56 protein-coding genes and 5 tRNA genes (2 of these 61 running past the window's edge) are annotated in these 56044 nt (G+C 58.8%); 32 read left to right on the top strand and 29 right to left on the bottom strand.

All coding sequences use genetic code 11. From position 1 onward, the window contains the following. From AC1DJO_RS17915 to AC1DJO_RS17945, 7 genes are all read right to left on the bottom strand, one after another. Nucleotides 1-879, bottom strand: the 5' portion of a protein-coding gene (locus tag AC1DJO_RS17915; protein ID WP_477972170.1) for a glycosyltransferase. The gene continues 147 nt to the left of window position 1, outside the view; 879 of the gene's 1026 nt are visible here — the first part of the coding sequence; the start codon lies at nucleotides 877-879; its stop codon lies beyond the left edge, outside the window. Nucleotides 880-900: 21 nt separating this feature from the next. Further along, nucleotides 901-2592: a glycosyltransferase gene (locus tag AC1DJO_RS17920; protein ID WP_477972171.1), complete on the bottom strand. Its 1692-nt coding sequence runs from the start codon at nucleotides 2590-2592 to the stop codon at nucleotides 901-903. A 13-nt stretch (nucleotides 2593-2605) separates the two neighbouring features. Then, nucleotides 2606-3523, bottom strand: coding sequence for a glycosyltransferase family 2 protein (locus tag AC1DJO_RS17925; protein WP_477972173.1), 918 nt, complete (start codon nucleotides 3521-3523; stop codon nucleotides 2606-2608). A gap of 47 nt (nucleotides 3524-3570) precedes the next feature. Further along, a complete protein-coding gene (locus tag AC1DJO_RS17930; protein WP_477972175.1) occupies nucleotides 3571-4848 on the bottom strand; it encodes a glycosyltransferase in 1278 nt (425 codons plus the stop codon). Nucleotides 4849-5258: 410 nt separating this feature from the next. Then, the gene (locus AC1DJO_RS17935) at nucleotides 5259-6572 is read right to left on the bottom strand and encodes an ABC transporter ATP-binding protein (RefSeq protein WP_477972177.1); all 1314 of its coding nucleotides are present in this window, start codon (nucleotides 6570-6572) and stop codon (nucleotides 5259-5261) included. A gap of 7 nt (nucleotides 6573-6579) precedes the next feature. Continuing rightward, entirely contained in the window at nucleotides 6580-7383 is an 804-nt protein-coding gene (locus AC1DJO_RS17940; protein ID WP_477972179.1) for an ABC transporter permease, read from the bottom strand. A 466-nt stretch (nucleotides 7384-7849) separates the two neighbouring features. Beyond that, a tRNA-Val gene (locus tag AC1DJO_RS17945) sits at nucleotides 7850-7924 on the bottom strand. Nucleotides 7925-7964: 40 nt separating this feature from the next. Between AC1DJO_RS17945 and AC1DJO_RS17950 the strand changes: the two genes are divergently transcribed. Then, entirely contained in the window at nucleotides 7965-8222 is a 258-nt protein-coding gene (locus tag AC1DJO_RS17950) for a hypothetical protein (RefSeq protein WP_477972181.1), read from the top strand. Between the two features lie 1150 nt (nucleotides 8223-9372). On the opposite strand, the gene AC1DJO_RS17955 is transcribed toward AC1DJO_RS17950, so the two are convergent. The 4 genes from AC1DJO_RS17955 to gloA form a co-directional block, all read right to left on the bottom strand. Then, complete coding sequence (locus AC1DJO_RS17955) at nucleotides 9373-9579, bottom strand: hypothetical protein (protein ID WP_477972183.1); 207 nt, start codon at nucleotides 9577-9579, stop codon at nucleotides 9373-9375. A 566-nt stretch (nucleotides 9580-10145) separates the two neighbouring features. Continuing rightward, nucleotides 10146-10220 (bottom strand) — tRNA-Glu (locus AC1DJO_RS17960). Between the two features lie 186 nt (nucleotides 10221-10406). After that, the gene (locus AC1DJO_RS17965; RefSeq protein WP_477972185.1) at nucleotides 10407-11483 is read right to left on the bottom strand and encodes a YcbK family protein; all 1077 of its coding nucleotides are present in this window, start codon (nucleotides 11481-11483) and stop codon (nucleotides 10407-10409) included. 153 nt (nucleotides 11484-11636) lie between these two features. Further along, a complete protein-coding gene (gene gloA, locus AC1DJO_RS17970) occupies nucleotides 11637-12077 on the bottom strand; it encodes a lactoylglutathione lyase (protein ID WP_477972187.1) in 441 nt (146 codons plus the stop codon). Between the two features lie 195 nt (nucleotides 12078-12272). Here gloA and AC1DJO_RS17975 point away from each other — a divergent pair, with 195 nt between their 5' ends. Further along, entirely contained in the window at nucleotides 12273-12851 is a 579-nt protein-coding gene (locus AC1DJO_RS17975) for a cold-shock protein (RefSeq protein ID WP_112388009.1), read from the top strand. Between the two features lie 12 nt (nucleotides 12852-12863). Next, complete coding sequence (locus AC1DJO_RS17980) at nucleotides 12864-13340, top strand: DUF192 domain-containing protein (protein WP_477972189.1); 477 nt, start codon at nucleotides 12864-12866, stop codon at nucleotides 13338-13340. Nucleotides 13341-13348: 8 nt separating this feature from the next. On the opposite strand, the gene AC1DJO_RS17985 is transcribed toward AC1DJO_RS17980, so the two are convergent. Both AC1DJO_RS17985 and AC1DJO_RS17990 read right to left on the bottom strand, forming a co-directional pair. Further along, a complete protein-coding gene (locus AC1DJO_RS17985; protein WP_148194348.1) occupies nucleotides 13349-13558 on the bottom strand; it encodes a hypothetical protein in 210 nt (69 codons plus the stop codon). Between the two features lie 56 nt (nucleotides 13559-13614). Next, a tRNA-Pro gene (locus AC1DJO_RS17990) sits at nucleotides 13615-13691 on the bottom strand. A gap of 186 nt (nucleotides 13692-13877) precedes the next feature. On the opposite strand from AC1DJO_RS17990, the gene AC1DJO_RS17995 reads away from it, so the two are divergent. The 3 genes from AC1DJO_RS17995 to AC1DJO_RS18005 all read left to right on the top strand — a co-directional run bounded on the left by AC1DJO_RS17995 (nucleotide 13878) and on the right by AC1DJO_RS18005 (nucleotide 16129). Further along, nucleotides 13878-15527 carry a phosphoethanolamine transferase gene (locus AC1DJO_RS17995; RefSeq protein ID WP_477972191.1) on the top strand — a complete coding sequence of 550 codons (1650 nt, stop codon included), beginning with the start codon at nucleotides 13878-13880 and terminating at the stop codon, nucleotides 15525-15527. Between the two features lie 170 nt (nucleotides 15528-15697). Beyond that, nucleotides 15698-16003 (top strand): ETC complex I subunit, encoded by a 306-nt coding sequence (locus AC1DJO_RS18000; RefSeq protein WP_112388167.1) that lies wholly within the window; start codon nucleotides 15698-15700, stop codon nucleotides 16001-16003. 49 nt (nucleotides 16004-16052) lie between these two features. Continuing rightward, a tRNA-Arg gene (locus AC1DJO_RS18005) sits at nucleotides 16053-16129 on the top strand. 40 nt (nucleotides 16130-16169) lie between these two features. Here the strand turns inward: AC1DJO_RS18005 and AC1DJO_RS18010 are convergent. The 3 genes from AC1DJO_RS18010 to AC1DJO_RS18020 all read right to left on the bottom strand — a co-directional run bounded on the left by AC1DJO_RS18010 (nucleotide 16170) and on the right by AC1DJO_RS18020 (nucleotide 17165). Further along, nucleotides 16170-16245, bottom strand: a tRNA-Thr gene (locus AC1DJO_RS18010). A gap of 138 nt (nucleotides 16246-16383) precedes the next feature. Continuing rightward, nucleotides 16384-16710: a hypothetical protein gene (locus AC1DJO_RS18015; protein ID WP_477949656.1), complete on the bottom strand. Its 327-nt coding sequence runs from the start codon at nucleotides 16708-16710 to the stop codon at nucleotides 16384-16386. Nucleotides 16711-16880: 170 nt separating this feature from the next. Next, on the bottom strand, nucleotides 16881-17165 hold the full coding sequence (locus AC1DJO_RS18020) for a hypothetical protein (protein ID WP_112388084.1): 285 nt from the start codon (nucleotides 17163-17165) through the stop codon (nucleotides 16881-16883). A gap of 356 nt (nucleotides 17166-17521) precedes the next feature. Between AC1DJO_RS18020 and AC1DJO_RS18025 the strand changes: the two genes are divergently transcribed. Continuing rightward, nucleotides 17522-18253 (top strand): hypothetical protein, encoded by a 732-nt coding sequence (locus tag AC1DJO_RS18025; RefSeq protein ID WP_477972193.1) that lies wholly within the window; start codon nucleotides 17522-17524, stop codon nucleotides 18251-18253. 59 nt (nucleotides 18254-18312) lie between these two features. Here the strand turns inward: AC1DJO_RS18025 and AC1DJO_RS18030 are convergent, their stop codons facing one another. The 4 genes from AC1DJO_RS18030 to AC1DJO_RS18045 all read right to left on the bottom strand — a co-directional run bounded on the left by AC1DJO_RS18030 (nucleotide 18313) and on the right by AC1DJO_RS18045 (nucleotide 22582). After that, nucleotides 18313-19086, bottom strand: a complete 774-nt coding sequence (locus tag AC1DJO_RS18030; RefSeq protein ID WP_112388086.1) for an amino acid ABC transporter ATP-binding protein — start codon at nucleotides 19084-19086, stop codon at nucleotides 18313-18315. An 18-nt stretch (nucleotides 19087-19104) separates the two neighbouring features. After that, entirely contained in the window at nucleotides 19105-20259 is a 1155-nt protein-coding gene (locus tag AC1DJO_RS18035; RefSeq protein WP_477949654.1) for an amino acid ABC transporter permease, read from the bottom strand. Between the two features lies 1 nt (nucleotide 20260). Then, the gene (locus AC1DJO_RS18040; protein ID WP_112388088.1) at nucleotides 20261-21463 is read right to left on the bottom strand and encodes an amino acid ABC transporter permease; all 1203 of its coding nucleotides are present in this window, start codon (nucleotides 21461-21463) and stop codon (nucleotides 20261-20263) included. 93 nt (nucleotides 21464-21556) lie between these two features. Then, a complete protein-coding gene (locus tag AC1DJO_RS18045) occupies nucleotides 21557-22582 on the bottom strand; it encodes an amino acid ABC transporter substrate-binding protein (RefSeq protein WP_112388089.1) in 1026 nt (341 codons plus the stop codon). A 371-nt stretch (nucleotides 22583-22953) separates the two neighbouring features. Between AC1DJO_RS18045 and AC1DJO_RS18050 the strand changes: the two genes are divergently transcribed. Further along, complete coding sequence (locus tag AC1DJO_RS18050) at nucleotides 22954-24144, top strand: cystathionine beta-lyase (protein ID WP_477972195.1); 1191 nt, start codon at nucleotides 22954-22956, stop codon at nucleotides 24142-24144. On the opposite strand, the gene AC1DJO_RS18055 is transcribed toward AC1DJO_RS18050, so the two are convergent. Together AC1DJO_RS18055 and AC1DJO_RS18060 are read right to left on the bottom strand one after the other, a co-directional pair. Next, nucleotides 24145-25287 (bottom strand): FAD-dependent monooxygenase, encoded by a 1143-nt coding sequence (locus AC1DJO_RS18055; protein WP_477972197.1) that lies wholly within the window; start codon nucleotides 25285-25287, stop codon nucleotides 24145-24147. It abuts the gene before it with no gap. Between the two features lie 28 nt (nucleotides 25288-25315). After that, nucleotides 25316-25561, bottom strand: coding sequence for a zinc-finger domain-containing protein (locus AC1DJO_RS18060; RefSeq protein ID WP_112388092.1), 246 nt, complete (start codon nucleotides 25559-25561; stop codon nucleotides 25316-25318). A 158-nt stretch (nucleotides 25562-25719) separates the two neighbouring features. On the opposite strand from AC1DJO_RS18060, the gene AC1DJO_RS18065 reads away from it, so the two are divergent. The 7 genes from AC1DJO_RS18065 (at nucleotide 25720) to clpA (ending at nucleotide 32111) form a co-directional block, all read left to right on the top strand. Further along, nucleotides 25720-26499 (top strand): alpha/beta fold hydrolase, encoded by a 780-nt coding sequence (locus AC1DJO_RS18065; RefSeq protein ID WP_477972199.1) that lies wholly within the window; start codon nucleotides 25720-25722, stop codon nucleotides 26497-26499. A gap of 132 nt (nucleotides 26500-26631) precedes the next feature. After that, nucleotides 26632-27465, top strand: a complete 834-nt coding sequence (gene cysE / locus AC1DJO_RS18070; protein ID WP_477942667.1) for a serine O-acetyltransferase — start codon at nucleotides 26632-26634, stop codon at nucleotides 27463-27465. A gap of 138 nt (nucleotides 27466-27603) precedes the next feature. Continuing rightward, nucleotides 27604-27807 carry a DUF3126 family protein gene (locus AC1DJO_RS18075; RefSeq protein WP_112388095.1) on the top strand — a complete coding sequence of 68 codons (204 nt, stop codon included), beginning with the start codon at nucleotides 27604-27606 and terminating at the stop codon, nucleotides 27805-27807. A 149-nt stretch (nucleotides 27808-27956) separates the two neighbouring features. Continuing rightward, nucleotides 27957-28391, top strand: a complete 435-nt coding sequence (locus AC1DJO_RS18080; RefSeq protein WP_477972201.1) for a DUF3597 domain-containing protein — start codon at nucleotides 27957-27959, stop codon at nucleotides 28389-28391. 230 nt (nucleotides 28392-28621) lie between these two features. Continuing rightward, a complete protein-coding gene (locus AC1DJO_RS18085) occupies nucleotides 28622-28993 on the top strand; it encodes a phasin family protein (RefSeq protein ID WP_112388097.1) in 372 nt (123 codons plus the stop codon). Nucleotides 28994-29251: 258 nt separating this feature from the next. Next, nucleotides 29252-29605 carry an ATP-dependent Clp protease adapter ClpS gene (gene clpS / locus AC1DJO_RS18090; RefSeq protein WP_112388172.1) on the top strand — a complete coding sequence of 118 codons (354 nt, stop codon included), beginning with the start codon at nucleotides 29252-29254 and terminating at the stop codon, nucleotides 29603-29605. A gap of 10 nt (nucleotides 29606-29615) precedes the next feature. Beyond that, entirely contained in the window at nucleotides 29616-32111 is a 2496-nt protein-coding gene (gene clpA, locus AC1DJO_RS18095; protein ID WP_477972203.1) for an ATP-dependent Clp protease ATP-binding subunit ClpA, read from the top strand. A gap of 69 nt (nucleotides 32112-32180) precedes the next feature. On the opposite strand, the gene AC1DJO_RS18100 is transcribed toward clpA, so the two are convergent. From AC1DJO_RS18100 to AC1DJO_RS18120, 5 genes are all read right to left on the bottom strand, one after another. Continuing rightward, a complete protein-coding gene (locus tag AC1DJO_RS18100; RefSeq protein ID WP_477972205.1) occupies nucleotides 32181-32471 on the bottom strand; it encodes a Dabb family protein in 291 nt (96 codons plus the stop codon). A 25-nt stretch (nucleotides 32472-32496) separates the two neighbouring features. Beyond that, a complete protein-coding gene (locus AC1DJO_RS18105) occupies nucleotides 32497-32925 on the bottom strand; it encodes an HIT family protein (protein ID WP_477972207.1) in 429 nt (142 codons plus the stop codon). A gap of 51 nt (nucleotides 32926-32976) precedes the next feature. Further along, nucleotides 32977-34167 (bottom strand): GNAT family N-acetyltransferase, encoded by a 1191-nt coding sequence (locus AC1DJO_RS18110; RefSeq protein ID WP_477972209.1) that lies wholly within the window; start codon nucleotides 34165-34167, stop codon nucleotides 32977-32979. Between the two features lie 78 nt (nucleotides 34168-34245). Further along, nucleotides 34246-34965: a glycerophosphodiester phosphodiesterase gene (locus AC1DJO_RS18115; RefSeq protein ID WP_112539557.1), complete on the bottom strand. Its 720-nt coding sequence runs from the start codon at nucleotides 34963-34965 to the stop codon at nucleotides 34246-34248. A 1-nt stretch (nucleotide 34966) separates the two neighbouring features. Then, the gene (locus AC1DJO_RS18120; RefSeq protein WP_477972211.1) at nucleotides 34967-35434 is read right to left on the bottom strand and encodes a RidA family protein; all 468 of its coding nucleotides are present in this window, start codon (nucleotides 35432-35434) and stop codon (nucleotides 34967-34969) included. A 136-nt stretch (nucleotides 35435-35570) separates the two neighbouring features. Here AC1DJO_RS18120 and AC1DJO_RS18125 point away from each other — a divergent pair, with 136 nt between their 5' ends. The 15 genes from AC1DJO_RS18125 (at nucleotide 35571) to lpxB (ending at nucleotide 50503) form a co-directional block, all read left to right on the top strand. After that, nucleotides 35571-36410 carry a cell envelope integrity EipB family protein gene (locus AC1DJO_RS18125; RefSeq protein WP_310299102.1) on the top strand — a complete coding sequence of 280 codons (840 nt, stop codon included), beginning with the start codon at nucleotides 35571-35573 and terminating at the stop codon, nucleotides 36408-36410. Nucleotides 36411-36458: 48 nt separating this feature from the next. Next, complete coding sequence (locus AC1DJO_RS18130) at nucleotides 36459-37166, top strand: pentapeptide repeat-containing protein (protein ID WP_477942655.1); 708 nt, start codon at nucleotides 36459-36461, stop codon at nucleotides 37164-37166. Between the two features lie 210 nt (nucleotides 37167-37376). Next, nucleotides 37377-38144 carry a 30S ribosomal protein S2 gene (rpsB, locus tag AC1DJO_RS18135; protein WP_112388105.1) on the top strand — a complete coding sequence of 256 codons (768 nt, stop codon included), beginning with the start codon at nucleotides 37377-37379 and terminating at the stop codon, nucleotides 38142-38144. 239 nt (nucleotides 38145-38383) lie between these two features. Next, complete coding sequence (tsf, locus tag AC1DJO_RS18140) at nucleotides 38384-39310, top strand: translation elongation factor Ts (RefSeq protein WP_112388106.1); 927 nt, start codon at nucleotides 38384-38386, stop codon at nucleotides 39308-39310. 95 nt (nucleotides 39311-39405) lie between these two features. Beyond that, a complete protein-coding gene (gene pyrH / locus AC1DJO_RS18145) occupies nucleotides 39406-40128 on the top strand; it encodes a UMP kinase (protein WP_112388174.1) in 723 nt (240 codons plus the stop codon). A 53-nt stretch (nucleotides 40129-40181) separates the two neighbouring features. Further along, nucleotides 40182-40742 carry a ribosome recycling factor gene (frr, locus tag AC1DJO_RS18150; protein ID WP_477972213.1) on the top strand — a complete coding sequence of 187 codons (561 nt, stop codon included), beginning with the start codon at nucleotides 40182-40184 and terminating at the stop codon, nucleotides 40740-40742. A gap of 34 nt (nucleotides 40743-40776) precedes the next feature. After that, nucleotides 40777-41520 (top strand): isoprenyl transferase, encoded by a 744-nt coding sequence (locus AC1DJO_RS18155; protein WP_112388108.1) that lies wholly within the window; start codon nucleotides 40777-40779, stop codon nucleotides 41518-41520. Next, nucleotides 41520-42356: a phosphatidate cytidylyltransferase gene (locus AC1DJO_RS18160; protein ID WP_477972215.1), complete on the top strand. Its 837-nt coding sequence runs from the start codon at nucleotides 41520-41522 to the stop codon at nucleotides 42354-42356. The genes AC1DJO_RS18155 and AC1DJO_RS18160 overlap by 1 nt, the downstream gene beginning before the upstream one ends. Nucleotides 42357-42384: 28 nt before the next feature. Continuing rightward, nucleotides 42385-43518 carry an RIP metalloprotease RseP gene (gene rseP, locus AC1DJO_RS18165; RefSeq protein WP_310299115.1) on the top strand — a complete coding sequence of 378 codons (1134 nt, stop codon included), beginning with the start codon at nucleotides 42385-42387 and terminating at the stop codon, nucleotides 43516-43518. A gap of 195 nt (nucleotides 43519-43713) precedes the next feature. Continuing rightward, nucleotides 43714-46056 carry an outer membrane protein assembly factor BamA gene (bamA, locus tag AC1DJO_RS18170; protein WP_477942880.1) on the top strand — a complete coding sequence of 781 codons (2343 nt, stop codon included), beginning with the start codon at nucleotides 43714-43716 and terminating at the stop codon, nucleotides 46054-46056. Between the two features lie 48 nt (nucleotides 46057-46104). Beyond that, a complete protein-coding gene (gene lpxD / locus AC1DJO_RS18175; protein ID WP_477972217.1) occupies nucleotides 46105-47169 on the top strand; it encodes a UDP-3-O-(3-hydroxymyristoyl)glucosamine N-acyltransferase in 1065 nt (354 codons plus the stop codon). Then, nucleotides 47162-47629, top strand: coding sequence for a 3-hydroxyacyl-ACP dehydratase FabZ (gene fabZ / locus AC1DJO_RS18180; RefSeq protein ID WP_112388112.1), 468 nt, complete (start codon nucleotides 47162-47164; stop codon nucleotides 47627-47629). Before lpxD ends, fabZ begins: the two co-directional genes overlap by 8 nt. Then, on the top strand, nucleotides 47626-48444 hold the full coding sequence (gene lpxA / locus AC1DJO_RS18185) for an acyl-ACP--UDP-N-acetylglucosamine O-acyltransferase (protein WP_477972219.1): 819 nt from the start codon (nucleotides 47626-47628) through the stop codon (nucleotides 48442-48444). The genes fabZ and lpxA overlap by 4 nt, the downstream gene beginning before the upstream one ends. A gap of 2 nt (nucleotides 48445-48446) precedes the next feature. Next, on the top strand, nucleotides 48447-49328 hold the full coding sequence (locus tag AC1DJO_RS18190; protein ID WP_477972221.1) for an LpxI family protein: 882 nt from the start codon (nucleotides 48447-48449) through the stop codon (nucleotides 49326-49328). Then, nucleotides 49313-50503, top strand: a complete 1191-nt coding sequence (gene lpxB, locus AC1DJO_RS18195) for a lipid-A-disaccharide synthase (RefSeq protein ID WP_477972223.1) — start codon at nucleotides 49313-49315, stop codon at nucleotides 50501-50503. The genes AC1DJO_RS18190 and lpxB overlap by 16 nt, the downstream gene beginning before the upstream one ends. 30 nt (nucleotides 50504-50533) lie before the next feature. Here the strand turns inward: lpxB and gltA are convergent, their stop codons facing one another. Beyond that, a complete protein-coding gene (gltA, locus tag AC1DJO_RS18200; RefSeq protein ID WP_112388116.1) occupies nucleotides 50534-51823 on the bottom strand; it encodes a citrate synthase in 1290 nt (429 codons plus the stop codon). Between the two features lie 513 nt (nucleotides 51824-52336). On the opposite strand from gltA, the gene AC1DJO_RS18205 reads away from it, so the two are divergent. Next, nucleotides 52337-54541, top strand: a complete 2205-nt coding sequence (locus tag AC1DJO_RS18205) for a ComEC/Rec2 family competence protein (RefSeq protein WP_477972347.1) — start codon at nucleotides 52337-52339, stop codon at nucleotides 54539-54541. Here AC1DJO_RS18205 and lexA read toward each other — a convergent pair. Further along, the gene (lexA, locus tag AC1DJO_RS18210) at nucleotides 54522-55235 is read right to left on the bottom strand and encodes a transcriptional repressor LexA (protein WP_112539539.1); all 714 of its coding nucleotides are present in this window, start codon (nucleotides 55233-55235) and stop codon (nucleotides 54522-54524) included. The two genes, AC1DJO_RS18205 and lexA, sit on opposite strands and share 20 nt — an antisense overlap. A 203-nt stretch (nucleotides 55236-55438) precedes the next feature. Here lexA and AC1DJO_RS18215 point away from each other — a divergent pair, with 203 nt between their 5' ends. Further along, nucleotides 55439-56044 carry the 5' portion of a VOC family protein gene (locus AC1DJO_RS18215; RefSeq protein ID WP_477972225.1) on the top strand. It continues 273 nt past the right edge of the window, so the window shows 606 of its 879 coding nt (coding positions 1-606); it begins with the start codon at nucleotides 55439-55441; the stop codon falls past the right edge of the window.

The raw sequence follows: 56044 nt of genomic DNA on the forward strand, positions 1-56044 counted from the left end.
ATAGTCTTTCTCCGCGGCAAGAATGGGTAACCCATGCCGAGCGGCCTCCAAAAGGGGGAGCCCCAGTGATTCAACAGTTGAAGGATAGATGAGCGCTCGCGTATGGCGGTAGAGCCTGTCGACTTCTTCGGTCGTCAGAACGCCACAATTCGACACAGCGACCTGTTTGTCGCGTATCAACTGGGCAATCTTCTTCTCCAGTGCAGGATTAGCGGCAGCATCAAGTGTAAGCGCTAGTGAAGGCCGATGGCCATATTCAGCCAGGATCCGCCAAGCTTCCAGCAGATTGGCGTGGTTCTTGTGCGCTTCGCCGCTCGCGACATAGGCAAAGTCGAACGAGGCTCCGTCGCGCGTGGCTCGGCTTTGGCGATACGCGGCAACCTCTGGGATAAAGGGTGACACAATGACGGGAGTGGCTAAGTCCAGGCGATGCTGCAACGCCGCTGCCATGGAAGGTGTCTGGACGACATAGCGAAGACCTCGTACTCGCAGTTTAGCGAGCCACCAGCGCTCTGCTGTAATGCGGACACGGACCCGCAGGGGATATTGCCCGATAGGGATATCTTCGACCAGCAAGCGGTTTTGGACGAACACAACGACCTTGCACGGGAGCGCGAACAGCGGCGGCAAGCCGTGAAAGCACAAAACGATATCGTCTTTCTTGCACTGCCTTCGCAGCCGCCACTCTGCGGCGAGCCGCGACCATAGAGTGTTCCTTACGAGGCTGATCGGTAGGTCGCCCAGCGACAAATCTCCAATGTCCGCGCGTCTGTCGAGTTGCGCCCACGAGAATGGAGATGGCACAACCGACAACACGCCTCGCAGTAGCCGCAGGCCGCCCCCTGAATTGACATTAGGCGCGTGCAATACGAGGCGCATGGCAGTTCGCAATCCGCAGAATCAGTCAAACTTCAGATCGTCGAAACGCCAAAGCCCGATCGACTTATCGCCAAACGCGTTGCCACCTTCGGTGCACTTCTCGTTCACCAGTTCCAACGGTGCAGGAAAATTGAACGGGGCCAGCTGCATGTTGAGCGGGCGCCAAAAACCCTCGCCGAGATCCTCATTTGAATCGCGATCCGTGAACGTAGTGGTAAGTAGATATCTCGCTCCCGACGCCTTGAAGTTCCTCAATATCTTCAATGCATCGGCGTAGGAGAGATGTACAAGGCAGTCGCGCGAGAAAATGAGATCAACCGAAGGCAGTTCGTCTTTGGAGAGGTCAACGGAAGCAAATTCAACGCCATCCCTACCAAACAGCGTCCGGTTCTTTTCAATCAAGGCATCGACGATGTCCACGCCGATATATCTATCGATACCAAGGTCGACGTGCTGCATCCAGTACCAGTCGCCGCAGGGCGCATCCAACGCCGCCCTGATACCGTATTTGCGGAGAATTGACGGAATCTCAGACCGAATGACCTCAGTCTGGCTCAGGTCAGATCCCGCTCCTGAACGGGATTCCTCGCCGCCGAATACATTCTTCGCGTAAACTTCGGAGAATTTCTCCTTCAGGGGGAGACGATTAACTAGAGCTACGAGACTAGTCGATTGATTTTCTGCAAAGCTGTGCGCCACCTGGGGATAGGTGTTTTTTCTTTTTGCAGATGCCCTGTGTTTGATTGCGGACGCCTTTTGCAGAACCCAAAGGGGCAGCATCCGCCTTGCGAGAGCCCGTGCCTTGCGATGCAGCATATCAACTGTTCCAGTTTTCACAAAAATCGCCATTACTTTCAGTTGCGTCCTAATATCACCTTTTCGCCGACTGTACAGCGATAGCCGCATCGCAGTGGATGCAGCTTCGTCAAAGCCTCGCAACGCCATAGAGGCAGAAATTTTAGCGTATCCAACAGGGAGTGAGGTGCCACTGGCCGAGGTTATCTCATTTTCGGCAAGGTTCTCCACGAAATTGGAGAGCAATGCGTTGCACTCGCGAAGGGCCGTATCGGCCATTTTGACACTGCCTTGTTGCGCGTGGTTCCGCGCCTTGACGAAAACCTCTGGAATATGGACGAATCGAAACTCCTTCGCCATGCGAAACCAGAGGTCATAGTCTTGTGTGGTGCGCAGAGATTCATTGAAATTGCCGCAGCGCTCGAACGCCTTCCGTGGGATCAGAAGTGTGCAGCCATGCAGGGCATTTTCGACAGTAATCCAATATCTGAACTGTTCCGGGGGGACGCCACGCAACGGGATGACAGTGTCCTCGTCGGGAGAAACTGTGAAAACTGAAAAATCACTGTAGACGATGGCATCTGTGTCGCCTTTCGCCCGTAGGAAATCCACTTGCCGCTGCAGTTTATGCGGAGTGTAGAGATCATCATGGCTAAGCCACGACAGATAATCGCCTGTAGCGAGCTTTATGGCCACATTGAGTGCGGATGCAACTCCGCCGTTCGGTTTTGAGGCGTAGATGATCCTGTTATGATAACCGAGGGCAATTCTTTCAGTTGCTCCGGCATCGCTCGAACCGTCGTTGACGACTATAATTTCGATATTCGCGTACGTTTGCGCGAGTGCACTTTCGATTGCTTCTTCCAGGAAGTCGGCCCCGTTGTAGACGGGAATAACGACACTGATTTTCGGTTCCACTCTGACCTGCTCCCTAAATCGCCTTAACGCACATTCGTCGGAAAGTTGACCCCACGGCCGTTCGTAGGCACGAGGTAACTATCCCCACTGTCCGTTTCGGTTCGTAGGCGATGGATTTCTTCGTTAGCATCATACCGAGACGACGCCATTCAGGAACGCTCATGAAGGCGCGGCCATAGTACTCGCAGAGTCGGGATGCTCCCTGCTTGAGAAAGGCCACTCCGACATCCGCGTCGTCGCGAAATATTTTCGCAATATAGTATTCTATTGCTTCTACTATCTTGGCCGGATCCTGGGATTGGAGGGTGTTGTCGTCATGCGTCCGCAGTATGCAGGTTGGCTGGACGAGCATTCCAATGCGGTGATGCTTGGCAATTCTGCGCCAGAGATCCGTATCCTCAAACCGGTTCATGGCCTCGTCAAATCCCCCCACCGTGTCGAGAACTTCCCGTCGTACCATTACGGTGGGCAGAGTTATCGTCACAGGCTGAAAGAAGGCGACCTGCTTGTAGATCTGTCCTTCGGCCCAAGCCTTATAACGTTCGCTGTCCAGCGGCTTTCCTTCGCCGTCAATACATGTCGCCGACGTATAAATCATCCCTAGTTCCGGGTGCAAATCCATGTAACTGACCTGTTTCGCCAGCTTGTCCCGAAGGTACATGTCGTCTGAATCCAGGAAAGCGATGTAGCGTCCGCGCGCCGACGCTATCGCCCGGTTTCGTGCTGCCGAACGCCCTCGATTCTCCTGCCTTACGAAATTCAGCCGTTTATCGTTGAATGCGCCGACGATCTCCGCGGTCTCGTCCGTTGACCCGTCATCAATGACAATAAGCTCAAGATCGCTGAACGATTGCTCAACAACGCTCTCGATTGCCTCGCGAATAAATCGAGCGCGATTGTAGGTGGGGATTATGACGCTTACGGTTGGCAAACAAACCATCTCCTGTCGAGCCAGAATGCGCTTCTAACGGGAAGAGCTCAATGGAAGCACATTTCATAAAAGCGCTCGACCTGTGGCTTGAGTTTCCGTTGATCAAGGCGCTCGACAACGGCCTGCCAATTCATTTTCTCTGCCTCGTTTACAAGATTGTCGTCTGTGACTGCCGTCCTCAGCTTTGCAGCAATATCACGAACGTCATCAGCTCGAACCGCAAATCCAGTTCTGCCGTGCTGGATCCACTCGCTGCAGCAGGAGGAGTCAGTTTGGATGGGAAAAGAGCCAAGGGCCATTGATTCGAGCATCGACGTGCTGATTGCATCCGAAACGCTTACGCCAAGATAGGCGCGTGCGTGAGCAAAGTACTTGAGCATCTTGTCGTGTCCCGCGTGTTCAAGAATTGATATGTCCAGCCCGTGAAACATGCGAAGTTCTTCCACTCTCTCCCGTACAGATGCTGAGGCGGAAAAAACGACAACGCGATACCCTCGAAGGACATCCGCGCACATCGCAACCGCGTCAAGAGCTGTCAAGGCGCGCCCGGCAAAATGCTCGTAACCCTTGACCATGATTATACGCCGATCCGAAGGAGCCGTACCATCACGCAATATTTCGATCTGCTCTATGTCGAAGCCACCCGTGTTCGGCATTACGGGCAATACAGGCGCCTTCAGCCCGAGCTCTCTCGCCAGTTCGATATCGCGCTCGCACTCGCAAGAGTAATAGTCTATCTCGCTGAGCAATCGCATGATCTGCCGTTTGTGATCAGGGAAATTGCGATAGTAGTAAATGTCACTTCCCCAATTGGTAGCGAGCCACTTGGGAAAGGGCTTCGATCCAGCCAACTCCTTCGCGCGCAGCGTGAGATATCCGGCATGCTGAAATTCCATCGAGTGAATCAGGTCGGGCTTCAGTTTGCTAGCTAGCCGTCCCAAAATCTGGGGTCCGTAGAAAAGTGGTGCGCGAACATCGGATTCGCCTAACGGCTCGCTCTGAATTCCCGCAAGGATCCGCTCAAGTAGTGCAACTGCGGGCAATGGCCAGACCGAACGCACCTCGAGCTTGTTCGGATGTAGATCTCGCAAACTCTTGCGCAAATTGAATCCATTGAGTGGATTGCGCAGGAATTGCTTCAAGAGGTACCGTGGGCGAACCTGAAGCCAGGGACGGTGAACTGTCACGCCCTTCAGCAGGCGATGAGCTGGTGCGTGATACACCGGAAAAATATGCAAGTCCCAACCCAGGTCGGATATTTGATTGATCCAGCGCGCGGTATGCGGGCTATCGACCATGCCGACAAACAGAATTCGCTTGGTCATTTAATCGTCAACTCCGAAATAACGGCCTGGTATTCATCAGCAACGCGCGCACTATCGAATTGCTCTCGATAAGCGCTGCAGATCCTGCCGCTGGTATCTTGGCTCTCATCGACATAGTCAATGACTTGCAAAAGTGCTAATGCGATCTCTCGAATATCCCCGGAATCCGCGACCCATCCGCCAACGTCGCATACTGCGCGTCTTACCGGTCCCTTTGGCATACTCTTTCCAAGGCTCCACCATTAGGTGAAGCTTCGGCCTGAAATAGTTCATGGGAACGATCCCCCATCCGATGTCGGGCAACGACATCGGTCTCACGAATGGCCTTTGCCGCCTCTGAGAGCAATTATCTCTCTCGACTACGTGAAGCCTTTCGCTTGACTTTAGGGGGTGTAGATCAGTCATTGCCTTTAGATTCCCGCCTCTTGCATAAAGTAGTCGATGGCCAAAGTGCCAAATACCCTTTTATTCGCCGGTGCGCATCTCAGGGATAGGAAGCAGTCATACCATCGGAGTTGGACATGAAGATCTTGAGTCCCCACAGCTATTGCTGCAGTGAGGAAATAGTCTCCATCCGCGAGATGCGGCATTTCGAATCGCAACTTCACAGTCGCGCTAGACTGCTGCCGAGGGTCTACAGTGCGGCCCCCGTCGAAGCCATTTGCTCCGAAGACATAGACGCCTCTTTTGTCCGATATAGCTATTCCGAGACTGATATTGGCGTCTAGGTTTTGGGCTTTAACTACGCTTTTGACGAAATCTGGCTGCCAGCTGTAAGTCGCCAAGATTTCGATGGATTCCCCACCGTTCAGAATATTCGGCCGCTCTATACCTTCTATTCGGAGGATCTCTAATTTGGCTCCCCCTAGGCCAAATTTGCTCGTCTCATGTAGAGAGAAGTCGTCTATTTGGAGTACTTGCCCGTCGGTGCCGTTGAATGCAAGGTTGTTCACCTTAGGGGATTCCATCGCGGTGTGTTCTTCAGGGAAGATTGTTTCTAAGTATTTGATAGCCGCCGTTTTGGCGTCCCCTAAGAAGACTTGTCGACCCTTGTTGAGAACGAGAGCTTCGTCACAGAACGACTTTATCAACTCCGTCGCATGAGACACAAATAGAATTGTTGTTCCGCGCGCTTTCAGTTCTTCCAGTCTGCGGAAACACTTCAGTTGAAAGCGCGCATCGCCGACCGCAAGGGCTTCATCGATAATGAGCACTTCTGGTTCGATTGCGACTTGCACGGCGAAGGCGAGACGCAACATCATGCCGCTTGAGTACGTTCGTACCGGAAGATGCACATGATCCCCGATGTCAGCAAAGTCGAGTATGGACTGGAGCCTATCGTCAACCTCCCTCCGAGAGAGGCCGAGGATACTAGCATTGAGGTAGACGTTCTCAATGCCAGTGAATTCCGGATTAAAGCCAGAGCCGAGTTCAAGAAGTGCTGCGATTTTCCCGCGAACCTCCACTTGCCCACCGGTTGGAGCCATGATGCCGGAGATTATCTGCAGAAGCGTGCTCTTGCCACTACCGTTCTGCCCCATGATGCCGAACGTCTTCCCTCGCTCCAATACAAAATTCACGTCGTGAAGCGCGACAAATTCATTGGCGCTGAGATCTTCTCGTTTGCTAAGCACGCTTCCCAGGCTCAAGAGATCGGCAAGTCGTGCACGAGAGGATTTGAATGTTTTGAACGATTTCGAAACATTCGCGACACGTATCGCCACGTCCTTACTACAGGACATCCGCAAAACCTCGTTTGGTGCGCTCAAACCAATAAAATCCAAACAGGCCTACAATGATGCAGCCAAGCCAAAATATCGCCAACGAAATGACGTCCGGAAGCAGGCCTTGTACCAGCATTCCTCGTCCGGTTTCAAAGACAAATGTAAGTGGGTTTAGTTCTATCCAAAACCGGAAGGAGGGCGGGACAGCCGTTACAGGATAGAATACCGGTGATACGAAAAGAGCAATAGTTGTTAGAAGGCCAGTTACGTAGGCGATATCGCGTATATACGCGCCGACGGAAGCCAACAGCCATCCGATGCCCACACAAGCGACAAAGAGTGGCACGATCAACAATGGTAGCCCAACTATTGTCCAAGGCAATGAACCTGTCAGCACGATTTCGGCCAACAGCAATATTGCGATGCTGACCAGCAGATGGAAAAGTGCTGACAGAGTTGAGACTATTGGCAGCAGCTGCAGCGGAAACACGATCTTTTTTACGAAATTTACGTTTGCGACTATGAGTGTCGGGGCACGATTGACGCATTCAGCGAAAAAATTGTTCAAGATGAGACCTGCGAACAAGATTATCGCGAACTCGCTTCTCGCTTCTCCTGAATCGATATCCCAACGAGCCTTGAAAACGACGGAGAACACAAAGGTATAGACCATCAGCATCATCAGAGGATTGACGATCGACCACACAAGCCCCAGCGCTGATCCGCGATATCGCCCCACGACTTCCCTTTTGGTTAACTGCCAAACCAGGTATCGATTTCGCCAGTGATTACCTACGTCCATCCCGGCCATCATTGCTCCGTCTCACCTCACATCGTTGTACTTCGGGAGAACCGCCCGCTTTTGGGTCGGGGTTCTAGCCTATTGCCTCCCACGTTCGCAACCATTCATGTGTGACGGTATAGCGCTTCTCAACGTCCAGAGACAAATCGCAATGTAATTTCGTCGACCGAGAGCGGGTAGCAGGGCCTGATAGAGACTCGGTGTCGCCGATTTGCTATTTCAGGCGAGCAACCGCGGTCGAAAGACCTTCGAGAGCCTTGCGCCGATCTGCGCCACAGGAGTCCTTTGTTCTATGATGCCGACGCGCACCCGCAGCCCCTTCAGAACAACGATGCCTGAGAAAAGCGACCATCGCATTCGAGAAGGTAACGCGTCTTAGTGCCATTCCAAAAGTCCATTTCGGAACGTCATTTGTAACTCAGAATGTACAGAGAATCTGTAAAAGCAACGCATCGTGGTGCTTTAAAGGGATGAATGGTGGGCGATGAGAGACTCGAACTCCGACATCCTCGGTGTAAACGAGGCGCTCTACCAACTGAGCTAATCGCCCTCGCGAACTCGGTCCCGTTTGGTCCGCCGGGTCGGTGGCCGTGATCGATGTAGTCTGTGCCTTTGCGGCGGGAGAAAACGACTTTGAGGCTAGCGGTTTCGCCGACCGCAGCGGCTCTGCGTTTACAGGCGGCGGTAATTCGCTCGAGCAAAAAGCGGGTGAGATAGTTGTAGAGATGCTGTGGACGCTTGAAGATCTCCAGATCTCCAGATCTCCAGATCTCCAGATCTCCAGATCTCCAGATCTCCAGATCTCCAGATCTCCAGCATCGAGGATCGTCATTTACTCGAGGAAATGACGCACCCGCCGATCGGCTTCGTTGTGATCGTCGTGCAGGCGTGCACTTTCTGCTCGTGGTTTAGGTCGCGGAAATGGAGATCTCGCTGTTGTATGCCTTTGAAGGCGTTGATGATCTCGTTGCGCCAAGCCGGAATAAAGCGGCCGTTCCCTTTCGGTTACGACCGCCGCACCAAGCGATAACCAATGAGATTGTGCGGTATTTCCGGCGGCCAGCTTTCCGAAGCCTTCATCGCCCGGCTCGTCTACATAGACTACGTACTTCAGAACCAAGTTACACCGCGCATACGATTCTTGGACAATTCTTTAGTGATTGGAGTTTACGGCGCGGTTCGCGTCAAGGTCGTGAGACAAGAATTCCCGGTGTCGCTTTTCAGGTTCTCTCGCTAAGGCGGCGCAAACTGGTCGGCAAAAGGCAGCGTTGCTTTGCTAATCTGCGAAGCTCCCCAGGAGCGTTCCGGTGGGCTGCCATAAACTTCAGAGCCACCGCTTTCGCCCGACGGTATGCGATCCTATGGCGACGCGATTATCACACGCACGCCGTGGTGGGATCCTTGTTAGTTGATCTTCGACCATCCGCGAGCGACTTCGCCATTGGTCCACTCAATACGGTCTGCCCTCGGATCAAGCGTCATGAACTGGTTCTTGGTGACAGGCAAATCAGTCCGCCCACACAAAGCGTCATTGCGGGCTTCTGGAGGAAGGCCGCTACCGCGTTCTTCTCGCAGTCTTTAGCTAAATCGCCACGGATTGTGATCACGTGAACAAGGTGCGGCAATCGATCGGGCATAAGAGGTCGCTCCCCAATGCGGTGATTCCGGGGGGATTCGAACCCACGGTACAGTTCCCCGTACGACGGTTTCAAGACCGTTGCCTTACACCACTCGGCCACCTGTCCACATAAAGAACAACAATGGTGTTGTCATTGTATTGTCATTTTTCTCTCGTTAGAGAGCTAATGCGTTGACAAAAATTGACAAAGTTAATGTGGCGCTTTGTTTTCAAGGCCGGCTTTTCAGAGACCGCTAGAAGAAGCGCTTCCGCTGGGCCAGGTTGTAGGATCGCCATCGACTATGAAGCCAGTGGAAACCAACAGTCAGGAGGGGCGGCAAACACAAGAGCCGCCCCCATACCATAAGGCTCAACCGTCATCAGTTGAGTGTTAAGACGCGGTGCTCACCCATCGGTGTGATCCGCATATAGGCGGCCTCGGCGTTCGCACTGACGACCACGATGGCAATCAGCAATTTGAAGCCTTCAGGCTCGGCCCGTAAAGCGATGACCTGCGGCTCAAGACCGTCTTCGCCGGGCCAGTAAGCCACGATGTAAACGCTTCCGTTGCTGGCCGAGGCGGTCATGTAGAGCGGGCATGCAAGTCCTTCTCCACGATACATTCGCGAAGGAATTCGCGTAAGTTTTCCGCTAGTTCTGCAAAGGTAATGTCTTCAGGCATAGGAGTTGGTTCCCTTGAAAGGGTTGCCACCCCCGCGATGCCGCGAGCGGTGCGGGAACGGCTGTGGCCTGCCGTTTGGCGACCGGGGCGGTTAGAGACCCGAAGGGTCCAGCCCTATTGCTATCAGGGAAGTACAGGATAGTCGTCTCGCGTGCCGCTGTGAACCACCTGCCTGAGATTCGCGTGGCGGCTGATCATAGCGCAGGTTTCGCAAGATGCCTTCTAACCCTCGACGGTTTCGGGGCATAGGCACGGCTGACAAAAGTCCCGCAATCGATCGTCGATTTGTTAATATATTCAACGAGATTCGAATTAGTGTTCCGCCGTGAAATGGCACCGCGGTCGGGTGCTGACGCCTACGCGGCTTATTCCCCAAGAAATTGCCGGACTTTTCAAGTGCCCCCGAAACGCAATTATTTACGGAGTCAATTAATAGGAAGATAAAATGCGATAGAAATCAATTGGTTGAGATGGCACGCCCTAGGGGAGTCGAACCCCTCTTCCCAGAATGAAAATCTGGTGTCCTAACCGATAGACGAAGGGCGCTTCCTTCGTGGTGGCGCCCTTATAGTCAGGGTCTTTGAATCCCGCAAGCGGGAAATTCGCATTTCCTTCAAAAAAATGACACGTCACGATTGGCGGGATTTTTTCGAGTTAAATCAATGCTCTGCGAAAACTCTTTCGAAGAGGGACGGCAGCTGACGTTGCGTTACGGCAAAACCGTGACGTCCTTCAGATGGCGCGGGCGCTTGGCGGCGTGTTGCGCCGGGCGCCGCATCCCCAGTTCCAGTCGCGATTGTTTCCGGTGTCGAGATGGACCGAATCCGTGTGGCAATAGGTGCCCACACCGCCGCGGCCGGGAAGCGAGCGGATATAGCTGGCGATATCCCATTTCGAGACGCCGTCGATCTGGATGTCGGCGGCATCGCAGCTCTTGTGCATCGATTCCTCGGCGCCGCCGACCTGACGGTTGTGCTCCGGATCGCGGTAACCCGACGTGACGATCACCGGGCGGCCGAAATGGGTCTCGACCGTCTTGATGACGTTCAGGAGGTTGGGCTTGAAACAGCTGACCTCGACATTGGCGTTCTGCACATGGATGCCATTCGGCGCCACGCGTGTCATGCCGGGCAGCGAGGCCTTCTGCAGGAGCCCGGAGAGGCTGCCGAGCAGGTTCTGCTTCGGCGCGGCATAAAGCGCGTTGGTGGAGGCGCCCTGCAGGCTGCCTGTTGCCAGCGACGCTGCCTGATAGGGCGCAACCTGGGTGCTGGTATTCTGCGACGATTGTTGCGGCGGCAGAATCTCGCCCTGCGGCGCCTGTTGAGGCTGCTGTTGCTGTTGGGGCGTCCCGAAGACGCCGCCGCGTGACGTTGCAAATCCGCCCTGCACGGGCGCATAGGCGTTTGCATCGGCCGGCTGGATGACCGTCGAGGTGCGGTTGTTCTGAGGCGGTGCGGGCTGCGCCGAGAAGATGCTCATCGCGTTGGCATTGATGCGGGTCGATTGCATCGCCATGCCACCGATATTGGCGGGCTGCATCTGCGATGCGCCGGGCGGCATGTTCGCGGCATTGGGATCCATCGCCGCTGTCTGCTGCTGGCCTCCGGCCGCTGCCACCATCGGGTCGCGATAGCCTGCCGTCTTGGCGCCGGGCTGGCCGGCGGGAGCGCTCGCCGCCTGCTGCGCGGCGGCCGGCGCGGGTGCAGCAGCTGCAGAATCAAGTGCCTTCTGGTCGGACACGCAGCCTGCAAGCGCAAGCGTCGAGACTGCGGCAAGAAGCAGGCACGGACGGGTTCGAAGATGGGGCAAGCGTAGGCTCTCCGGTCAAAACTGAAGCAGCCCGGAGCTAGCCCGACTGCAGGAATTGACCGGAAGGTGCCTGCGGCGGCTGGATGCGGCAAGTGCGAACCGGCGTCTCGGGCCGGAAATCGCAAAAGCCGCAAGCCTCACTAAAGCCTCGGCCTACCAGACGCCGGTATTGCCCATGGAAAGCCAGGGTTCGGCTGCCGGCAGGCTGCCATTCTTCTGCAGAATCTCGATCGCGATGCCGTCCGGAGAGCGGACGAAGGCCATGCGGCCGTCGCGGGGCGGGCGGTTGATGGTGATTCCACTGTCCATCAGCTGCTGGCAGGTGGCGTAGATGTCATCCACCTCATAGGCGAGGTGACCAAAGTTGCGTCCACCGGTATAATCCTCCGTGTCCCAGTTATAGGTCAGCTCGAGGCAGGGGGCGCCATAGGCTTCAGCGTCGGAAATGTCGTTGGTGGCAGCAAGGAAAACGAGCGTGAAACGGCCCTTTTCGTTCTCCGAGCGACGGATTTCTTTCAGTCCGAACAATGTGCAGTAGAAATGCAGCGAGGCATCGAGGTCCTTCACGCGGACCATGGTATGGAGATAACGCATTCTATTTCCTTTCGAATGTTGGGTCGTAACCCGGATAGGCGAGCGGACGTCAGCTTCGGGCAAGACATGACGCTAAAATCAGCAACTGGGAATAACCGAAAACAGGACTTGCGCTTATCCGTTACCAAGATGTTAATCTTGATTTCAAGAATCAGTTAACCGTAACAGTGTGACGCGTAATGAGGGGCTGGCGACATGGCTGATAGGATTTCATCGAAGGAGTTCATTGAGCTCGAAGAGCTATCGGGGGATAGCGTCGATCTCATTGAAATCACCGGTGTCGTTAAGTGGTTCGATGTCGCCAAGGGATTCGGTTTCATCGTCCCCGACAACGGCATGCAGGACGTGCTCCTTCATGTGACCTGCCTGCGCCGCGATGGCTATCAGACAATCCTCGAAGGCACCCGCATCGTCGCGCTGATCCAGCGCCGCGAACGTGGCTATCAGGCCTTCAAGATCCTCTCGATGGACCAGTCCACGGCAATCCATCCCTCGCAGCTGCCGCCGGTGCGCACCCATGTGCAGGTCACCGCGACGAGCGGCCTGGAGCGGGCTCTGGTGAAGTGGTTCAACCGCACCAAGGGCTTCGGCTTCCTGACGCGCGGCGAAGGCACGGAAGATATCTTCGTCCATATGGAAACGCTGCGCCGCTTCGGCCTCACCGAGCTGCGCCCCGGCCAGGTCGTGCTGGTGCGCTTCGGGCCCGGTGACAAGGGTCTGATGGCCGCCGAGATTCACCCGGATATGCCGAGCCCGGCAAGCCGCGCCCACTGATGTTCAGGATTGATGAGAATGCATAGAATCAAAGGCGCCCTATTGGCGCTTTTTTTCATTGTGGCAGCACCCGCTTTTGCCCAGCAGCAACAGCAGATGGCCTTCGACAAGGAGCCGCTGGCCGTGCAGACGGCCGCCGGCAAGATGCTGAACTTCACCGTCGAGATCGCCTCGACGAACGAGCAGCGTCAATACGGCCTGATGTATCGCAAGGAAATGCCCGAGAATGCCGGGATGCTGTTCGATTTCGGGCAGTCGCGCCGGGTGACCATGTGGATGGAGAACACCGTCCTGCCGCTCGATATGCTGTTCATCGACAGCAAGGGCGTCATCCGTCACATCAAGGAAAATGCCGTGCCCTTTTCGGAGGATATCATCGATTCGATGGGTGAGGTGAAATACGTCGTCGAGCTGAACGCCGGCACCGTCAAGAAGCTCGGCATCAAAACCGGGGACAAGGCCGCCAGCGCGACAATCACGAAAAAATAAGAGGAAGCTTACTGCTTCTTCTTTGCAGCCTGCGCCTGGGTCACCGCAGCCTGGCGCATGCGTTCCATGAAGCGCGCCATCTTCGCCTTGACCGAACCATAGGTGCCAAGCTCGAAATTGCAGCTGTAACAGCTGATGATGTCGTTATCGAGCGGCTGCGGGCGCGGGAAATTCATCCGGGTCTTGCCGCATTTAGGGCAGGGGATTTCGACTTGCATGACCGGCTCCCATACCAGCGGATGACCGCCTGCTCACCTTAGAAATCTAGGGAAAATGGTCGGAGTGGAGAGATTCGAACTCCCGACCCTCTGGTCCCAAACCAGATGCGCTACCAGACTGCGCTACACTCCGTGTGAGGGGGCAATACACGCTTCGCCGGGGGCCTGCAATATCAAAAACGCGTTTGTCCCATCCTTAAATGCGGCTTTTGCATTCAGGATAGTGTCAGGAAGCCTCTCCATGGTCGCCCGGATTTTAAGATGGGCGGCCAGAGGCTTGAGTCGGATGGTCCGCCCGGCGCGGAGCGAACCTGACAGCATGGCCATGACACTGAAGACGGCGCGGATGCGCCCCAAGATCGGCAGCATCACGCTCGCCGTTATCGTTTCGCTCTATATCCTCGTCGTTGCCAATTACACGTTCTGGAGCCGGGCCTACGTCTATTTCGACGGCCACCGGTTAGCTTTCGCCGGATTCGTTATCGGCATGATCGCGCTGACGGTGGCGATCGCCGTCACCGTTTCGGTCAAATATCTCATCAAGCCGGTGCTGATTCTGCTGTTGCTGGCGGCTGTCGCGGCCGCTTGGTTCACAGACAGGTTCGGCGTCATCATCGACCGTGAGATGATCCGCAATGCCGCCGTCACGACGCAGTCGGAAGCGCAGCACCTGATCACCACGAAATTCACTCTCTACATGCTGTTGGCCGGCGTCCTGCCGTCGCTGTTCATCGCTGCCGTGCGCGTCGTCCACCGGCCGTTCCCCAGCAAGTTTCTGCACAATATGGCCGTGATCGTGCCCTGCATCACAGTCATCGCGGTGATCGGCATGGGCTTCTATCCGACCTATGCCGCCGTCGGCCGCATCCATCGCGATCTGATGATGACGATCAATCCGCATTTTCCGCTGGGCAGCGCGGTCTATTTCACCGCGACCTATGGCGACAATCTCAATCTCGTGCGCCAGCCGATCGGTACGGACGCGCACCAGATGCCGGCGGCTTCCCCCGGTAAGCCGCGTGTGCTGATCATTGTTGCCGGAGAGACGGCCCGCGGACAGGACTTTTCGCTCGGCGGTTATGGCCGCGATACCAATCCGGAAATGAAAGCGCGCGGCGTCACCTTCTTCCCCGATGTCACCAGCTGCGGCACTGAGACGGCCGTCTCCATTCCCTGCATGTTCTCGGTCTACAAGCGGACGGAATACAGCTACCGCAAGGGGCTGGTCACCGATAACCTGATCGATGTTCTCGGCCATGCCAAGGTCGGCGTCGAATGGTGGGACAACGATACCGGCATGTACGGCGTCGCTGACCGCATCAAGTACAAGTATCTGCCCGACAGCCGCGATCCGCGGTACTGCAAGGACGGCGAGTGCCTGGACACCATCCTGCTCGACAAACTCGATGACTGGCTTTCCAGCGTCAAGGGCGACAGCGTGCTGGTGCTTCACCAGCTGGGGAGCCACGGCCCGGCCTATTATCTGCGCTATTCCGACAGCGCCCGGCGCTTTACCCCCGATTGCCGCGCCGCCGATTTCGCCACCTGCAAGCCGGAAGAAATCACCAACGCCTATGACAACACCGTTGTCATGACCGACCAAGTGCTGGCCGCGGTGATCGACAAGCTGAAGGCGCATCAGGCCGCGTTGGCCGGTTCGATGATCTATCTCTCCGACCACGGCGAATCGTTGGGCGAAAACGGCATCTATCTGCATGGCGCGCCGTATTTCATCGCGCCGAAGGAGCAGACGCATGTGCCGATGGCGCTGTGGCTGTCGGATGATTTTGCGAGCGAGACGCGGCTCGACACCGCCTGCATTGCCGCTCGCGCCAAGCTGCCTGCCTCGCACGACAATCTCTTCCACAGCGTTCTCGGCCTGATGGAGGTGGAAACCAGCGTTCGCGATGCGTCGCTCGACCTTATCTCCCCCTGCCGGCGGCCCACGGACAAGCTTGCCGCCAAGTAAACTGCGGCAGTTGGGTCTGGCTCGGCTTTTTTCTTGAAACCGCAAGGATTCGCGGATAAGCAAAATTCATCTCTTTGCGCTAGATGGCGCAGAGGGAACCGCGCTGGCGACGGCGCGACAGTTTGAAATTCCAGCGGATGTTGTCCGCGTATCCGGAGGCGAATGCAGCGATGTCTGCCAAGATCTACCGTCCAGCCAAGACCGCCATGCAGTCCGGCAAGGCCAAGACGCATCTCTGGGTGCTCGAGTTCGATCAGGAGCAGCCGCGCAAGATCGATCCGATCATGGGCTACACCTCTTCGGGCGACATGCGCCAGCAGGTCAAGCTGACCTTCGAAAGCCAGGAATTGGCCGAAGCCTATGCAAAGCGCAACGGCATCGAATACCGGGTGCTGCAGCCCAAGGATCCGATTCGCCAGACTGTCGCCTATCCGGATAATTTCCGTTATACCCGCACACAGCCCTGGACGCACTGAGCGTCCGTGCATGCCGCGTTTCGCCGCTATCGCTGGATAGCGGCCGGATGGCCCCTTAGCTCAGCTGGATAGAGCACCTGCCTTCTAAGCAGGTGGTCGCAGGTTCGAATCCTGCAGGGGTCGCCATTTCTTTTTTCCGAAAATTTTGAACGCAAAAGCGGCGCCTTGGTGCCCCTGCCGAGGAATTGAACCTGGATCGGCTGCTAACGGCGCAGCTGCTCTGACGTTGAGCTACGAGGGGCGTGAGGCATTGTATGCCTCCGGCGTGCCGCGGCTTCAACGCGTTCTTCGCCGGACGGTTAGCCGGTAAGCTTAATGCACATGATGCCGAAGGCATGATGATTGAAAAAGGCCCGGTGATGAACCGGGCCTTTTCTCGTTTACTGCGGGGTGTTGCCACCGGCTGCGGGCGGCGTAGCCGGGGCCGGAGTAGCGTTTGTATCGGCCGGTGCCATCGGCTTGACGGGAGCCGGTGCCGGGGCGGCCGGTTCCGACTTCGTAGAGGCCGTCGTCTGCGGGTCTGTAGTCGGCGTGCCGTTCCACTCCGTATAGGCGAAGGCCGCGACGGCGACCACGGCGATCGCTGCCACCCAGCCGACCCAGGCGTTGGATTTCTGAGCACCAACGGGTGTGGTCCGGTAGTCGGGAGTGCCCGCCGGATCCAGCGGGCGGTTCGGGTCATTCAGGTTGTTCGGATCGTATGTCATTGTCTCTTCTCCTCTTCACATGGGAGGGAAACTGACATTCACGCTTATTTGTTCCCGAGGCGGTCATTGCTGTTGCCGCTGTCCGGCCCGTGACTGCATCGCAGAGCCGTTCCATCCGGCAAGGGACGAGAGCAGGAGCGCCACCGGAAACGCAGGCCTGTTTGCCGCAATCAATCGTTCCAGCGGAAGATCGGGCGATAGACGCGATTGGCGATCATCAGGCTGCGGTCCGGCCGGATGATGTAGGTTTCCTCGACCTCGCGGCCGCGATTGTCGACGAAGGTGTGCGGAAACTGCGAGCCGATCGGCGACTTGGTCAGCTTCGTCCGGGGTTGGCCGTTATAGGTGATGCTGCCCGGGATCGGTGCCAGGCCTGGGCCGGAGATATCGCCTGTCGCGGTGCAGCCGGAAAGAACAGCACCCGCGATGATCGCTGCGGCAAGAGAGAGTTTCATCGGGCGCTCCGTCGGTTGTTTGTTATCTCAGGCAACTAGGCCTTCGCTCGCTCTTGTCTATGGCCGGTATCACAGCGATTCGCCAACCGCCGCCTGTTGACGAAGAAGTGTATGCTTCCGGCACGCCTTGGCCGGATCTTTGCTTCGCGGTAACCGTGGCTTATTCTTGCGTGAAACAATGCTAATATTAGTGCGTTCGCTTTTCATGGACCTGACCGCGATGGCCAAGTCCACGGACCGGCCAACGGCCGTGTCCAAGGACCGGGCTGGAGGCCCTGTCCATCTGATCGAAGGTGCGCGCGTTCCGTCGATTTTCGGCTGCCGGTGATCCGGCATTGAGAAAACGGAGGAATATCATGACTTACGCTCATTCGAGGACCGCGATAGCCGTCCTTGCATCCGCCTGCTCGATTTTCGCTATGCCGGTCAGTTCTGTGCACGCTCTCGATATCTCCATCGGCGGCAGCAACGGCGTCAATGCCAGTGTCGGTCTCGGCTCCGGCAATTCCGGCGGCCTTGGCGCCAATGTCGGCGCTTCCGTCGGTGGCTCAGGTGGCGTCAATGCGAATACCAACGCAACGGTCGGCGGGTCCGGCGGTCTCGTTGATGCCGATGTGAAAGCCAGCGTCGGCGGCAGCAATGGCGTGAATGCGGCGGTCGGCGCCAATGCGGGCGGCAGCGGTAGCCTCGCGGACGTCGATGCCGGCGTATCGGCTGGCGGCATCAGCGGTGTGAACGCCAATGCCGGCGCAACTGTCGGCGGCAGCAATGGTAATATCCTCGATACGGATGTCACCGCGTCGATCGGCGGGTCGAACGGCATCAATGCCAATGCGGGCGCAAATGTCGGCAATGGCGCAGGTGCCAATCTCGGCCTTGGTATCGGCGGCGGCTCGTCCGGTGGTGGTGCATCTGGTAGCGGCAGTGGAAGCGGGATGACGCCGAGTGCGGTTACCCGCGAATTCAGCAGGATGGATGCCAGCGATCAGCGGAAGATGCTGGTTCGCTGCCGCGACATTGCCTCTGGTGGCTATGATGCCGGGCTGACTGGGCTCTGCAAGATGCTGCGGACGCTGGCATCCCGCTAAAGCCGCAAACAAAAAAGCCGCCGGATCGCTCCGGCGGCTTTTTCTGATCTGTTATCCGCTTAATGCAGGATCTGGCTGAGGAACAGCTTGGTGCGCTCGTGCTGCGGATTGTCGAAGAATTCGGCCGGCGAATTCTGCTCGACGATCTGGCCCTGGTCCATGAAGATGACGCGGTTGGCGACCTGGCGGGCAAAACCCATTTCGTGGGTCACGCAGAGCATGGTCATTCCTTCTTCCGCCAGACCGACCATCGTATCCAGCACTTCCTTGATCATTTCAGGATCGAGCGCCGAGGTCGGCTCATCGAACAGCATGATCTTCGGGTTCATGCAGAGCGAGCGGGCAATCGCCACGCGCTGCTGCTGGCCACCGGAGAGCTGGCCCGGATATTTGTTGGCCTGTTCTGGGATCTTGACGCGCTTCAGGAAGTGCATGGCGACTTCTTCCGCCTGCTTCTTCGGCATCTTGCGCACCCAGATCGGCGCCAGCGTGCAGTTTTCCAGGATCGTCAGATGCGGGAAGAGGTTGAAGTGCTGGAACACCATCCCGACTTCGCGGCGCACTTCGTCGATCTTCTTCAGGTCGTTGGTAAGCTCGGTGCCATCGACGACGATCTGACCCTTCTGATGCTCTTCCAGACGGTTGATGCAACGGATCATCGTCGACTTGCCGGAACCCGACGGACCGGCAATGACGATGCGTTCGCCGCGCATGACCTTCAGGTTGATGTCGCGCAGAACGTGGAAATCGCCATACCACTTGTTCATGTTGACGATATCGACGGCGACTTCGGTCGTAGAGACGGTGAGCTTCTTGGTTTGAGCTTCAGCCATATTTGTTACCCTCAATTCTTATCGTTTGTGGCCGGTGTCGAGATGGCGTTCCATGAACACCGAATAGCGAGACATGCCGAAGCAGAAAATCCAGAAGACAAAACCCGCAAAGATCAGACCTGTCAACGGTGTTACGGCTGATGCCCAGTTGCCGTCGGAGAAGTTCAGACGGACGATGCCGAGCAGGTCGAACATGCTGATGATCGAGACCAGCGAGGTATCCTTGAACATGCCGATGAACGTATTGACGATGCCGGGGATGACGAGCTTGATCGCCTGAGGCAGCACGATCAGACGCATCTTCTGCCAATAGCCCAATCCAAGCGAATCCGCACCTTCATACTGGCCCTTCGGAATGGCCTGCAAACCGCCGCGGATGACCTCTGCCATATAGGCCGACGCGAAGATCGACACGCCGATCACAGCGCGCAGCAGCTTGTCGACGTTCCAGCCCTGCGGCAGGAACAGCGGCAACATGACGCTGGCCATGAACAGGACGGTGATCAGCGGAATGCCGCGGATGACTTCGATGAAGATGACGCAGACCATCTTCACGACAGGCATCTTCGAACGGCGCCCGAGCGCCAGGATGATGCCGAAGGGTAGGGAGACCGCGATGCCGACGAAGGAGACGACGAGCGTCACCAGAAGGCCGCCCCAGAGCGGGGTTTCTACGACTTCGAGGCCGAGGCCGCCATACAGCAGCCAGAGCGAAACGAGCGGCAGCGCCACGAAGAGCAGCAGAGCATTCAGCCCCTTGCGCGGCATCGACGGCATCAGCATCGGCACCAGCAGGGCGGCGAACATGATGAACACCAGCGTCGGACGCCAGCGGTCGGTGAGCGGATAGCGGCCATAGACGAACTGGTCGAGCTTTGCGTTGACGAAAGCCCAGCAGGCCCCGCTCCAGCCATCGGGCTGCGTGCCGCCCTGAACGGTGGTGGCGCAGAAGGTGCGGTCCGTACCGGTCCAGACGGCCTGGATGAACAGCCAGTTGATCATGTGCGGCAGCACCCAGGCAAGAACTGCGATGGCGATCACCGTCAGGATGATGTCCTTCGGGGTTGCAAGCAGGTTACGCCTGATCCAGGCGATTGTGCCGCGTTCGCTGGATGGAGCCGGTTCGGGCTGCAGCATGGCATTGCGGACGAAAGAAATGTTGGGACCCGACATCTTATCTCTCCACCAGTGCCATTTTGCCGTTGAACCAGTTCATGAACAGCGACGTCAGAATGCTGAGGGTGAGGTAGACGGCGATCCAGATGACCACGACTTCGATCGACTGGCCGGTCTGGTTGAGCGTCGTCCCGCCAACGGCAACGAGATCCGAGAAGCCGACGGCAATCGCCAGCGATGAGTTCTTGGTCAGGTTCAGATATTGGCTGGTGAGCGGCGGAATGATGATCCGAAACGCCTGCGGCACCACGACGAGGCGGGTGACGGAGGAGGGATGCAGACCGAGCGCGCCTGCCGCTTCCGACTGTCCCTTCGGCACGCCCCGGATACCGGCACGCACGATTTCGGCGATGAAGGCCGCGGTGTAGAAGGACAGCGCCAGGAACAGCGACATGAATTCCGGCCCGACGACGGAGCCGCCGGTCAGATTGAACTTGCCCGCGACAGGAACGTCGAAGGTCATCGGCAGACCCGCCGCCAGGAAGGCCAGGATCGGCAGGCCGGCGATCAGCCCGATCGACACCCAGATCGTATGGAACTGCTTGCCCGTTGCCGCCTGGCGCTTATGCGCCCAGCGGGCGATGATCACAGTGGCGACGATGCCGATCACTAAGGCTGCGAGGACAGCCCACATGCCGGTATCGAAGATCGGCTTCGGGAAGGCGAGGCCACGGTTGTTCAGGAACATGCTGAACGGCAGATGCACGGATTCGCGCGGCTGCGGCAGCACGGCCAGAACTCCGGAATACCAGAAAAAGATGACGAGCAGCGGCGGGATGTTGCGGAACACCTCGACATAGACGGTGCACAGCTTGGCGATCAGCCAGTTGTGCGACAGGCGCCCGATGCCGACGACGAAGCCGATGATCGTCGCGGTGATGATGCCGGTCACGGCGACCAGAATGGTGTTGAGTATACCGACGACGAGCGCGCGGCCATATGTCGAATCGCTCGAATACGGGATCAGCGACTGGCCGATCTCGAAGCCGGCGCGTCCGTTGAGAAATGCGAAGCCAGATGCCGTATTGCTGCGCTGCAGGTTAAGCGCGGTGTTGTGAGCGACCCATGCCACGAACAGCACCAGCAGAAGTACGGTCAGAACCTGGAAAAAGATGCCCCTGAATTTGGGGTCGTAAAGTGCCGACTGGAGCGTCCAGCGGCTCTCCGGCAAAGGTGTCGTGTGCACAGCCTCTTGCGTCATGCCGAGCCTAATCCCCTATGCGCCCGTTTTTGGGCTTTTTTTCTTTGAAGATGGAAAGGCGGTTTCCCGCCTTTCCGGCATTCTGTCGAAAGCTTAGCGAACCGGCGGTGCGTACTGGATGCCGCCCTTGTTCCACAATGCGTTCAGGCCGCGTGCGATCTTCAGCGGGCTGCCCTGACCGACGTTGCGTTCAAAGACTTCACCGTAGTTACCAACGCCCTTGATGATGTTGTAGGCCCACTCGTTGGTCAGGCCGAGGTCGGTACCGATCTTGGTATCGGCTTCGGTGCCGAGGAAGCGCTTGATATCCGGGTTCGGCGAGTTCTTCATCTCGTCGACATTTGCCTGGGTGATGCCGAATTCTTCAGCGTTCACGAGGGCGTAAGCCGTCCACGAAACGATATCGAACCACTGGTCGTCACCCTGGCGCACTGCCGGGCCGAGCGGCTCCTTGGAGATGATCTCCGGAAGGATCATGTGCTCGTCGGGGTTCTTCAGCGTCAGACGCAGCGAGTAGAGGCCGGACTGGTCGGTCGTGTAGACGTCGCAACGGCCGGAATCATAGGCAGCGTTGACTTCTTCGAGCTTCTCGAAAACGACCGGATTGTACTGAAGGTTGTTGGACTTGAAGTAGTCGGCGAGGTTGAGCTCGGTCGTCGTGCCGGACTGTACGCAGACAGCGGCGCCGGAGAGTTCGAGAGCCGACTTCACGTTCAGGCTCTTGCGAACCATGAAGCCCTGACCGTCGTAATAGGTGACCGGACGGAAGTTGAAGCCGAGAGCGGTGTCGCGGTTGATCGTCCAGGTGGTGTTGCGCGAGAGAACATCGACTTCGCCCGACTGCAGAGCCGGGAAGCGGTCCTTGGCGGACAGAGGCGTGTACTTGACCTTGGTCGGGTCGCCGAAGACGGCGGAAGCGACGGCCTTGCAGAAATCAACGTCGAAGCCGGCCCAGTTGCCGGATGCGTCAGGCTGCGCGAAACCCAGGAGGCCCGAGTTGACGCCGCACTGAACGAAGCCCTTTGCCTTCACGTCTTCAAGAGTGGTTGCCGAGGCCGCATGGGCGCCAAGAGCGAAAACTGCTGCGCCGACGGCGGCGGACAGGAGCTTAATCTTCATTTTTCCCAACCTTTTATCTGTTGTCTTATGTTTTTGTGGGAGGAGAGGCGAAGAAAACCCTGTCCCCCCAATTTCTCGACACCCTCCCGGCGCGAGTGGTTCTATCACAGTCGCAAATGCCAATACGGTCAAGTGTCGCGGCTAATAAATGCGGCAAAATTCGGCATTTTGGCAAAATGCGCCGTTCTGATAGGCAGTTGGATAGTATTTGGGCAGTGTTTTGCGGAAAAATACCGCGCAATTCACTGATATATCTGCGGAAAGTAACGTTCCGGGTAATTTTCGGCCCGTCGCGGCTACGGGGTTGACCCGACTTTTCCTGAGGTCCAAAACTCGCCCATTGCATCCCTCGCCAAAGGCTATTTCAGACTATGAAAGACAAAGACGGTCTCCTGCAAAACGCCGGTATCAACACCCGCCTCTCGCATATCGGCAACGACCCTTCGGAATACCACGGTTTCGTCAATCCGCCCGTCGTGCACGCATCGACGGTGCTGTTTCCGAATGCCAAGGCGATGGAAACACGCGGGCAGAAATACACCTACGGCACCCGCGGCACGCCGACCACCGATGCGCTCTGTGAGGCGATCGACGCGCTCGAAGGTTCCGCGGGTACGGTCCTCGTGCCGTCGGGCCTTGCCGCCGTAACCGTGCCGTTCCTGGCGTTTCTGTCTTCGGGCGATCACGCGCTGATCGTCGATTCCGTCTACACGCCGACCCGCCATTTCTGCGACACCATGCTGATGCGCATGGGTGTCGAGGTCGAATATTACGACCCGGCGATCGGTGCCGGCATCGAGCAGCTGTTCAAGCCGAATACCAGGCTCGTCCACACGGAAGCGCCCGGCTCGAACACGTTCGAGATGCAGGATATTCCCGCGATCGCCGCGATTGCCCACAAGCACGGCGCCGTCGTTGCCATGGACAATACCTGGGCCACACCCGTTTATTTCCGCCCGCTCGATTTCGGCGTCGATATCTCGATCCACGCGGCAACCAAATATCCGGCCGGCCATTCCGATATCCTGATGGGCACCGTCTCGGCCAATGTCAAGCATTGGGAGCAGCTGAAGGAAGCCAATATCACGCTCGGCATCTGCGGTGCCCCCGATGACGCCTATCAGGTGCTGCGCGGTCTGCGCACCATGGGCATCCGCCTGGAGCGTCACAATGAAAGCGCGCTCGCGCTCGCCAAGTGGCTGGAAGGCCGCGAAGAGGTGGCCAAGGTGCTGCATCCGGCACTGCCGAGCTTCAAGGGTCACGACATCTGGAAGCGTGACTTCAAGGGCGCCAGCGGCATCTTCTCCTTCGTGCTCAAGGTCGATTCCGCCGAGCAATACAAGGCGAAGGCGCATGCCTTCCTCGATGCGCTCAGCATCTTCGGGCTTGGCTGGTCTTGGGGTGGCTTCGAATGCTTGGCCGTTCACGTCAACCTGAACGACCGCCGCATCGCCAAGGCGCCGGAAGGCGGCCCGCTGATCCGCCTGCAGATCGGTCTCGAAGACGTTGCCGATATCAAGGCCGATATCGAACGCGGCTTTGCGGCGGCAAAGGCCGTCTGATCAGCCGAGCGGCCGGTAGCCGTAGATCCAGTCGAGATCCGCCGCGAGGCTTTGCGGCGGTTTCATCGACAAGACGATATCACGCCCGATCCTGACCGGGCCGCGGGCGTGATAGGCAAAGCGGTTGAATGCGCCGCGCTTGCGGATCTTGGCGATCCGCGGGCCCCGATGCGCCTCGAAGCGGGGCAGGGCCTGCTCGATGGGATTGCTGCCCAGAAAATAAGCCAGCTCATAGGCATCTTCGATTGCCATGGCCGCGCCCTGGGCGGCAAACGGCATCATCGCATGCGCAGCGTCGCCGATCAGCACGCGGTCGCGCCCGTTCTGCCACGATCCCTCGGATGCTTCGTAGAGCGGCCAATAGGTCGGCTCGATATTGCGAAGCAGGGACAGAGCTTCGGGATGCCAGCCGCGGAAGCGTGAACGTAAGGTCTCCAGCTGGTGACTCGCCGCGCCGCTATCCCACCGCTCGGTGTTTTCATTGCCGCTGGTGATGGCGACGAGATTGAAGCTCGCCGTTTCCTTCAGGGGATAGCAGACGAGATGCACCGATCCACCGAGAAACGCCGAGACGCTGTTCGTGTCGAGAAAGTCAGGCGCCGCGGCGGCTGTGATCGTGAAGCGATAGGCGATGTTGCCGGAAAATCGGGGCGAGGGCGAAGCATCGATCGAGGCCCGCGTCTTCGACCAGACGCCGTCCGCGCCGATCAGCACGCCCGGGCCATTAGACGGCAAGCCTGCGGATTCGATTGGAGTACCAAGGTGCAGCTGGCAAAGCGGGTTGCTGCGCACCGCATCCAGAAGCACGCGCTGAAGCGTTGCACGGTGCAGGACACCGTAGGGCGCATCCCATCGCTCACGGGCGAAACGGCCGGCGGGAACGGCGGCGAGCTGCCGCAACGTGTCGCCCGCAACGAGCCGGATCATTTCCGGCTCGTGCCAGCATTTTTCGATCTCGGCGAGAACGCCGAGTTCACGGAGAATGCGCGATGCATTGGGGGAAAGCTGCAGGCCGGCACCGACTTCTGCGAGTTCGCCGGCCTGTTCGAAAATATCGGAACGGATGCCCCGTTTGGCCAGCGCCAGCGCGGCTGTCAGGCCCGCAATTCCTGCGCCCGCAATGGCGGCGTGCTCGACCGGCATCGTTTGTCCGATCTTCAGGAGAGAATGATCAGGCGGCCTTCACATGGAAAACGCAGCCGGCCGGGTTCGTCTGGTTGGCCTTCAGCGCGCCATTGAAACGAAACAGCGTCGAGCAATAGGAACAGACCTTTTCGTTGTCGTCGCCCATGTCGATGAAGATATGCGGATGGTCGAACGGCACGGATGCGCCGGTGCACATGAATTCCTTCACGCCGACTTCAATCACGCGGTGTCCGCCGTCGTTCTGGAAGTGAGGAATGCTGTGGCCGGCCATGTCTGTCTCCGAATGCTTTGAAATTTGGCCGGACATTACCGTCCTTCGCCGCAAATGTGTAGAGCCAAAGCGCCGCAAGCGGCATGGTTTTTTGCCCGCCGGGGTTCACCTCGCGGCAGCGATAAAATATGGTCCGGCGCAAACAGGGGCCTGCCTTTATGAATTTGAATACGCCTGCATTCTCCAGCTTCACGCATGACGGCCTGAAACTCGCCTATTTCGACGAAGGCGACCCGAATGGCCCACCGGTCCTGCTGATTCACGGCTTTGCGTCGACGGCGAGCGTCAACTGGGTGCATCCGGGCTGGCTGAAGACGCTGGGCGATGCCGGTTACCGCGTGATCGCCATGGACAACCGCGGCCACGGCGCCAGCGACAAGCCGCACGATGCCGAAGCCTACCGCCCGTGGATTATGGCGGCGGACGCGATGGCGCTTCTCGATCATCTCGGCATCCCCGAAGCAAACGTCATGGGCTATTCGATGGGCGCGCGCATTTCTGTCTTTGCGGCGCTCGCCAATCCGCACCGCGTCCGCTCGCTGGTGCTTGGCGGCCTCGGCATCGGCATGACCGATGGCGTCGGCGACTGGGACCCGATCGCCGACGCGCTGCTGGCGCCGTCGCTGGATGCCGTCACCCATGACCGCGGCCGGATGTTCCGCGCCTTTGCAGAGCAGACGAAGAGCGACCGCGAGGCGCTGGCGATGTGCATTCGCGGATCCCGCGATCTGGTTGCCCGCGCCGACATGGGCAAGATCGAAGCGCCGACGCTGATTGGCGTCGGAACAAAGGACGACATTGCGGGTTCGCCTCAAGAACTTGCCGCCCTGATGCCGAATGCCGAAGCGCTCGATATCCCGGGCCGCGACCACATGCTGGCCGTCGGCGACAGGGTTTTCAAGAAAGCGGTTCTGGAGTTTTACGAGAAAGTCGCCTGACGGTGACATGCCGCTGTTGAGCGGATATTCACGGAAAAATCATTCTAGAAAGCGCTGGCGGCCCGACCCATTTATGTTACAGCCGTTTTGCTCTATACACTGACGTTCCCACGGGAAATGAGGAGACCGGTAATGGTCGCGAAGACAGACATTCGTCCTCTTGAAGCTGCAAGCCCGCTCAAGGTGATGGATCCGATCTGGGACAGCCTGCGCGAAGAAGCGCGCATTGCTGCCGAGAAGGATCCGGTACTGGCGGCTTTCCTTTATTCGACGGTGATCAATCACCGCTCGCTGGAAGAATGCGTCATCCACCGTATCTGTGAACGCCTCGACCACCCGGACATGCAGGCGACGCTGCTGCGCCAGGCTTTCGATGAAATGCTGTCGGAATGGCCGGAATGGAGCGACATCCTGCGCGTCGACATCCAGGCGATCTATGACCGCGATCCCGCATGCCTCCGCTTCATGGAAGCCGTGCTCTATTTCAAGGGCTACCATGCCCTGCAGACGCATCGTCTGGCGCATTGGTTGCTGAACCGTGGACGCCGCGATCTGGCGCTCTATCTGCAGAGCCGTTCGTCCAGCGTCTTCCAGACGGATATCAATCCGGCGGCGCGGATCGGCAGAGGCATCTTCCTCGACCACGCAACCGGTCTCGTCGTTGGCGAGACCGCCGTGATCGGCGACAACGTTTCGATCCTGCATGGCGTGACGCTCGGTGGCACCGGAAAGGAAGGCGCAGACCGCCATCCGAAAATCGGCAGCGGCGTGCTGATCGGAGCGGGCGCGAAGATCCTCGGCAATATCGAGATCGGCTACTGCTCGCGCGTTGCGGCAGGCTCGGTGGTCTTGAAGGCCGTTCCGCCGAAGACGACCGTCGCAGGCGTGCCGGCGAAGGTCGTTGGCACCGCAGGGTGTTCGGAGCCGTCGCGGGTCATGGACCAGGTGATTGGCGCGGATATCTGAGCCGGTCATATTCGCAGAGGCTGAAAAAGCTGGCGAAAATCGCAAGGGGAAAGCCGGGCACGTTGGCTTGTCTCAACCTTTACAGCGCCACTTTTCGTGTGCAAGAAGCGGCCACCAGAGACCGCTAGGAGATCAAATGTGAAGCCCGAAGAACTCAAGAAGCTCGACGCCTACTTCAAGAAAACGCTCAACCCGGAGATCGTCGTGAAGGCGCGCCCGCGCAAGAACGACTCCGCTGAAGTTTACCTCGGCGAGGAGTTCCTGGGTGTCGTCTATATCGACGACGAGGACGGTGACCGCTCCTATAACTTCTCGATGGCGATCCTCGACGTCGATCTCTGATCCGGCGCCGATTGACATTGCGTGACGGGCCGCTTTTGCGGCCCGTTTGCGTTTTATGGCACGCAATCGGTCCTCAACGCTGGATCGCGCCGCTCTCTGCTCCATTTTAGTGATTGCGAATGCGATCAATCATCATGGAGGCCTGGGACATGGGAATTTTCGACAAGATCAAGCACGCGATTTTCGGGGAGGCGAAAGCGGCTCCCGTTACGGCGGCAGCCGCGCCTAAGGCTGAACCGGCCCCGCCATCAGCAGCGCCCACAGCTGCGTCTGCCGCCGCGGCACCGGCACCTGCGGCTTCCGCTGCGCCAAAGGCGGCAGCGGCCGCCGTCGATATCGTCCCGATCCTCGATGCTGCGGTGAAGAAAAGCGGCCAGAAACTCGACTGGCGCCGCTCGATCGTCGATCTCATGAAGGCCGTCGGCATGGATGCAAGCCTTGCCGAGCGCAAGGAACTGGCAGCCGAGCTCGGCTACTCAGGTGACACAGGCGACTCCGCCAAGATGAACATGTTCCTGCACAAGGCGCTGATGAAGAAGCTCTCCGAGAATGGCGGCAAGGTGCCCGCCGATCTGCTAGACTGAGCCGGTAAACGCAATGTGTTTCGAGGCTTCGCTGGCTACCGGCGAAGCCTCTGGTTGCGCGTGACTGATATATGTCTGCAAAATCAACGATCGACGTACGTTCATCTTTTTCCGGAAAATATGCGGTATCGTGAATGCACGCATGAGTCGTTTTGCATCGCACAAAATCTCTTGACTCCTGATGGTTTGCGGCTACCATTTTTGCTGCAGAGCCGAAGAGGAGGATGCGCATGTTCAACTTTGACGATACGAGCCGCAAGAGCAAGGAAGCCATGGACACGATGCTCAAGAGCTATTCGGATAGCGCCAAGGGCTTCCAGGCAATTGCCACCGAAGCCGTCGAATATTCCAAGAAATCGTTTGAAGACACCGTCAGGCATTTCGAGGCGCTGTCAGGCGTTCGCAGCATCGAGGCTGCCTTCGACCTGCAGAGCAGTTTCGTGAAATCGTCCTATGAAAGCTTCGTCGCCGAAGCCACCAAGATGGGCGACATGTATTCCGACCTCGCCAAGGGCGCCTACAAGTCCTACGAGGCGCAGGTTCCGGCACCGGTCGTGAAGGCCGCGAAAGCTGCCGCACAGGCGACGCCCGCCGCTGCCTGATTCCATGCGCCTTGTGGCGCACCCCTTGAAAAACGAAGACCGGCTACGCACTTGCGGCCGGTCTTTTTTGTTTTCTGCTCTGTTCAAGAAATAGTCCGGGACTTTTTTGGCGTTTGCGTCAAGTCCTGCGGAATTGTGATTGCAGTCGGGAACAAGGGGCTTAAAATCGCAGCATTATGAACTAAGTTAGTGTGTGAGATATTCGGTGGGTAAAGCATCCTCCCATGCACCATCGGACTGATCGAGGAATGAATGAAAATGATCGCAAAGCCGATCCGGATGCAAAACGATGGCGAAAGGAACGGGGACAACGGAAATCGCGGAACCTCGGTCATTACACGTACGAAGCCGAAGACCAAGAAGCCTAATCTCTACCGCGTGCTCATCCTGAATGACGACTACACTCCCATGGAATTCGTCATCCACATCCTGGAGCGGTTTTTCCAGAAAGATCGCGAAAGTGCCACCCGCATCATGCTCCATGTCCATAACCACGGCGTCGGCGAGTGCGGGATATTCACATACGAGGTAGCGGAAACGAAGGTGAGCCAGGTGATGGACTTTGCCCGGCAGCATCAGCATCCGCTGCAATGCGTCATGGAAAAGAAGTGAGGATCACAACGTGCCAACATTTTCGCCTAGCTTAGAAAAGGCGCTCCATCAGGCACTGACCTTTGCCAACGAGCGGCATCACGAATATGCGACGCTCGAGCATCTGCTGCTCGCCCTTGTCGACGACTCCGATGCGGCCGCGGTCATGGGTGCCTGCAACGTCGATCTCGACGCGCTCCGCAAGACGCTGATCGAGTATATCGACAATGAACTCTCCAATCTGGTCACCGGCTATGACGAGGACTCCAAGCCGACATCCGGCTTCCAGCGCGTCATCCAGCGTGCCGTGATCCATGTCCAGTCGTCGGGCCGCGAAGAAGTGACGGGGGCAAACGTCCTCGTCGCAATTTTTGCCGAACGCGAAAGCCATGCCGCCTATTTCCTGCAGGAGCAGGAGATGACCCGCTACGACGCGGTCAACTACATCTCGCACGGCATCGGCAAACGGCCGGGCTCGTCGGAAAGCCGCACCCCGCGCGGTGCCGAGGATGAATCCGAGAGCAAGCCGAGCGCATCGCGCGGCGGCGCCGAAGACGATACAGCCGGCAAGAAGCAGCAGGATGCGCTGAAGGCCTATTGCGTCAATCTCAACGAGAAGGCCAAGACCGGCAAGATCGATCCGCTGATCGGCCGCCACGCCGAAGTCAGCCGCACGATCCAGGTTCTGTGCCGCCGTTCGAAGAACAACCCGCTCTACGTGGGTGACCCTGGCGTCGGCAAGACCGCAATCGCCGAAGGCCTCGCCAAGCGCATCGTCGAAGGCAAGGTTCCGGAAGCGCTCGCCGACGCGACGATCTTCTCGCTCGATATGGGCACGCTGCTCGCCGGCACCCGCTATCGCGGCGACTTCGAAGAGCGTCTGAAGCAAGTCGTCAAGGAGCTCGAGGAATATCCGGGCGCCGTGCTGTTCATCGACGAAATCCACACCGTGATCGGTGCGGGCGCCACTTCGGGCGGCGCCATGGATGCGTCGAACCTGCTGAAGCCTGCTCTGTCGTCCGGTGCGATCCGTTGCATCGGTTCGACCACCTACAAGGAGTATCGCCAGTTCTTCGAGAAGGACCGGGCTCTGGTTCGCCGCTTCCAGAAGATCGACGTCAATGAGCCGTCGATCGACGATGCGATCGAAATCATGAAGGGCCTGAAGCCTTATTTCGAAGAATATCACCACCTGCGTTATTCGAACGACGCCATCAAGTCGGCTGTCGAGCTGTCGGCCCGTTACATCTCGGACCGCAAGCTGCCGGACAAGGCGATCGACGTCATCGACGAGACGGGTGCAGCGCAGATGCTGCTGCCGCCCTCGCGCCGCCGCAAGCTGATCACCGAAAAGGAGATCGAAGCGACGATCGCGACGATGGCTCGCATCCCGCCGAAGACCGTGTCGAAGGATGACGAAGCCGTTCTTGCTAATCTTGAGCAGGAATTGCGCTCGGTGGTCTACGGCCAGGATACGGCGATCGAAGCCCTGTCAACCGCGATCAAGCTGGCGCGTGCCGGCCTGCGCGAACCGAACAAGCCGATCGGCTCCTACGTCTTCTCCGGCCCGACAGGCGTCGGCAAGACCGAGGTTGCCAAGCAGCTTGCATCGTCGCTCGGCGTCGAGATACTGCGCTTCGACATGTCGGAATACATGGAGCGGCACACGGTCTCGCGTCTGCTCGGTGCACCTCCCGGCTATGTCGGCTTCGACCAGGGCGGTCTTCTGACCGACGGCGTCGACCAGCATCCGCATTGCGTGGTTCTTCTCGACGAAATCGAGAAGGCGCACCCTGACATCTACAATATCCTGTTGCAGGTCATGGACCACGGTACGCTGACCGACCACAACGGCAAGAAGATCGACTTCCGCAACGTCATCCYGATCATGACGACCAATGCGGGCGCATCTGAAATGGCAAAGGCTGCCTTCGGCTTCGGCTCGTCCAAGCGGTCGGGCGAAGACGAGGAAGCGCTGAACCGCCTCTTCACACCGGAGTTCCGCAACCGTCTGGATGCGATCATTCCGTTCGCATCGCTGCCGACGGCTGTCATCCACAAGGTCGTCCAGAAGTTCATCATGCAGCTGGAAGCGCAGCTTTCCGAACGCAATGTGACCTTCGACCTGCACGAGGATGCGATCGCTTGGCTGGCGGAACGGGGTTACGACGAGAAGATGGGCGCCCGCCCACTGGCTCGCGTCATCCAGGACGTCATCAAGAAGCCGCTCGCGAACGAAATCCTCTTCGGCAAGCTGAAGAAGGGTGGCGTGGTTTCCGTCACCGTCGGTCCGAAGGAAGACGGCAAGCCCGGTATCGTGCTCAATTCCGTTTCGGAACTGGCACCAATCAAGCCGAAGCCCGAGGCCGAACTCATCCATCCCGACGCCGATGGCGAGGATGATGGCGAGCTGAAGACCAAGCCGAAGAAGGCAACGGTCAAAAAGGCCAAGGCGCAAGCCGAGCCGGAAGTGAAGGCGGCGCCGAAGAAGAGCAGCACGGTTCCGAAGGTTCCGCGCAAGAGCTGATCGTCAACGCGTGGTGAATTGAAAAAGGCCGCAGTGATGCGGCCTTTTTTGTGTCTGCCGGTGCATGTTTCAGAGCGGCTTGTAGTCGATCTCCAGAAAATCCTCGACCTCGGGCATCCAGCGGTCGCGCACGAAGGCAGCATGGGCCGGGTGGACATTATAGGCGTCGTAGCCGACTTGGTTCTCGAACTCCATCGAGAAGCCGAAGGTGAAGGCATTCTTGCCGCTGGTCTGCCGCAGCTGCTCGAAATTGCGCACGCTCGGAATGGCGGCGAGCGTCAGTGCTTCGGTGAGGAAAGCCTTTTCCTCTGCCGAGCCGGCTGGATGCTTCAGGCGGAATGCCACCGTATGACGGATCATCTTTATCTCCAGGTTCTGCCGCGGCTCAGGCGAGTTCGGCCCTGATCTTTTCTGCATTCGCAGCCAGCGCCGCGCCGTCTTCCATCGTGCCGGAATGCGGCTTCAGCGCCACGCCGTCGTGGCGGGGGATAACGTGGAAGTGCAGGTGAAAGACGGTCTGTCCGGCGGCCGGTTCGTTGAACTGGCAGACGAAGACACCGTCGGCATCGAAGGCATCCTGAACTGCATTGGCGATCTTCTGGACGACGACGATCGCCTGAGACAGGGCGGCCGGATCGGCGTCGAGAATGTTGCGCGACGCGGCCTTTGGAACGACGAGGACGTGGCCCGGTGCCTGCGGCATCACATCCATGAAGGCCAGTGTATGATCGTCTTCATAGACCCGGTGCGAAGGGATCTCGCCGCGCAGGATCTTGGCGAAGATGTTGTTGTCGTCATAGGCGGCGCTGGTCATGGTGAAATCTCCTCGTGTTTGCAATCGAGTAGCGCGGTGACCGCGAGTGCGTCAATCCTCCTGTTGCCGCTCTCCCTTGCGGAACGGGCTGTGGTCGGTGAGGATTTCGTTCATGTGCTCGACATCCTCACGCTCGCGCTTGAGATAATCGGCGATCGCCCGGCGCAGACCGGCGTGGGCGACATAGTGGGCGGAATGCGTTGTCACCGGCAGGTAACCTCTGGCGAGCTTGTGCTCGCCCTGCGCTCCGGCCTCGACGCGCTTCAGGCCCTTGGCGAGGGCGAAATCGATCGCCTGATGATAGCAGACCTCGAAATGCAGATAGGGGTGATCCTCGATGCAGCCCCAGTGGCGGCCGTAAAGCGTATCACCGCCAATGAAGTTGATGGCGCCCGCCACGTAGCGCCCCTCGCGCTTGGCCATGACGAGCAGGATATCGTCCGGCATCCGCTGGCCGATCAGCGAATAGAATTCACGCGTCAGATACGGTCGGCCCCATTTGCGGCTGCCGGTATCCATATAGAAGGAAAAGAACTGGTCCCAGATCCGTTCGGTCAGGTCGCTGCCGGTCAGCCAGTCGATGCTGATGCCGTTCTCGAGCGCGGCGCGGCGCTCCTTCTTCAGTGCCTTGCGCTTGCGTGACGCCAGCGTTTCCAGGAAGGCGTCGTGATCGGCATAGCCTTCATTGATGAAGTGGAACTGCTGGTCGGTCCGATGCAGATAGCCGTCGGTCTCGAAGACTGAGATCTCATCCTCGGGCACGAAGGTGACATGCGCCGAGGAGACGCCGAGTTGACGCACGACTTCCTTCAGGCTCTCGGCAATGACGCTCTGAACCGGACGCCGCTCGAAACCCTCGGCAACGAGCAGCCGTGGACCGGTCGCCGGCGTGAACGGGATCGAGCATTGCAGCTTCGGATAATAACGCCCGCCGGCGCGCTCGAAGGCATCCGCCCAGCCATGATCGAACACATATTCGCCCTGGCTGTGGTTCTTGAGATAGCCGGGCAGGGCGCCGATCAGCTCGCCCTTTTCCGTCTCCAGAAGCAGGTGATGGCCGAGCCATCCGGTCTCTGCTGTTGCGGAGCCTGATTCTTCGAGCGACGAGAGAAACGCATGAGACAGGAACGGATTGTAGGGGACGGTGTTTGCCGTTTTCGATGTCCCGGAAAGCCGTGACCAGCTCTCCGGGGAAATCGCGGTAAAGGACCGTTCGACGCGGATCGATAGTTCATCAGTCATGGAGCAAAAGACGAGGCCGTTGGGGGAGGAAAGTGGCTCCCTTCCAGTCTGCGCATGATCTTGTCCAAAAAGCGAGCATCAAACCGAAGCGCGGGGATCAAAGCCTTCAAAAGTCATTTGATCGGCATTTTCGAATGTATGCTTGCGGGCCTTCTCGTCGCGCACGGTCCAGGTGATCACGGGGATACCCTTGTCGCGCTGGCCGGAGATGAACGGGTTCGGCAGATCGGCGAAGAAATAGGAGATGAAATCGAGGCCGAGCGCCATCGCCTTCTCGTGAACCTCGAATTCCTCCGGCTTGTTACCGCCAGCCGTCAGGCCGACGGGGTAGGGTGCCTTCAGTTCCTTCAGGTCGCGCAGCAGCCAGTGGTCGAAGCTCATCAGCGCGACCTTGCCCTGATAGCCTTCCAGCACCTCGAGCACGGTCTCGGCAAAGCCCTCGTCATCGGCTTCACGGCCCTTGAGCTCGAGCACCAGCGGAACCTTGCCCTGAACGAGATCGAGCAGTTGCTTCAGCGTCGGGATCTTGTCGGCGGTGCCGCCGACGGAGAGCAGGCCGAGCTCCTTGGAGGTCCGCTCGCGGATATCGCCCGGCATGTTGCAGAGGCGCTCGAGGTTCTCGTCGTGGAAAACGATCGGAACGCCGTCGGAGGCGTAATGCAGATCGCATTCGATGGCGAAACCTGCCTCGACGGCGCGCGAAAACGCCGTCAGCGTGTTTTCCCAGACGAGCTTGTTGGTGTCGTGATAGCCGCGGTGAGCGACTGGCAGTTCCTTGATCCAGGCGGCGGATGTCATGTTATACGATTTCCATGATGGCATCGATTTCGACGGCGGCGTTGAACGGTAGCGCGGCCATGCCGACGGCAGCGCGGGCATGCTTGCCGGCGTCGCCGAGAACATTGGCGATCAGGTTGGAAGCGCCGTTGATGACGAGGTGCTGCTCAACGAATTCAGGCGTGGACGCGACAAAGCCGTTGAGCTTGATGACGCGCTTGATACGGCTGAGGTCGCCGCCGAGGGCGGCACTGGCCTGCGCCAGGATGTTGATGGCGCAAAGTTCTGCGGCGCGCTGACCGGCGGCAACGTCGACATTCTTGCCGAGATGGCCGGTGACGGCGACCTTGCCGCCTTCCATGGGGAGCTGGCCGGAAATGTAGAGAAGGCCGCCGCTGATCACATAGGGAACATAATTGGCAGCCGGAGCAGCAGCTTGCGGCAGGGTTATCCCCATTTCCTTGAGTTTTGCGGCAATCTGGTCGGACATTTTCGCCTCCACTTTCATTGTCAATGCTTCAAAAATTATGCATCAAGACTAGAATGTTGCGTATGACAGCTTCCAGCCTCGATTTGGCCGAAAGCGTTCTTATAACATCGCGGCCGAGTCCAACAGGAGATAATGGATGTTCCGATCGAGTCTTGCCGCTCTGCTTCTCGCAAGCGTTTCCGCACCGGCCCTAGCCGCCGCGCCCGCGGCGGGCGCTGCGATCGCGTCGGGCCTCGTGGCGCATCGCGCGATCTATGATCTCGAACTCAAGGACGCATCCGAACGTTCAGGCATCGCCGGCATGTCCGGCCGCATGGTCTATGAGTTTAATGGAAGTTACTGCGAAGGCTTCACCACCAATTTCCGCTTCGTGACGCAGATCGATACGGGTGAAAACACCCGGGTCAGCGACCAGCAGACCAAGACCTTCGAGAATATCAAGGACCGCAAATTCACCTTCGAGACAAAGTCCTTCACGGACGACCAGTTGGACAAGGAAGTCAACGGCGCGGCAAGCGACAAGCCGAATGGCGTGACCGTCGACCTGACGAGCCCGCAGACGAAGGAATTGCAGCTGGCCGAAAGCCGTTTCCCGACCGAGCATATGCTTGACGTGATCGAGAACGCCAAGTCCGGCAAACGCTTTTTCGAGGCCCGCGTCTTCGACGGATCCGATGATGGTGACAAGGCGCTGGCGACCACGACCGTCGTCGGCAAGCAGATCAGCCCAAAGGCGGGCGACGAGGCCGATGCCGGCAATGCCGGCGCCTTCGCCAAGCAGGCTTTCTGGCCGGTGACGATTTCCTACTTTAACGAGAACAGCAAGACGGACGCCTTGCCCGTCTACCGGATGTCGTTCAAGCTCTACGAGAACGGCATTACCCGCGATCTCACCATGGACTACGGTGATTTCGTCCTGACCGGCAAGCTCGCGAAGCTGGAAATGCTCGACAAGAAGCCCGAGACCTGTAAGTAGCTGAATAGCCGCTTCGACGCGGCAGGTCTTTTTCCGGGGGAGGATGGCATGACCTGCATGCCAGTGAAAATGCTTGCTTCTTCGGTCATTGCGCTCGCAGCCTTCTGCGCAGCCATGCCGGCATTTGCTGCCGATTGCGGCGAGACGCCAGCGTCCGGCGTTGATTGGAGCAATTGCAACAAGAAGAACCTGATGCTCGAATCGAGCGACTTCGAAGGCGCCAACCTGGCCGATGCCGACCTGTCGCAAACGAGCCTCAAGGGCGCCAACCTCACATCAGCCAATTTCGAAAAGGCGACCCTGATCCGCGCCTGGCTCGAGAATGCCAAGGCCGACGGTGCGAAATTCGACAAGATCGAAGCCTATCGCTCCGTCTTCCAGAGCGCATCGGCGCAGAAGGCATCCTTCGCCGCGGCCGAGTTGCAGCGTGCCGATTTCACCGGTGCACAGTTGTCAGGCGCCAGCTTCGAGAAGGCCGAGCTTGGCCGCACCAACTTCGCGAAGGCGACGCTCAGCGAATCCAAGTTCGCGCTGGCAAACCTGTCGCGCGCCAATCTGGTTGGCGCGACGCTTGGCGGAAAGGTCAGTTTCGACCGCGCCTTCATGTATCTGACGCGCATCGAAGGCGTCGATCTTTCGACTGCGACCGGGTTGGAACAGGCGCAGATCGATCTCGCATGCGGCGACGCGACGACGAAGCTGCCCTCGGGGCTGAAGGCTCCCACAGATTGGCCATGCCCCGCAGAGCCCAACTGATGCCGGTAAGGCCCGGCGCTCAGATCTCCGGGCGTCGGTTTTTTTCAGAGAAACCCTTGCAATCGAGGTGAATCGACTGTAAGGGCACCCGCATTCCACACGTAAGGCATGGGATTGTCCGGGAGAAATCCGGATTGTTCCGCCCGGTGGCATTCTCGAGGAGGATGCTGTTCGCCTTGCGGAGGTTCAACCGGAAAAGGATAACAAGGCATGGCATTGCCCGATTTCTCTATGCGCCAGCTCCTCGAAGCAGGCGTCCACTTCGGCCACCAGACGCACCGCTGGAACCCGAAGATGAAGCCGTACATTTTCGGCGATCGTAACAACATCCACATCATCGACCTGGCTCAGACCGTTCCGATGCTGTCGCGCGCTCTGCAGATCGTAAGCGACACGGTTGCCCGTGGCGGCCGCGTTCTGTTCGTTGGCACCAAGCGTCAGGCTTCCGAGCTCATCGCTGACTCGGCCAAGCGTTCCGCTCAGTACTACGTCAACTCGCGTTGGCTCGGCGGCATGATGACCAACTGGAAGACGATCTCCAACTCGATCCAGCGCCTGCGCAAGCTCGACGAAATCCTTTCCAGCGACGCCTCCGGCTTCACCAAGAAGGAACGTCTGAACCTTGAGCGCGAGCGCGAAAAGCTCGACAAGGCCCTCGGCGGTATCAAGGACATGGGCGGCACGCCGGACCTGATGTTCATCATCGACACCAACAAGGAAAAGATCGCGATCGACGAAGCCAAGCGCCTCGGCATCCCGGTCGTCGCCATCATCGACTCGAACTGCGATCCGGACCTCATCGACTACCCGATCCCGGGTAACGACGACGCGTCGCGCGCCATCGCTCTCTACTGCGACCTGATTGCTCGCGCTGCCCTCGATGGCATTGCGCGTCAGCAGAGCTCGTCTGGCCGTGACCTCGGCGCTTCCTTCGAAGCTCCGGCCGAGCCGGCGCTCGATGAGACGGCTCAGGCCTGATAAACAAGCGGCGGATCTTGCTGTCCGCTCAGCTTGACTGAATTGGGAAAAGGCCGCGCGAGACTTTGCGAAGTTCCGGCGGCCTTGACCTTTTCAGGCGAAGGCATCCGCCATTGCCTGACATGTTTCGTTATGGCGCGTCATTCATCACGCTGTCATACATACAGGTACATTTCGTGCCTCAATCCGGTGACGCACGCGTTTCGCGGGCCACCGTTGAACCGACAAAGAGGAAGCTTATGACCGAGATTACGGCTGCACTGGTGAAGGAACTGCGCGAAAAGTCTGGCGCAGGCATGATGGACTGCAAGAAGGCGCTGCTCGAAAACAACGGCGACATCGAAGCATCGATCGACTGGCTCCGCGCCAAGGGCATCTCCAAGGCCGACAAGAAGGCTGGCCGCGCTGCTGCTGAAGGCCTGATCGCCATCGCCGGCGCTGGCCACAAAGCCGTTGTCGTCGAGCTCAACTCGGAAACCGACTTCGTTGCCCGTAACGACGCCTTCCAGGACCTCGTTCGCGGTATCGCCAGCGTTGCGCTTGCGACCGACGGCACGGTTGAAGCCATCGCGGCTGCGACCTACCCGGCATCCGGCAAGCCGGTTATCGACACCATCAAGGACGCGATCGCCACCATCGGCGAGAACATGACGCTGCGCCGCTCTGCCAAGCTCGAAGTCGAGCACGGCGTTGTCGCGACCTACATCCACAACGCTGCCGGCGACGGCATCGGCAAGCTCGGCGTTCTTGTCGCGCTGAAGTCGGAAGGTGACAAGGCCGTCCTGACGTCGATCGGCCGTCAGGTTGCCATGCACATCGCTGCGACCAACCCGCTCGCCATCCGTTCTGAAGAAGTCGATGCTGCTGTCGCCGAGCGCGAACGCAACGTCTTCATCGAACAGGCCCGCGAATCCGGCAAGCCGGAAGCGATCATCGAAAAGATGGTCGAAGGCCGCATGCGCAAGTTCTTCGAAGAAGTTGCTCTTCTCTCGCAGGCTTTCGTCATCAACCCTGACCTGACGGTCGGTGCTGCTGTCCAGGCTGCCGAAAAGGAAGCTGGCGCCAAGATCGAAGTCGTCGGCATGGCACGTCTCCTGCTCGGCGAAGGCGTCGAAAAGGAAGAGAGCGACTTCGCCGCCGAAGTCGCTGCTGTCGCCAAGGGCTGATAGCCTCTCTTACATGTGAAAACGCAAGGGCATCGCGTGACAACGCGATGCCCTTCGTGTATCCGGCAGTCAGCGGTGATAAACGAGGAGCCAAGATGTCGCGAGAGCCTGTCTACAAACGCGTTCTACTCAAGGCTTCCGGCGAAGCCCTCATGGGCAGCCAGGGTTTTGGCATCGACGTAGCGGTCGCGGACCGCATTGCTTCCGATATCGCGGAAGCCCGCCATATGGGCGTTGAGGTCGGCGTCGTTGTCGGCGGCGGCAATATTTTTCGCGGCGTTGCCGTAGCCTCCAAGGGCGGCGACCGGGTGACCGGCGACCACATGGGGATGCTCGCAACCGTCATCAACGCGCTGGCGCTGGCAACCTCGCTACGCAAGCTGAATATCGACACCGTGGTGCTGTCGGCTATCGCCATGCCGGAGATCTGTGAAAGCTTCTCCCAGCGCGCGACGCTCTATCACCTGTCGCTTGGCCGCGTGGTGATTTTCGCCGGCGGTACTGGCAATCCCTTCTTCACCACCGATTCGGCTGCAGCATTGCGCGCCGCCGAAATGGGCGCAGAAGCGATCTTCAAGGGCACACAGGTTGACGGCATCTATTCGGCTGATCCGAAGAAGGTTCCCGATGCGACGCGCTTTGACCGCCTGACCCACAAGGAAGTGCTCGACAAGGGCCTAGCGGTCATGGACGTGGCAGCCGTCGCGCTCGCCCGCGAAAATTCCATTCCGATTATCGTCTTCTCGATCCACGAGAAGGGCGGTTTCGCTGAAATCTTGACGGGCGGTGGTCTCAAGACCATCGTATCCGACAACTGACAAAGACGGCGCCGCAAACACGGCGCGATTCCGACTGAGACGGGAGCATGACTATGAGCGAAGGCATCGACATCAAGGAAATCAAGCGCCGCATGGATGGCGCAGTTTCCTCATTCAAGAGCGATATCGCATCGCTGCGCACCGGCCGTGCCTCGGCCAACATTCTGGATCCGGTCACTGTCGAAGCCTATGGTTCGCGCATGCCCCTGAACCAGGTGGCCAACATCACCGTTCCCGAGCCGCGCATGCTGTCGGTCTCCGTCTGGGACAAGTCGATGGTCGGCGCCACTGACCGGGCGATCCGCGAATCGAACCTCGGTCTCAACCCGATCGTCGACGGCCAGAATCTCCGCATTCCGCTGCCTGAGCTCAACGAAGAGCGCCGCAAGTCGCTGGTCAAGGTTGCTCACGACTATGCCGAAAAGAGCAAGGTGGCGATTCGCCATGTTCGCCGCGACGGCATGGACGGCCTTAAGAAAGCCGAAAAGGACGGTGTCATTGGCCAGGATGAAAGCCGGGCGCAATCCGATCGTGTGCAGAAGATTACGGATGAGACGATTTCCGAAATCGATCGCTTGCTTGCCGAGAAGGAAAAGGAAATCATGCAGGTCTAGGCTTTCGCCTGCGCCCCAAGAGACCGGACGGGAAATGTCGGAACCAGCATTCGTGAGCATGCCAGAACATGTTGCCATCATCATGGATGGCAACGGCCGTTGGGCCAAGCAACGCGGCTTGCCGCGCGCCATGGGGCACCGCAAAGGCGTGGAGGCGGTCCGTGCGACCGTCCGCGCTGCCGGTGACGCTGGCATCAAGTATCTGACCCTTTTTGCATTTTCGTCCGAAAACTGGCGCCGGCCGGAGGCCGAGGTTTCCGACCTGATGGGCCTTCTCAAGGCCTTCATCCGTCGCGATCTCGCCGAGCTTCACTCGGAGAATGTCCGCATCCGCATCATCGGCGACCGCCACACGTTGCGCAGCGACATTCTCGACCTGCTGCTCGAAGCCGAAGAGACGACCAGCAACAATACTGCACTGACGCTGGTCATCGCTTTCAACTACGGCTCGCGCGACGAGATGGCGAGAGCCATGGTCAGCCTTGCCAAGGACGTCGAAGCCGGCCGTCTGCGGACGCAGGACATTACGCCAGCGCTGATCAATGCCCGGCTCGATACGGCGGGGATTCCCGACCCTGACCTGATCATCCGCACCAGCGGCGAAGAGCGGCTGTCCAACTTTCTGCTCTGGCAGGCCGCTTATTCCGAGCTGATTTTCGTGCCGGAATACTGGCCGGATTTCGGACGCGAGCTGTTCTATTCGGCGCTTGAGAAATACGCCGCCCGCGACCGCCGCTTCGGCGGATTGTCGTCGCAAGCCGCGGCAGTGGGTACTTGATGCAGCAGGAACTGAAGCTTCGCATCATCTCGGGCATCATCCTTGCCATCATCGTGCTTGCGGCGACCTGGTATGGTGGATTGGCGTTTCAGGCGCTGTCGGCGCTGATCGGGCTGCTGATCTACTATGAATGGTCGACGATCACCCGCCTTAAGGCCGAGCAGCTGGTCGCCAATGCCGCAGGCTGGGCCGGGCAGGGTGCTATCGCCCTCGCAATCCTCCTTGGCCGCTTCGATTGGGCCCTCGGACTTCTCCTGGCTGTTTTTTTCGTCGCCATCGGCTTCACGCTGCTGCGTGGCGTCAGCCGCTGGTTTCCGGCAGGTGTCGTCTATGCCGGGCTGACGGGCATTGCGCTGGCTGAGATCCGTGGCGCCGATACCGGCGGCCTGCATGCCATGCTTTTCCTGTTTGCCGTGGTATGGGCGACCGATATCCTCGCCTATTTCGTTGGCCGCGCAATCGGCGGGCCGAAGCTGGCACCGAAGATTTCTCCCGGCAAGACCCAGTCGGGCGCGATGGGCGGCGCGGTTTCCGCTGTGATCGCCGGTAGCCTGATTGTCTATTTCCTGGTGCCTGAGGCCGATTGGCTGGTCGCCGCTGCCGTCGCCTTCATCCTGTCGGTCTGCAGTCAGGCCGGAGATCTCTTCGAATCCTTCATCAAGCGCCGCTTCGGCGTCAAGGATTCCAGCCGTCTCATTCCAGGACATGGCGGCGTCATGGACCGCGTCGATGGCCTGATTTTCGCCTGCTTTGCGGCTTTCTTGCTTGCGACGTGTTTTTCATTGATAAGAGGCGGCACAGCAGCGCCGCTTGGCGCGGCGTTGTTCGGACTTTGAATTCGCGGAAAGGCGGCGGAAGAAACTTATGGAAGGCTTGACCGGAATATTCGGCTTCCTGACGGGGTATATCATCCCCTTCGTCCTCGTTCTCTCGCTGCTCGTTTTCGTGCACGAGATGGGGCACTATCTCGTCGGCCGCTGGAGCGGCATCCGCATCCTGGCTTTTTCTGTCGGCTTCGGCCCTGAGATCATCGGCTTCAGCGACCGTCATGGCACGCGATGGAAGATCTCCGCCATTCCGCTCGGTGGTTACGTGCGGTTCTTCGGCGACGAGGATGCATCGAGCAAGCCGGATACCAGCGTTCTGAATGCCATGTCCGAAGAGGACAGGGCGCGGTCTTTCGCAGGCGCCAAGCTCTGGAAACGGGCCGCGACCGTGGCCGCCGGTCCGATCGCCAATTTCATCCTCGCGATCGCCATCTTTACCGTACTGTTTTCGATCTACGGCCGCTCGGTCGCCGATCCGGTCGTTGCCGAGGTCAAGCCCGAAAGTGCGGCCGCTGAAGCTGGTATATTGCCGGGTGACCTGTTGATCGCCATCGATGGCGGCAAGGTCGAGACCTTTGATGACGTGCGCCGCTATGTCAGCATCCGTCCCGAGCAGAAGATCGTCGTCAGCATCGAGCGCAATGGCGAAAAGCTGGACCTGCCGATGGTGCCGAAGCGCACCGACATGACTGACCAGTTCGGCAACAAGATCGAGATCGGCCTGATCGGTATCGTCACCAATCAGGAAGTCGGCCATTTCCGCGTCCAGACCTATACGCCGGTCGCAGCCCTGAAAGAGGGTACGATCCAGACTTGGCATATCGTCACCGGTACGTTCAAGTATATTGGCAACCTGTTCGCCGGATACATGAAGCCCGATCAGCTGGGCGGCCCGATCCGCGTCGCTCAGGCCTCCGGCCAGATGGCGACGCTCGGCGTTGCTGCTTTGCTGCAACTCGCAGCAGTATTGTCCGTCTCTATTGGATTGCTTAACCTGATGCCTGTACCGGTACTTGATGGCGGGCATCTGATGTTCTATGCGATTGAAGCGGTGAGGGGAAAACCTTTGGGGTCCTCGGCTCAGGAAATTGCATTTCGCATCGGCCTGGCTATGGTGCTTTCGCTAATGGTTTTTGCCACCTGGAATGACATAAGCGCGCTAATTGGATAGCGCGTGCGGTGAGGGAAAATTACCGTTTATTTACGATGTTTCAAAGCTGTAGTGGCGAATGGGTCACGCTTCGAAATGAAGTAAACAGAAATTAACTTGCTACCTTGCTTGTATGTCAAAAGCGGGTAAAACGACACACGTGGCCGGAATCGGGTTCTCCCGGCGACGGGGACGAGAAAAAAGGTAATGGGTGAAATGAAGGCTGGTTCAAGATTTTTGAACGCAGTATCGGCGGTTGCGCTGTCTGCAAGTGTTGTGGCTTCCGGCGCAGGTGTCATTACAATCATCTCTGCGGGGGCGGCTGAAGCCGCAGTCATTCAGCGCATCGATGTACGCGGGGCAAGCCGCGTCGGTGCTGAGGCTGTGCGTTCCAACCTGACCATCGCTCCAGGCAAGAGCTTCTCCAACACCGACATCGATGACTCGGTGAAGCAGCTCTACGGCACTGGCTATTTCTCCGACGTCAAGATTTCCGTCTCCGGCGGCACGCTCGTCGTACAAGTTCAGGAAGCCCAACTCGTCAACCAGGTCGTCTTCAACGGCAACCGCAAGGTCAAGGACGACAAGCTGGCCTCCGTTGTCGGCACGCACGCCTCCGGCCCATACAATGATGCGCAGATCCAGGCTGACATCGCCGCCATCAAGGAAGCCTACGCTGCCACCGGCCGTAGCGAAGTCAACGTCACGACGCAGGTCGTTCCGCTCGGCGAAGGCCGCGTGAACCTTGCTTTCGTCATCGACGAAGGTGATCGCACCAAGATCGATTCCATCAACTTCGTTGGTAACAACGCTTACAGCGCCGGCCGCCTGGCTGCTGTCATCTCGACGAAGCGTTCGAACTTCCTGTCGTTCCTGACGCGCAAGGACGTTTACAACGAAGACAAGCTGCACGCCGACGAAGAGGCGCTGCGCCAGTTCTACTTCAACCGTGGCTATGCCGACTTCAAGGTCGTCTCGTCCGACGCTCAGTTCGACGAAACCACCAACAAGTACACGCTCACCTTCAACATCGAAGAAGGTCCGCGCTACAATTTTGGTCCTGTTACGGTTCAGTCGACGGTCGATGGTGTCAGCGGCGAACAGCTGCAGGGTCTCGTCAAGACGCACGAAGGCGAAGTTTATAGCGCCAAGAGCGTTCAGCAGTCGATGGAAGCCATCTCCGACCAGGTCGCTTCGGCAGGTTATCCCTTCGCCCGTGTCACGCCGCGCGGTAACCGCGACCTCGGCAACAACACGATCGGCGTCGAATATCTCGTCGACCAGGGCGAGCGCGCCTATATCGAGCGCATCGAAATCCGCGGCAACAGCCGCACGCGCGATTACGTCATTCGCCGCGAGTTCGACGTCTCCGAAGGCGACGCCTTCAACCAGCAGATGATCACCAAGGCGAAGCGCCGCCTTGAAGCGCTCGGCTTCTTCTCGTCCGTCAACATCTCGACGCAGCCGGGCAGCGCTGCCGACCGCGTCGTCGTTGTCGTCGATGTTCAGGATCAGTCGACCGGTTCGTTCGGTATCGGCGCCGGTTACGCCGCTGGTGGCGACGGCCTCATTCTCGAAGCGTCGATCGAAGAAAAGAACTTCCTCGGCCGTGGCCAGTATATCAAGGTTTCGGCTGGTGGTGGTCTTGAGGGATCGCAGAGCTACGGCCTGAGCTTCACCGAGCCCTACTTCCTCGGCTATCGTCTTGCGACCGGTTTCGACCTGAACCACAGCGAAACCTCGAGCAACGACAACTACGACTACACCGAAGACAGCCTTGTGCTGCGCGCAACAGCGCCGATCACCGAAGACCTGGCGTCGACCTTCCGCTACAACTTCAAGCGGATGGACTACGACTCCAGCGGCAGTGATTTGAGCGATCTGTCGATACCCTATCAGGATCTGGTCAACAACGGCCCTTGGATCAAGTCGTCGATCTCGCAGACCTTCACCTACAATACGCTCGACGATATGACGTTGCCGCGTGAAGGTATCTACGCAACCCTGACCAACGAAATCGCTGGCCTCGGCGGCGACTCGCAGTTCTACAAGGTTTACGGCAAGGCCCGCTATTATCACCTGCTTGCTGACGATGCAGACATCATCGGTTCGCTCGCCGCAGGCGCTGGCTACGTTGTTGGTTTCGACAAGAACCTGAATATCTTTGACCAGTTCACCCTGGGCAACAGCGATATTCGCGGCTTTGAAAACAAGGGCATCGGTCCGCGGATGGGCGGATCCCAGCCGGACGATCCGCTTGGTGGTACGACCTATTTCACGGTATCTGCTGAGGCTTCGTTCCCGATGCCAGGCTTCCCGCGTGACTTCGGTCTGCGTGGCGCAGTCTTTGCGGATGCGGGTACGCTTTTCGGCAACGACGTTGATGTTTCTGGTCTTACCGTCGATGGCGACAACGCAGCTCTGCGTGCTTCCGTCGGCCTTGGCCTGATCTGGCAGTCGCCTTTCGGTGCACTTCGCGTCGACTATGCGATCCCTGTCGTCAAGAAGGACTACGACAAGACGCAGTACTTCAAGTTTGGCATCAACAACCAATTCTGATATCGGCAGTCCGGAACCATACTGGAATTCCGTTCTGGAGCATTGCCGATGGAGCAAAATTCGTTCTTTAAGCCTCGGGATGGGGTGAAGCTCTCTGAGCTCGCTCAATATCTCGGGGCAGAACTCCCTGATTCGTCCAAGGCAGACGTCATCATCCATTCCGTGGCTCCTGTGAGTCGTGCCAAGGCTGGTGACATCTGTTATGTGATTTCGCGCAGGAGCCGCGCCGAGCTGGAAACATGCGAGGCGTCGGCTATTCTGTGCGATCCGGCTTTGCTGTCTGCAATCCCGGCGCATATACCGGCGCTCGTCTCAAAAAATCCCCATGCAGCATTTGCAATGGCTGGCGGATATTTGCATCCATCGGCTCTGCAGCCGTTGCCATCCATGTCGGTTGACAGCGCCATCGGCACTGGCGCCGTGGTCGATCCGACAGCCAAGCTGGAAGCCGGCGTCATCGTTGAGCCTTTGGCTGTCATCGGCGCGGGTGTGGAAATCGGTTCGGGCACCCGGATCGGGGCGGGCGCGATCATTGGCCCCGGTGTCAAGATTGGCCGCAATTGTTCGATCGCCAGCGGCGCGAGCGTGCTGTGTGCTTTTCTCGGCAATCACGTCATCATCCACAATGGCGCACGTATCGGCCAGGATGGATTCGGCTATGCGCCGGGTCCGCGTGGCATGATCAAGATCGTTCAGATCGGTCGTGTCATCATTCAGGACAATGTCGAGGTCGGCGCTAACTCGACGATCGACCGCGGTACGATGGACGACACCGTCATTGGTGAGGGTACCAAGATCGACAATCAGGTGCAGATCGGACACAACGTCAAGATCGGCCGCCACTGCGCGGTTGTTTCGCAAGTTGGCATCGCCGGCAGTGCCGTGATCGGCGATGGTGTGCAGATCGGTGGTCAAACCGGGATTAATGGCCATATTACCATTGGCAACGGCGTTCAGATCGCCGCCAAGAGCGGTGTGGTACAAAGCATTCCGGACGGCGAGCGTTATGGTGGCATTCCGGCCAGGCCGATCAAGCACTTCCTGCGCGAATCTGCCGAGATCATGGCACGTTCGGCGGCACGGGCGAACAAAACGGGAGACAAGAATGACTGAAGAAGCAAAGGCTTCTCTTTCGTCGGCAGACATCATCGAGATCATGAAACTCCTGCCGCATCGCTATCCCTTCTTGATGGTCGACAGGATCATCGAGATCGACGGTGACGATTCCGCGATCGGTATCAAGAACGTCACAGCCAACGAACCGCAATTTACCGGCCATTTTCCCGATTCGCCGATCATGCCAGGCGTGCTTCTGGTCGAGGGCATGGCCCAGACGGCCGGCGCGATCTGTGCGCGCAAGGACGGCACGAGCGGCAATCTCGTCTACTTCATGACGATCGACAATGCCCGCTTCCGCAAGCCTGTTATCCCCGGCGATCGCGTCGAATTTCACGTCAAGAAGCTGAAGCAGCGCGGCAATATCTGGAAGTTCCACTGTGACGCCAAGGTTGATGGTAACCTGGCCGCGGAAGCCGATATCGGTGCAATGATCCTACGCAAGGACAAGGCATGAGCACGGTTGCTGCCAGCGCCCGCATTCACCCGATGGCCGTCGTTGAAGACGGCGCCGTCGTCGGTGAGAACGTGACCATCGGTCCCTTCGCCTATGTCGGTCCGAAGGTGACGCTTGATGACAATGTCGAGCTTCATCCCCATGCCATCGTCACCGGCCGGACCATCCTCGGCAAGGGTTCGAGGGTGTTTCCGATGGCCGTCATCGGCGGCGATCCGCAAAGCGTCCATCACGCCGGTGAAGAGACGACGCTGACCATCGGCGAAAATTGCACGATGCGCGAAGGCGTAACGATCAATACCGGCACCAGCGATTTCGGCGGCAAGACCATTGTCGGCGACAACAATCTGTTCCTCGCCAATTCGCATGTCGCCCACGATTGCCGTGTCGGCAACAATGTCATCATGTCGAACAACGTCATGCTTGCAGGTCACGTGACGATCGAAGATCGCGTCATTCTCGGCGGCGGTTCGGCGGTACATCAGTTCACGCGCGTCGGCCGTCAGGCCTTTGTCGGCGGCCTCTCCGCCGTCAGCTACGACGTCATTCCCTATGGCATGCTGAACGGCAATCCGGGGCTGCTCGGCGGCCTGAACGTCGTCGGCATGACGCGTGCCGGCGTTGATCGCGCTGTCATTCACACGGTACGACGCGCTTACAAGGCGATTTTCGAAGGCTCCGGTTCGGTTCGCGATAACGCAGCCGCAATCCGCGCCGAGTATGCCGATTGCCCTCAGGTTGTCGAAATCCTCGATTTCATTGCCGCCGAGAGCGATCGGGCGCTGTCTTCGCCGACGCGGGGACAGAAAGGCTGAGCGTGTCCGTTTCCGGCGACACCGCAAAGGGCCGTCTTGCGATCATCGCTGGAAACGGCCTTTTGCCGGCCTACGTGGCCCAGGCTGCACGTGCCGCCGGCGATGAACCCTTCGTGATTTCATTGAAGGGTGAAGTCGACCGTTCCTGGCAGGGCTACGACCATGCCGTCATCGGCGTCGGCGATGTCTCCGCACTCGATGCTATCTTCAGCAAGCATGATATCCGCCGCGTCGTGATGTCTGGTGGCGTCCGCCGCCGGCCGGAATGGCGGGAAATACGCCCGACGTGGAAGTCTGTCGTCAAGATCCCGTCGGTCGTCAGGACATTGATCTCCGGCGGTGATGACACCGTGCTGCAGATGGTGATCAAGCTCATCGAAAATAACGGCCGCCGTGTGATCGGCGCCCAGGAGATTGCCCCCGATCTTCTGGCTTCTGTCGGCTCTCTTGGTGCGGTGGTGCCGGGCAAGGACGATATCTCCGACATGCTGAAGGCTGCCGAGGCCGCCAATGCCCTGGGATTGCTTGACGTAGGGCAGGGTGCCGTCTCGGTCGGCGGACGCGTCGTCGCGCTAGAGGGACCGGAAGGTACCGACGGTATGCTGGAGCGGGTCGCATCGCTGCGCAATGCAGGGCGGATATCGGCGCGCCGCAAGGGCGTGCTCGTCAAGCTCTGCAAGCCGCAGCAGGATTTGCGCGCCGATCTGCCATCGATCGGCGTGTCGACCATTGCCAATGCGCAGAAAGCCGGTCTCGCGGGTGTTGCGGTCGAGGCGGGCAGGGCACTGATTCTGGAGAGAGATGAGATGATCGCTGCGGCGGATCAGGCTGGCCTTTTCGTGTGCGGCATCGACCGCGGCTTGCCGGGATGGGGGCTGACGTGAGCACCAGTCTGAAAATCGGCATCATTGCCGGAGAAGTCTCCGGCGACCTGCTGGGCGGCGATCTGATCGCCGCTTTGAAACAGATCCATAACGGCCCCGTCGAGCTTGTCGGCGTCGGCGGCGAAGCGCTGGAAGCCCAGGGCTTGAAATCGCTGTTCGACTATTCTGAACTGTCGATTATGGGCATCAGCCAGGTGCTTGCCAAGCTGCCGACGCTTTACAGGCTGATCCGCCAGACCACGGCGGCAATCATCGCCGCCAAGCCTGATGTTCTCGTCATCATCGACAGTCCCGACTTTACCCATCGCGTCGCCAAACGCGTACGCGCGGCTCTCCCGGATCTGCCTGTCGTCAACTATGTCTGTCCGAGTGTCTGGGCGTGGAAGGAATACCGCGCACAACGCATGCTGGGATATGTCGATCATGTTCTGGCGGTGCTGCCATTCGAGCCCTGCGTGATGAAGGAACTCGGCGGGCCGCCGACGACCTATGTCGGCCACCGGCTGACGGCAGATCAGGATCTCATCGCGACACGAAACGCGCGCAGCGCAAGGGCAAACTCTCCCCAGCCTGCCGTCAAGTCGATCATGCTGCTCCCCGGCTCCCGGGCCTCGGAGATCAACCGTCTTTTGCCTCATTTCGGCGATGCAGTGAATGAGCTCGTCTCGCGCAACGGCGAGATGCGGTTCATGCTGCCCACCGTTGCGAGGCGCGAGGCGCAGGTGCGTGAGATGATCAAGGATTGGCCGGTGAAGCCGGAGATACTTGTCGGCGGCGAGGCGAAGTGGCGGGCATTCGCCGAAGCCGACGCAGCGATGGCCGCATCCGGAACGGTGATCCTGGAGCTGGGGCTCGCCGGTGTGCCGACGGTGTCGGCCTACAAGATCGACTGGATCATGAAGCTGCTGACGGGCCGCATCAAGACCTGGACAGCGGCCATTCCGAACCTGATCGCCGACTACGCGGTCGTGCCCGAATATATCAACGAGGTTGTCCGCGGCGGCAGCCTGTCGCGATGGATGGAGCGGCTGTCGGCAGATACGCTGCAGCGCCGTGCGATGATCGAGGGCTTCGATCTCGTCTGGCAGCGCATGCAGACGGACAAGCCGCCGGGACAAAAGGCGGCCGAGGTCGTTCTCGAGACTCTGGACAAGAAAAAACCCGGTCAGAAATGACCGGGTTTTTTGTTTCGCTGATATAGGCGCTTAGCGCTTGGAAACCGGAACGTAGTTACGCTCGGCCTCGCCGATATAGAGCTGGCGCGGACGGCCGATGCGCTGCTGCGGATCCTCGATCATTTCGTTCCACTGCGCGATCCAGCCGACTGTACGGGCGAGAGCGAAGAGAACCGTGAACATGGTCGTGGGGAAGCCGAGAGCCTTCAGCGTGATGCCCGAATAGAAGTCGATGTTCGGGTAGAGCTTCTTCTCGATGAAATACTCGTCGGTCAGCGCGATGCGCTCGAGTTCCATCGCCACTTCGAGAAGCGGATCGTCCTTGATGCCGAGTTCGCCGAGAACTTCATGCGTCGTCTTCTGCATGATCTTGGCGCGCGGATCGTAGTTCTTGTAGACGCGGTGACCGAAGCCCATCAGGCGGAACGGATCGTTCTTGTCCTTGGCACGTGCGACATATTCAGGGATACGATCGACGGAGCCGATTTCCGAGAGCATGTTGAGAGCCGCTTCGTTGGCGCCGCCGTGGGCAGGACCCCAGAGGCAGGCAATGCCGGCCGCGATGCAGGCGAACGGGTTAGCACCCGAAGAGCCGGCGAGACGAACGGTCGAGGTCGAAGCGTTCTGCTCGTGGTCGGCGTGCAGAATGAAGATGCGGTCCATGGCGCGGGAGAGAACCGGATTGACCGTATACTCTTCGCAAGGGACGGCAAAGCACATGCGCAGGAAGTTCGACGCATAGTCGAGGTCGTTCTTCGGGTAAACGAAGGGCTGACCAATGTGATACTTGTAGGCCATGGCGGCCAGCGTCGGCATCTTGGCGATCATGCGCAGCGACGCGACCATGCGCTGGTGCGGATCGGTGATGTCGGTCGAGTCATGGTAGAAGGCCGAGAGCGCGCCGACACAGCCGCACATGACGGCCATCGGGTGCGCATCGCGGCGGAAGCCGGTGAAGAAGCGGCTCATCTGCTCGTGCACCATGGTGTGGTGCGTGACGCGGTAATCGAAGTCCTTCTTCTGCGCTGCGGTCGGCAGTTCGCCGTAGAGCAGCAGATAGCAGACTTCGAGGAAGTCGCCGTGCTCGGCCAGCTGCTCGATCGGATAGCCGCGGTGCAGCAGAACGCCTTCATCGCCATCGATGTAGGTGATCTTCGATTCACAGGATGCGGTCGAGGTAAAACCAGGATCGTACGTGAAGGAACCGGTGTTCTTGTAGAGTGCGCCGATATCGATGACATCAGGCCCAATCGTTCCGCTCTTTACGGAAAGATTGGCGGATTTGTCGCCGATTTTGATTGTTGCGCTTTGATCCGTCATTCTGATCCTCCAAATTGGCGGCGGCGCCATAAAAGCGCCATAGGGTTAAGCGTCCGCTCAGATTGCTATATGATAGCGCGCCTAATGCCAAGTTACCGTGACGCCATTTTGTGCATCGCAGTATCAACTTTTAGGCACTCCTGCGATGCTGTAAACGCATAGCGGAAGCTGATGATTTATTTAGGCTTTTTGCACTCACGTTTTTTCATCATTTTTCAATCGATTATTGTTGCTGAAACGCGCGCAGGGTTGCATTCTGGTTGTATTCTATCGGGTCATCAGGCTCTTTGCATGCCGGAGTTGAAAACCAGCGACGTCAGCACGATCACCATCGGTGCCGCGGCCAAATTGCCGCAGACGCCGCTGATGCCGCCTGCAGCAGGCTCTCTCTTCGCACCTGTTAATCTAGGTCACCGCCGGCAGCTTTCTATTCATGTTCTTCGGTCGCTGCAGCGCCGTGTTGCGCAAAGCCTGCCGGCCTGTGCTGTCGAAGAACTGGCCTATGGCGGCCGCATGTTGTTTGCGCCGGTGGCGCTCGGACTGGGCTCCGTTCTCTGGTTTGCCTGCGGCGCAGACATTTCACCGGCTGTGCCGCTTTCATGCGCAATCGCGCTACTTCTGCTCCTTGCCGTGACCGATCGCAGCCGGGAGTGGAGCCGGATCTGCCTGGTCTCCATGATGTTGATTGCTGTTGGCATCCTCGCCGCACAATTCGAGACCTGGAGAGCCGGTACTGTCGTTCTCGATTCGGCGGTAACGACGACGCTGACAGGCCGCGTAGAGCGGCGGGAAAGCGATGGCCGCGGCGGCTGGCGGTATCTGTTGGCGCTCAAGGCGACGGAGAACCCGGCGCTGAAGCGGCCGCCAGAGCAGGTGACCGTGATTGCGCGCGGCCAGAAAGCGGAGTTCGAAACCGGGACTTGGCTGAAGGGCAGGGCAAGGCTGACGCCGCCGTCAGGGCCCGCTCTTCCCGGCCTCAACGACTTTTCGTTCGGTGCCTATTTCGACGGCGTCGGTGGCAACGGTTTCTTTTATGGTGCCCCTGCCGTGGTGCCGGCGGTCGAACCCGGGCCCGCATCGATGCAGGATCGCGCGCTTGAATGGCTCTACCGCTTGAGAAGCGGCATCGGCGACCGTATTAGAGGCATCCTGCCTGGCGACACCGGCGCTTTTGCCGCCGCTCTGGTCACGGACGAGCGCCGCGCCATTTCGAGCGAGACGACCGAGGCGCTGCGCCAATCCGGCCTTGCGCATATCATCGCCATTTCCGGTCTCAACATGGCGCTGTCGGCAGGCATCTTCTTCGTCGGCTTCCGCACCGTGCTCAGCCTGTTTCCGGCTGTCGTCCAGGCCTATTCCGTCAAGAAGATTGCCGCAGCCGGTGCGCTTGCCGCCGTCACCGCCTATTTTCTGATTTCGGGCTTCGCTGTCTCTGCCGAACGCGCCTTCATCATGATGGCGATCATGCTGGCGGCGGTCTTCTTCGACCGGCCGTCGATCAGTCTGCGCAACGTAGCCTTATCGGCGCTGGTGATCATTGTCCTCTCACCCTCGGAGATCATGGGGCCAAGCTTCCAGATGTCCTTCGCCGCGACACTGGCCCTCGTCGCCGGCTATGCGCTCTGGAAGGAGAGGCCGGTGCGCGACCGGCCCTTCGCAAAGTTTCGCGCCGTCAGGATGCTGTCTTCCGCCACTGCGTTCTTCGGCGGCATCCTGCTGACCTCCGTCATCGGCGGCTTCTCGACCGCGTTGTTCTCGGTCGAGCACTTCCACCGGCTGACGGCCTATGGCCTGCCAGCCAATCTCGCTGCCATGCCGATCATCTCCTTCATCATCATGCCGTTCGGCCTCATTGCCATGCTGCTGATGCCCCTCGGTCTCGATGCATGGGCGTGGCAGGTGACGGGCTTCGGGCTCGATCTGGTGATCGCCATCGCCAGGACGGTTGCCTCATGGGGCGGCGATATCGGCGTCGGGCGCCTGGCGTCGTGGTACTTTCCCGCGGCGGTGACGGGTTTCCTGCTGCTGACTTTGCTGCGCAGCCGCATACGGCATCTCGGCACCGCGATCTTGATGGCATCGACGACAGCCGCCGCGATGTTGGGAGGTCCTCCGCCGCCGAAAATCGTGATTGCCGAGGACGGGAGCATGGCGGGCATCGTCAGTGACAACGGCCTCGCCACCAATCGCGAGCGGCCACCGGGCTTCATCTTTGATCAATGGAGGCGCGCTCTGGTGATCGATAAGCATTTGTCACCGGCGTTCCCGGCGCTCCCGGATATTCCCACCGCACCGCGCGGTGAAAGGCTGAAACTGACGGAGGCACAGCAGAACGACACCATGAACGCGATCAAGGCCAGTGCGACGGGCGAGCGCTTCTCATGCGTGAAAAAGTCCTGGTGTACGGCGAAGCTCGACAACGGTTCGATCCTGACCGTGATCGAGAATGCGGCGTTCCTTGGCCCAGCCTGCGACATATCCGATATCGTCGTCACACCGGTTCGCCTGCGCCTCGATACCTGCCGCTCAGGCGCCCTGCTTTTCACCGGGGAGACACTGCGAAAGACAGGCGCTGTCGAGCTTCGTTTCCCCAATGGGATCGCCGAAATCACCACATCATTCGAGGGTCTCGACCGGCCCTGGATCCGCCACCGCGCCTACGATTGGCGCAGCGGCACTTTTGGTGAAAGCGAGACGCTCAGTGATAGCGGCGGATAAGGCCAACGAGCTTGCCCTGAACCTTGACGCGGTCCGGTCCGAAAATACGGGTTTCGTAAGCCGGGTTGGCAGCTTCGAGCGCAACGGATGCACCCTTGCGGCGAAAGCGCTTCAGCGTTGCCTCTTCGTCATCGACGAGAGCAACGACGATATCACCGGCATTGGCGGTATTGGTGTTGCGGATGATGACCGTATCGCCGTCGAAGATGCCGGCCTCGATCATCGAGTCGCCCTTGACCTCAAGAGCATAATGTTCACCGTTTCCGAGCATGTCGGCGGGAACAGTGATGTCGTGTGTGTTCTGCTGGATCGCCGAAATCGGCACACCGGCTGCGATCCGGCCCATGACCGGCACCGAGATCGACGTGTGATTGTCCTCGTTCGCAGGCTTCGGCGGCGCGACCGGCTGCGGCTTGCCGAGGCTGCCTTCGATGACGCTCGGCGAGAAGCCGCGGCGCGGCTGGATGCTCGGGCTGTAGGCTTCCGGAAGCTTGATGACCTCGAGTGCGCGCGCCCTGTTCGGTAGGCGGCGAATGAAGCCACGTTCTTCCAGAGCCGTGATCAGGCGATGGATGCCCGACTTGGAAGCCAGATCGAGCGCATCCTTCATTTCGTCGAAGGATGGCGGAACGCCGGACTCCTTCATGCGCTCGTGAATGAAGAGGAGAAGCTCCTGTTGTTTGCGCGTCAGCATCGAAGTTTTTCCCCAGATTCGTGAAACAAAGCCAGAACGGACACTATATGTTCCATATGTGTTCCGCAAGTGCCTAAATATCGGTAAAACTTCCGATGATTTTTCGTCGTTTTTGAAAGTTTATTTGCCGGATTGGTGATCCACGCTTGCGCTTTGCCGGGCAGGGCGTGCAAATCTCTGCCGGCTTCACCGGAGGAACCGCCATGACGCATCCGCTCGATCATCTGGTACTGCCCGTGACCCATATCGACGTTGCCCGCGAGCGACTCGGGCGTCTCGGTTTCACCGTCGCGGCCGATGGCCGTCATCCGTTCGGAACGGAGAATGCCTGCGTCTTCTTGGCCGACAAGACCTATCTCGAACCGCTCGGTATTGCGAGCCAGGCGGACTGCGACGCGGCTGTCGCAAAGGGCAACAGCTTTGTCGCCCGCGATCAGGCCTTCCGCTTCCGCTGCGGCGATGACGGCTTTTCGGCTGTTGTCTTCGGCACCGATAGTGCCGATGCGGACAAGGCTGCCTATGACGGCGCGCAGCTGAGCGGCGGCGATATGGTCGAATTCTCGCGGCCGATCGTCATGCCCGACGGAACGCAGGCGACAGGCGCCTTCAAGCTCGCCTTTGCCGCCGATCTTCGGGCACCCGATGTCTTCTTCTTCGCCTGCCAGCGGATCAACGCCTTTCCGGCCGATCGCAATGCACTGGAAACCCATGCAAACGGCGTCACCGGCATCAGCGAGATCGCGCTGAGCGCTGAGGATCCGCAGGCCTTCGCCGAATTTCTGGAGACGGCCAGCGGTGGAGTGGAGCCT

The organism is Rhizobium sp. 05N430 (assembly GCF_056396985.1).

Excerpts from the sequence above, each read along its gene's own strand:
- AC1DJO_RS17930 (WP_477972175.1), bottom strand. The coding sequence starts at position 4,848 with ATGACCAAGCGAATTCTGTTTGTCGGCATGGTCGATAGCCCGCATACC.
- AC1DJO_RS17940 (WP_477972179.1), bottom strand. The coding sequence starts at position 7,383 with ATGGCCGGGATGGACGTAGGTAATCACTGGCGAAATCGATACCTGGTT.
- AC1DJO_RS17955 (WP_477972183.1), bottom strand. The coding sequence starts at position 9,579 with ATGACCGCCTCGGCCAGCAACGGAAGCGTTTACATCGTGGCTTACTGG.
- gloA (WP_477972187.1), bottom strand. The coding sequence starts at position 12,077 with ATGCGTTATCTCCATACCATGGTCCGCGTGAAGGACCTCGATGCCTCG.
- AC1DJO_RS17975 (WP_112388009.1), top strand. The coding sequence starts at position 12,273 with ATGGCTGATAGGATTTCATCGAAGGAGTTCATTGAGCTCGAAGAGCTA.
- AC1DJO_RS17980 (WP_477972189.1), top strand. The coding sequence starts at position 12,864 with ATGAGAATGCATAGAATCAAAGGCGCCCTATTGGCGCTTTTTTTCATT.
- AC1DJO_RS17985 (WP_148194348.1), bottom strand. The coding sequence starts at position 13,558 with ATGCAAGTCGAAATCCCCTGCCCTAAATGCGGCAAGACCCGGATGAAT.
- AC1DJO_RS17995 (WP_477972191.1), top strand. The coding sequence starts at position 13,878 with ATGGCCATGACACTGAAGACGGCGCGGATGCGCCCCAAGATCGGCAGC.
- AC1DJO_RS18000 (WP_112388167.1), top strand. The coding sequence starts at position 15,698 with ATGTCTGCCAAGATCTACCGTCCAGCCAAGACCGCCATGCAGTCCGGC.
- AC1DJO_RS18015 (WP_477949656.1), bottom strand. The coding sequence starts at position 16,710 with ATGACATACGATCCGAACAACCTGAATGACCCGAACCGCCCGCTGGAT.
- AC1DJO_RS18020 (WP_112388084.1), bottom strand. The coding sequence starts at position 17,165 with ATGAAACTCTCTCTTGCCGCAGCGATCATCGCGGGTGCTGTTCTTTCC.
- AC1DJO_RS18025 (WP_477972193.1), top strand. The coding sequence starts at position 17,522 with ATGACTTACGCTCATTCGAGGACCGCGATAGCCGTCCTTGCATCCGCC.
- AC1DJO_RS18030 (WP_112388086.1), bottom strand. The coding sequence starts at position 19,086 with ATGGCTGAAGCTCAAACCAAGAAGCTCACCGTCTCTACGACCGAAGTC.
- AC1DJO_RS18035 (WP_477949654.1), bottom strand. The coding sequence starts at position 20,259 with ATGTCGGGTCCCAACATTTCTTTCGTCCGCAATGCCATGCTGCAGCCC.
- AC1DJO_RS18040 (WP_112388088.1), bottom strand. The coding sequence starts at position 21,463 with ATGACGCAAGAGGCTGTGCACACGACACCTTTGCCGGAGAGCCGCTGG.
- AC1DJO_RS18045 (WP_112388089.1), bottom strand. The coding sequence starts at position 22,582 with ATGAAGATTAAGCTCCTGTCCGCCGCCGTCGGCGCAGCAGTTTTCGCT.
- AC1DJO_RS18050 (WP_477972195.1), top strand. The coding sequence starts at position 22,954 with ATGAAAGACAAAGACGGTCTCCTGCAAAACGCCGGTATCAACACCCGC.
- AC1DJO_RS18055 (WP_477972197.1), bottom strand. The coding sequence starts at position 25,287 with ATGCCGGTCGAGCACGCCGCCATTGCGGGCGCAGGAATTGCGGGCCTG.
- AC1DJO_RS18060 (WP_112388092.1), bottom strand. The coding sequence starts at position 25,561 with ATGGCCGGCCACAGCATTCCTCACTTCCAGAACGACGGCGGACACCGC.
- AC1DJO_RS18065 (WP_477972199.1), top strand. The coding sequence starts at position 25,720 with ATGAATTTGAATACGCCTGCATTCTCCAGCTTCACGCATGACGGCCTG.
- cysE (WP_477942667.1), top strand. The coding sequence starts at position 26,632 with ATGGTCGCGAAGACAGACATTCGTCCTCTTGAAGCTGCAAGCCCGCTC.
- AC1DJO_RS18080 (WP_477972201.1), top strand. The coding sequence starts at position 27,957 with ATGGGAATTTTCGACAAGATCAAGCACGCGATTTTCGGGGAGGCGAAA.
- AC1DJO_RS18085 (WP_112388097.1), top strand. The coding sequence starts at position 28,622 with ATGTTCAACTTTGACGATACGAGCCGCAAGAGCAAGGAAGCCATGGAC.
- clpS (WP_112388172.1), top strand. The coding sequence starts at position 29,252 with ATGATCGCAAAGCCGATCCGGATGCAAAACGATGGCGAAAGGAACGGG.
- AC1DJO_RS18100 (WP_477972205.1), bottom strand. The coding sequence starts at position 32,471 with ATGATCCGTCATACGGTGGCATTCCGCCTGAAGCATCCAGCCGGCTCG.
- AC1DJO_RS18105 (WP_477972207.1), bottom strand. The coding sequence starts at position 32,925 with ATGACCAGCGCCGCCTATGACGACAACAACATCTTCGCCAAGATCCTG.
- AC1DJO_RS18110 (WP_477972209.1), bottom strand. The coding sequence starts at position 34,167 with ATGACTGATGAACTATCGATCCGCGTCGAACGGTCCTTTACCGCGATT.
- AC1DJO_RS18115 (WP_112539557.1), bottom strand. The coding sequence starts at position 34,965 with ATGACATCCGCCGCCTGGATCAAGGAACTGCCAGTCGCTCACCGCGGC.
- AC1DJO_RS18120 (WP_477972211.1), bottom strand. The coding sequence starts at position 35,434 with ATGTCCGACCAGATTGCCGCAAAACTCAAGGAAATGGGGATAACCCTG.
- AC1DJO_RS18125 (WP_310299102.1), top strand. The coding sequence starts at position 35,571 with ATGTTCCGATCGAGTCTTGCCGCTCTGCTTCTCGCAAGCGTTTCCGCA.
- AC1DJO_RS18130 (WP_477942655.1), top strand. The coding sequence starts at position 36,459 with ATGACCTGCATGCCAGTGAAAATGCTTGCTTCTTCGGTCATTGCGCTC.
- rpsB (WP_112388105.1), top strand. The coding sequence starts at position 37,377 with ATGGCATTGCCCGATTTCTCTATGCGCCAGCTCCTCGAAGCAGGCGTC.
- tsf (WP_112388106.1), top strand. The coding sequence starts at position 38,384 with ATGACCGAGATTACGGCTGCACTGGTGAAGGAACTGCGCGAAAAGTCT.
- pyrH (WP_112388174.1), top strand. The coding sequence starts at position 39,406 with ATGTCGCGAGAGCCTGTCTACAAACGCGTTCTACTCAAGGCTTCCGGC.
- frr (WP_477972213.1), top strand. The coding sequence starts at position 40,182 with ATGAGCGAAGGCATCGACATCAAGGAAATCAAGCGCCGCATGGATGGC.
- AC1DJO_RS18155 (WP_112388108.1), top strand. The coding sequence starts at position 40,777 with ATGTCGGAACCAGCATTCGTGAGCATGCCAGAACATGTTGCCATCATC.
- AC1DJO_RS18160 (WP_477972215.1), top strand. The coding sequence starts at position 41,520 with ATGCAGCAGGAACTGAAGCTTCGCATCATCTCGGGCATCATCCTTGCC.
- rseP (WP_310299115.1), top strand. The coding sequence starts at position 42,385 with ATGGAAGGCTTGACCGGAATATTCGGCTTCCTGACGGGGTATATCATC.
- bamA (WP_477942880.1), top strand. The coding sequence starts at position 43,714 with ATGAAGGCTGGTTCAAGATTTTTGAACGCAGTATCGGCGGTTGCGCTG.
- lpxD (WP_477972217.1), top strand. The coding sequence starts at position 46,105 with ATGGAGCAAAATTCGTTCTTTAAGCCTCGGGATGGGGTGAAGCTCTCT.
- fabZ (WP_112388112.1), top strand. The coding sequence starts at position 47,162 with ATGACTGAAGAAGCAAAGGCTTCTCTTTCGTCGGCAGACATCATCGAG.
- lpxA (WP_477972219.1), top strand. The coding sequence starts at position 47,626 with ATGAGCACGGTTGCTGCCAGCGCCCGCATTCACCCGATGGCCGTCGTT.
- lpxB (WP_477972223.1), top strand. The coding sequence starts at position 49,313 with ATGGGGGCTGACGTGAGCACCAGTCTGAAAATCGGCATCATTGCCGGA.
- gltA (WP_112388116.1), bottom strand. The coding sequence starts at position 51,823 with ATGACGGATCAAAGCGCAACAATCAAAATCGGCGACAAATCCGCCAAT.
- AC1DJO_RS18205 (WP_477972347.1), top strand. The coding sequence starts at position 52,337 with ATGTTGTTTGCGCCGGTGGCGCTCGGACTGGGCTCCGTTCTCTGGTTT.
- lexA (WP_112539539.1), bottom strand. The coding sequence starts at position 55,235 with ATGCTGACGCGCAAACAACAGGAGCTTCTCCTCTTCATTCACGAGCGC.